The organism is Lentzea sp. NPDC004789 (assembly GCF_053601075.1).
In genome coordinates this window covers 439892-496350 of sequence record NZ_JBSGBE010000004.1, presented here as the reverse complement: position 1 = coordinate 496350, position 56459 = coordinate 439892, and the positions used below count along the sequence as shown (strand labels likewise).

Annotated in this window: 50 protein-coding genes and 1 riboswitch (1 of these 51 cut by a window edge); of the genes, 18 read left to right on the top strand and 32 right to left on the bottom strand. The window is 70.1% G+C overall.

From position 1 onward, the window contains the following. Nucleotides 1-677: 677 nt before the first annotated feature. Nucleotides 678-980 carry a hypothetical protein gene (locus ACWEIJ_RS12810; protein WP_449837299.1) on the top strand — a complete coding sequence of 101 codons (303 nt, stop codon included), beginning with the start codon at nt 678-680 and terminating at the stop codon, nt 978-980. 45 nt (nt 981-1025) lie between these two features. Further along, nucleotides 1026-3572, top strand: a complete 2547-nt coding sequence (locus tag ACWEIJ_RS12805; RefSeq protein WP_449837298.1) for a BTAD domain-containing putative transcriptional regulator — start codon at nt 1026-1028, stop codon at nt 3570-3572. Between the two features lie 52 nt (nt 3573-3624). Here the strand turns inward: ACWEIJ_RS12805 and ACWEIJ_RS12800 are convergent, their stop codons facing one another. The 4 genes from ACWEIJ_RS12800 to ACWEIJ_RS12785 form a co-directional block, all read right to left on the bottom strand. Continuing rightward, entirely contained in the window at nt 3625-5163 is a 1539-nt protein-coding gene (locus ACWEIJ_RS12800) for a DEAD/DEAH box helicase (RefSeq protein ID WP_449837297.1), read from the bottom strand. Between the two features lie 235 nt (nt 5164-5398). Beyond that, a complete protein-coding gene (locus tag ACWEIJ_RS12795) occupies nt 5399-6367 on the bottom strand; it encodes a serine protein kinase RIO (RefSeq protein WP_449837296.1) in 969 nt (322 codons plus the stop codon). Between the two features lie 203 nt (nt 6368-6570). Then, nucleotides 6571-7299 carry a peroxide stress protein YaaA gene (gene yaaA / locus ACWEIJ_RS12790; protein WP_449837295.1) on the bottom strand — a complete coding sequence of 243 codons (729 nt, stop codon included), beginning with the start codon at nt 7297-7299 and terminating at the stop codon, nt 6571-6573. Nucleotides 7300-7324: 25 nt separating this feature from the next. Beyond that, the gene (locus tag ACWEIJ_RS12785; RefSeq protein ID WP_449837294.1) at nt 7325-8080 is read right to left on the bottom strand and encodes an SAM-dependent methyltransferase; all 756 of its coding nucleotides are present in this window, start codon (nt 8078-8080) and stop codon (nt 7325-7327) included. Between the two features lie 85 nt (nt 8081-8165). On the opposite strand from ACWEIJ_RS12785, the gene ACWEIJ_RS12780 reads away from it, so the two are divergent. After that, the gene (locus tag ACWEIJ_RS12780) at nt 8166-9122 is read left to right on the top strand and encodes a GNAT family N-acetyltransferase (RefSeq protein ID WP_449837293.1); all 957 of its coding nucleotides are present in this window, start codon (nt 8166-8168) and stop codon (nt 9120-9122) included. A 309-nt stretch (nt 9123-9431) separates the two neighbouring features. Here the strand turns inward: ACWEIJ_RS12780 and ACWEIJ_RS12775 are convergent, their stop codons facing one another. Further along, nucleotides 9432-9791, bottom strand: coding sequence for a VOC family protein (locus ACWEIJ_RS12775; RefSeq protein ID WP_449837292.1), 360 nt, complete (start codon nt 9789-9791; stop codon nt 9432-9434). A 122-nt stretch (nt 9792-9913) separates the two neighbouring features. Here ACWEIJ_RS12775 and ACWEIJ_RS12770 point away from each other — a divergent pair, with 122 nt between their 5' ends. After that, on the top strand, nt 9914-11656 hold the full coding sequence (locus tag ACWEIJ_RS12770) for a proline--tRNA ligase (RefSeq protein WP_449837291.1): 1743 nt from the start codon (nt 9914-9916) through the stop codon (nt 11654-11656). Nucleotides 11657-11718: 62 nt separating this feature from the next. On the opposite strand, the gene ACWEIJ_RS12765 is transcribed toward ACWEIJ_RS12770, so the two are convergent. The 13 genes from ACWEIJ_RS12765 to ACWEIJ_RS12705 all read right to left on the bottom strand — a co-directional run bounded on the left by ACWEIJ_RS12765 (nt 11719) and on the right by ACWEIJ_RS12705 (nt 25918). Continuing rightward, nucleotides 11719-12624, bottom strand: coding sequence for a ricin-type beta-trefoil lectin domain protein (locus ACWEIJ_RS12765; RefSeq protein WP_449837290.1), 906 nt, complete (start codon nt 12622-12624; stop codon nt 11719-11721). 82 nt (nt 12625-12706) lie between these two features. After that, nucleotides 12707-13915, bottom strand: a complete 1209-nt coding sequence (cobA, locus tag ACWEIJ_RS12760; protein WP_449837289.1) for a uroporphyrinogen-III C-methyltransferase — start codon at nt 13913-13915, stop codon at nt 12707-12709. 51 nt (nt 13916-13966) lie between these two features. Next, nucleotides 13967-14680 carry a PIG-L deacetylase family protein gene (locus tag ACWEIJ_RS12755; protein WP_449837288.1) on the bottom strand — a complete coding sequence of 238 codons (714 nt, stop codon included), beginning with the start codon at nt 14678-14680 and terminating at the stop codon, nt 13967-13969. A gap of 131 nt (nt 14681-14811) precedes the next feature. Continuing rightward, entirely contained in the window at nt 14812-15588 is a 777-nt protein-coding gene (locus ACWEIJ_RS12750) for a S1 family peptidase (RefSeq protein WP_449837287.1), read from the bottom strand. A gap of 124 nt (nt 15589-15712) precedes the next feature. Then, nucleotides 15713-17086, bottom strand: coding sequence for a M4 family metallopeptidase (locus tag ACWEIJ_RS12745; RefSeq protein WP_449837286.1), 1374 nt, complete (start codon nt 17084-17086; stop codon nt 15713-15715). Nucleotides 17087-17189: 103 nt separating this feature from the next. Further along, nucleotides 17190-18446 carry a cobalamin biosynthesis protein gene (locus ACWEIJ_RS12740; protein ID WP_449837285.1) on the bottom strand — a complete coding sequence of 419 codons (1257 nt, stop codon included), beginning with the start codon at nt 18444-18446 and terminating at the stop codon, nt 17190-17192. Further along, complete coding sequence (locus ACWEIJ_RS12735; protein WP_449837284.1) at nt 18443-19264, bottom strand: hypothetical protein; 822 nt, start codon at nt 19262-19264, stop codon at nt 18443-18445. The genes ACWEIJ_RS12740 and ACWEIJ_RS12735 overlap by 4 nt, the downstream gene beginning before the upstream one ends. Next, nucleotides 19264-20292 (bottom strand): cobalt-precorrin-4/precorrin-4 C(11)-methyltransferase, encoded by a 1029-nt coding sequence (locus tag ACWEIJ_RS12730; protein ID WP_449837283.1) that lies wholly within the window; start codon nt 20290-20292, stop codon nt 19264-19266. Before ACWEIJ_RS12730 ends, ACWEIJ_RS12735 begins: the two co-directional genes overlap by 1 nt. Nucleotides 20293-20321: 29 nt before the next feature. Next, nucleotides 20322-21698, bottom strand: a complete 1377-nt coding sequence (locus ACWEIJ_RS12725) for a cobyrinate a,c-diamide synthase (protein ID WP_449837282.1) — start codon at nt 21696-21698, stop codon at nt 20322-20324. Between the two features lie 7 nt (nt 21699-21705). Further along, complete coding sequence (gene cobO, locus ACWEIJ_RS12720; protein ID WP_449837281.1) at nt 21706-22320, bottom strand: cob(I)yrinic acid a,c-diamide adenosyltransferase; 615 nt, start codon at nt 22318-22320, stop codon at nt 21706-21708. A 12-nt stretch (nt 22321-22332) separates the two neighbouring features. Beyond that, nucleotides 22333-24234 carry a putative cobaltochelatase gene (locus tag ACWEIJ_RS12715; protein ID WP_449837280.1) on the bottom strand — a complete coding sequence of 634 codons (1902 nt, stop codon included), beginning with the start codon at nt 24232-24234 and terminating at the stop codon, nt 22333-22335. A gap of 40 nt (nt 24235-24274) precedes the next feature. Next, nucleotides 24275-24414, bottom strand: a riboswitch (cobalamin riboswitch). Nucleotides 24415-24444: 30 nt separating this feature from the next. Further along, complete coding sequence (locus ACWEIJ_RS12710; protein WP_449837279.1) at nt 24445-25404, bottom strand: threonine aldolase family protein; 960 nt, start codon at nt 25402-25404, stop codon at nt 24445-24447. Nucleotides 25405-25414: 10 nt separating this feature from the next. After that, on the bottom strand, nt 25415-25918 hold the full coding sequence (locus tag ACWEIJ_RS12705) for a TetR/AcrR family transcriptional regulator (protein ID WP_449837278.1): 504 nt from the start codon (nt 25916-25918) through the stop codon (nt 25415-25417). Nucleotides 25919-25997: 79 nt separating this feature from the next. On the opposite strand from ACWEIJ_RS12705, the gene ACWEIJ_RS12700 reads away from it, so the two are divergent. Then, complete coding sequence (locus ACWEIJ_RS12700) at nt 25998-26831, top strand: quinone oxidoreductase family protein (protein WP_449837277.1); 834 nt, start codon at nt 25998-26000, stop codon at nt 26829-26831. Here the strand turns inward: ACWEIJ_RS12700 and ACWEIJ_RS12695 are convergent. Then, entirely contained in the window at nt 26815-27876 is a 1062-nt protein-coding gene (locus ACWEIJ_RS12695) for a cytochrome P450 (RefSeq protein ID WP_449837276.1), read from the bottom strand. The genes ACWEIJ_RS12700 and ACWEIJ_RS12695 overlap by 17 nt on opposite strands. A gap of 43 nt (nt 27877-27919) precedes the next feature. Here ACWEIJ_RS12695 and ACWEIJ_RS12690 point away from each other — a divergent pair, with 43 nt between their 5' ends. Next, nucleotides 27920-29113 carry an 8-amino-7-oxononanoate synthase gene (locus ACWEIJ_RS12690; protein ID WP_449837275.1) on the top strand — a complete coding sequence of 398 codons (1194 nt, stop codon included), beginning with the start codon at nt 27920-27922 and terminating at the stop codon, nt 29111-29113. Nucleotides 29114-29206: 93 nt separating this feature from the next. Here ACWEIJ_RS12690 and ACWEIJ_RS12685 read toward each other — a convergent pair whose 3' ends face one another. Then, the gene (locus ACWEIJ_RS12685) at nt 29207-29665 is read right to left on the bottom strand and encodes a GNAT family N-acetyltransferase (protein WP_449837274.1); all 459 of its coding nucleotides are present in this window, start codon (nt 29663-29665) and stop codon (nt 29207-29209) included. 13 nt (nt 29666-29678) lie between these two features. Next, nucleotides 29679-30413 (bottom strand): serine protease, encoded by a 735-nt coding sequence (locus tag ACWEIJ_RS12680; RefSeq protein WP_449837273.1) that lies wholly within the window; start codon nt 30411-30413, stop codon nt 29679-29681. A 148-nt stretch (nt 30414-30561) separates the two neighbouring features. Between ACWEIJ_RS12680 and ACWEIJ_RS12675 the strand changes: the two genes are divergently transcribed. After that, nucleotides 30562-31170 (top strand): LysE family translocator, encoded by a 609-nt coding sequence (locus ACWEIJ_RS12675; protein WP_449837272.1) that lies wholly within the window; start codon nt 30562-30564, stop codon nt 31168-31170. A 10-nt stretch (nt 31171-31180) separates the two neighbouring features. Beyond that, complete coding sequence (locus tag ACWEIJ_RS12670; protein WP_449837271.1) at nt 31181-33391, top strand: tetratricopeptide repeat protein; 2211 nt, start codon at nt 31181-31183, stop codon at nt 33389-33391. Here the strand turns inward: ACWEIJ_RS12670 and ACWEIJ_RS12665 are convergent. From ACWEIJ_RS12665 to ACWEIJ_RS12655, 3 genes are read right to left on the bottom strand one after another with little or no spacing between them, the layout of a single operon-like run. Beyond that, the gene (locus ACWEIJ_RS12665; RefSeq protein WP_449837270.1) at nt 33379-34101 is read right to left on the bottom strand and encodes a S1 family peptidase; all 723 of its coding nucleotides are present in this window, start codon (nt 34099-34101) and stop codon (nt 33379-33381) included. The genes ACWEIJ_RS12670 and ACWEIJ_RS12665 overlap by 13 nt on opposite strands. Before the next feature lie 22 nt (nt 34102-34123). Next, on the bottom strand, nt 34124-34900 hold the full coding sequence (locus ACWEIJ_RS12660) for a S1 family peptidase (RefSeq protein WP_449837269.1): 777 nt from the start codon (nt 34898-34900) through the stop codon (nt 34124-34126). A gap of 15 nt (nt 34901-34915) precedes the next feature. Further along, a complete protein-coding gene (locus ACWEIJ_RS12655) occupies nt 34916-35938 on the bottom strand; it encodes a M48 family metallopeptidase (RefSeq protein WP_449837268.1) in 1023 nt (340 codons plus the stop codon). 70 nt (nt 35939-36008) lie between these two features. On the opposite strand from ACWEIJ_RS12655, the gene ACWEIJ_RS12650 reads away from it, so the two are divergent. Genes ACWEIJ_RS12650 through ACWEIJ_RS12640 form a run of 3 tightly spaced genes read left to right on the top strand, consistent with a single transcriptional unit; the run spans nt 36009 to nt 39437 of the window. Further along, nucleotides 36009-36902 carry an alpha/beta hydrolase gene (locus tag ACWEIJ_RS12650; RefSeq protein ID WP_449837267.1) on the top strand — a complete coding sequence of 298 codons (894 nt, stop codon included), beginning with the start codon at nt 36009-36011 and terminating at the stop codon, nt 36900-36902. A 34-nt stretch (nt 36903-36936) separates the two neighbouring features. Further along, nucleotides 36937-38811 (top strand): ABC transporter ATP-binding protein, encoded by a 1875-nt coding sequence (locus tag ACWEIJ_RS12645; RefSeq protein WP_449837266.1) that lies wholly within the window; start codon nt 36937-36939, stop codon nt 38809-38811. Then, nucleotides 38808-39437 (top strand): CatB-related O-acetyltransferase, encoded by a 630-nt coding sequence (locus ACWEIJ_RS12640; protein WP_449837265.1) that lies wholly within the window; start codon nt 38808-38810, stop codon nt 39435-39437. Before ACWEIJ_RS12645 ends, ACWEIJ_RS12640 begins: the two co-directional genes overlap by 4 nt. A 19-nt stretch (nt 39438-39456) precedes the next feature. Here ACWEIJ_RS12640 and ACWEIJ_RS12635 read toward each other — a convergent pair whose 3' ends face one another. Beyond that, nucleotides 39457-42072, bottom strand: coding sequence for a right-handed parallel beta-helix repeat-containing protein (locus ACWEIJ_RS12635; RefSeq protein ID WP_449837264.1), 2616 nt, complete (start codon nt 42070-42072; stop codon nt 39457-39459). Nucleotides 42073-42208: 136 nt separating this feature from the next. Here ACWEIJ_RS12635 and ACWEIJ_RS12630 point away from each other — a divergent pair, with 136 nt between their 5' ends. Both ACWEIJ_RS12630 and srmL read left to right on the top strand, forming a co-directional pair. Then, nucleotides 42209-44086, top strand: a complete 1878-nt coding sequence (locus ACWEIJ_RS12630; protein ID WP_449837263.1) for a patatin — start codon at nt 42209-42211, stop codon at nt 44084-44086. 128 nt (nt 44087-44214) lie between these two features. Further along, the gene (gene srmL, locus ACWEIJ_RS12625) at nt 44215-45243 is read left to right on the top strand and encodes a PheS-related mystery ligase SrmL (protein WP_449837262.1); all 1029 of its coding nucleotides are present in this window, start codon (nt 44215-44217) and stop codon (nt 45241-45243) included. Here srmL and ACWEIJ_RS12620 read toward each other — a convergent pair. Then, on the bottom strand, nt 45216-46010 hold the full coding sequence (locus ACWEIJ_RS12620; RefSeq protein ID WP_449837348.1) for an SAM-dependent methyltransferase: 795 nt from the start codon (nt 46008-46010) through the stop codon (nt 45216-45218). The two genes, srmL and ACWEIJ_RS12620, sit on opposite strands and share 28 nt — an antisense overlap. A 146-nt stretch (nt 46011-46156) precedes the next feature. Between ACWEIJ_RS12620 and lon the strand changes: the two genes are divergently transcribed. Further along, nucleotides 46157-48505: an endopeptidase La gene (gene lon, locus ACWEIJ_RS12615; RefSeq protein WP_449837261.1), complete on the top strand. Its 2349-nt coding sequence runs from the start codon at nt 46157-46159 to the stop codon at nt 48503-48505. A 66-nt stretch (nt 48506-48571) separates the two neighbouring features. Here the strand turns inward: lon and ACWEIJ_RS12610 are convergent, their stop codons facing one another. The 3 genes from ACWEIJ_RS12610 to ACWEIJ_RS12600 all read right to left on the bottom strand — a co-directional run bounded on the left by ACWEIJ_RS12610 (nt 48572) and on the right by ACWEIJ_RS12600 (nt 50208). Next, nucleotides 48572-49048 carry an AMIN-like domain-containing (lipo)protein gene (locus tag ACWEIJ_RS12610; protein WP_449837260.1) on the bottom strand — a complete coding sequence of 159 codons (477 nt, stop codon included), beginning with the start codon at nt 49046-49048 and terminating at the stop codon, nt 48572-48574. Between the two features lie 63 nt (nt 49049-49111). Beyond that, nucleotides 49112-49561, bottom strand: coding sequence for an AMIN-like domain-containing (lipo)protein (locus ACWEIJ_RS12605; protein ID WP_449837259.1), 450 nt, complete (start codon nt 49559-49561; stop codon nt 49112-49114). 23 nt (nt 49562-49584) lie between these two features. Then, the gene (locus ACWEIJ_RS12600; protein ID WP_449837258.1) at nt 49585-50208 is read right to left on the bottom strand and encodes a polysaccharide deacetylase family protein; all 624 of its coding nucleotides are present in this window, start codon (nt 50206-50208) and stop codon (nt 49585-49587) included. Nucleotides 50209-50458: 250 nt separating this feature from the next. Here ACWEIJ_RS12600 and ACWEIJ_RS12595 point away from each other — a divergent pair, with 250 nt between their 5' ends. Continuing rightward, nucleotides 50459-50986: a YbhB/YbcL family Raf kinase inhibitor-like protein gene (locus ACWEIJ_RS12595; protein WP_355435038.1), complete on the top strand. Its 528-nt coding sequence runs from the start codon at nt 50459-50461 to the stop codon at nt 50984-50986. Here ACWEIJ_RS12595 and ACWEIJ_RS12590 read toward each other — a convergent pair. Continuing rightward, a complete protein-coding gene (locus ACWEIJ_RS12590; protein WP_449837257.1) occupies nt 50964-51875 on the bottom strand; it encodes a DMT family transporter in 912 nt (303 codons plus the stop codon). The genes ACWEIJ_RS12595 and ACWEIJ_RS12590 overlap by 23 nt on opposite strands. Before the next feature lie 71 nt (nt 51876-51946). Here ACWEIJ_RS12590 and ACWEIJ_RS12585 point away from each other — a divergent pair, with 71 nt between their 5' ends. From ACWEIJ_RS12585 to ACWEIJ_RS12575, 3 genes are all read left to right on the top strand, one after another. Further along, nucleotides 51947-52918 (top strand): GlxA family transcriptional regulator, encoded by a 972-nt coding sequence (locus tag ACWEIJ_RS12585; RefSeq protein WP_449837256.1) that lies wholly within the window; start codon nt 51947-51949, stop codon nt 52916-52918. A gap of 47 nt (nt 52919-52965) precedes the next feature. Continuing rightward, nucleotides 52966-54339: a mycothione reductase gene (locus tag ACWEIJ_RS12580; RefSeq protein ID WP_449837255.1), complete on the top strand. Its 1374-nt coding sequence runs from the start codon at nt 52966-52968 to the stop codon at nt 54337-54339. Between the two features lie 64 nt (nt 54340-54403). Then, nucleotides 54404-54817 (top strand): hypothetical protein, encoded by a 414-nt coding sequence (locus ACWEIJ_RS12575; protein WP_449837254.1) that lies wholly within the window; start codon nt 54404-54406, stop codon nt 54815-54817. Here the strand turns inward: ACWEIJ_RS12575 and ACWEIJ_RS12570 are convergent. Both ACWEIJ_RS12570 and ACWEIJ_RS12565 read right to left on the bottom strand, forming a co-directional pair. Further along, nucleotides 54814-55218 carry a VOC family protein gene (locus ACWEIJ_RS12570; RefSeq protein ID WP_449837253.1) on the bottom strand — a complete coding sequence of 135 codons (405 nt, stop codon included), beginning with the start codon at nt 55216-55218 and terminating at the stop codon, nt 54814-54816. The two genes, ACWEIJ_RS12575 and ACWEIJ_RS12570, sit on opposite strands and share 4 nt — an antisense overlap. 54 nt (nt 55219-55272) lie before the next feature. Continuing rightward, nucleotides 55273-56459, bottom strand: the 3' portion of a protein-coding gene (locus ACWEIJ_RS12565; RefSeq protein ID WP_449837252.1) for an MFS transporter. The gene runs 1 nt beyond the window's last position; only the last 1187 of its 1188 coding nucleotides appear in the window; the start codon is cut by the window's right edge — 2 of its three bases fall inside, at nt 56458-56459; the stop codon is at nt 55273-55275.

Genomic DNA, 56459 nt, shown 5'->3' with positions numbered 1-56459 from the left:
GTGCAATCCGGCCGAAGTCGCGGAAAAAGGCACTCCCAGGCGTCACCTCAAGATCGGGTCACAATATGAAAATTTTTCACTTCCCGCTGCTGACCTCCCGTTCACGGAGACTGCAGGACGGTCACTCAGATGCGCGATGATCTCCAAAGTTAGCTCCGCCAGGTAAAACTGTCAAGATCCTTCTTGTGTATCGGCGCACGATCCACCATAATGCGCCCGATCTCAATAGGCATCTCATTTGGAGATGCTCGGATCAGGAACAGCGGGGCAGATCAAGCAGTACGTGTGCCTGAGAATTAACAGGTGGTCGGTAGCGGCGTCACGACGATCGTACGTCATGGCGCCAAGCAGCCTGAACGCCTCATCGGCACTACTCCGAGCGGCACAAGCCGTTCGTTCGGATCGCTAACCGCACCCAACCATTGCGGTACACCGCACCTAATTTCGGGGATAAGCCACCACCCTGCGTAGTAACAGCTGTTTGTTGACCGGTGGATCAACTGCCGAAGCGTCTCATTTGGCCACTTCAGGGCCACCATCACGGCCGATTGATACGCGGTGGGTGCGCGATAGAGCGGCGATGGGCGGCGCTCCTAACTTCGTTCTCAGACGCCACTCGAACGTGGCTGAAGCAGCACTCAAGCCGAGGTCCGACCAGCAAGCATGAGGAGGCCGACATGATCCGCAAGACGACCGCTGCCGCTCTGGTTCTCTCCGCCGTCCCCACGGCCCTGGCTCTCTTCCTCTTCTCCGGCACCGCGCAGGCCGACACGCCCTGGGGCAAGCACGTCGGGGACGACACCCCGTGGGGCAAGGTCATCGCCGCCGACGACACCCCCTGGGGCAAGGCCATCGCCGCCGATGACACCCCGTGGGGTCACGCGACCGACGACGACACCCCGTGGGGCCGTTCCATCACGCTCCCGGCGGTCCCGAACCACAACGACACCCCGTGGGACGACGACACCCCCTGGGGCTGATCTCTCCCCCTCCGTCCGGATCACCGTCTAATGGAGGCCAGAACCATGCGATTTCACCTGCTGGGCTCACTGGAAGTCCTCGACGACGACCTGCCCGTGCCACTCGGCGGGGTCAAGCAGCGCGCGGCTCTGGGTTTCCTCCTGCTGCACGCCAACCGCGTGGTGGCGACCAGCAAGCTGCTCCAGGCGCTGTGGCCGCGGGACGTTCCGCCCACCGCCCGCAAGATGCTCCAGAACGCGGTCTCCGGACTGCGCGGCGTTCTCACGCCTCACGGCAGCAGCTCTGAGGGGTCTGCGCTGCTGCTGACCCACGCGCCGGGATATCTCCTGCGCGTGGACCCCGACTCCCTCGACCTGTCGCGCTTCCAGCAGCTCACCGAACAGGGCCGAGGCGAACTGTCCGCCGGCAACTTCTCCGCCGCCGCGAAGGTGCTCCGCAAGGCACTGGGGCTGTGGCGCGGACCGGTGCTCGCGGATCTTGCGGAGACCGGCATCAACTGGCCTGAGCTGACCGCCATCAAGGACTGGCGGCTGGCCACGCAGGAGGACTGCTTCGAGGCGGAGCTCGCCTGCGGAAGGCACTACGAGATCATCGGCGAGCTGGAGTCGTTGATCGAGGCCGAGCCGTATCGCGAACGGCTGGGCGGACAGCTGATGCTGGCGCTTTACCGGTGTGGACGACAGGTCGACGCGTTGAGCGTCTACCGCCGCACGAGGTCGGCGCTGGTGGAGGAGCTCGGTCTCGAACCGGGCCGTGAGCTGCAGGAACTGGAGCGCGCGATCCTCGACCACGCCCCCGCGCTGGACCTCCCGGCGTCGGTGCAACGCAGGCACCTGCTCGCCGTCGGCCACGCCTCCCCCGCTCTGCCCGTCCCGGCTCCGGCTCCCGTGGTGATCACACCCCCCGCGGTGGAACCGGCCGTTGTGGACGTGACGACCGTGGAGCGCAAGCTCGTCAGCGTCGTGATGGTGTCCGCCCAGCTCGGTCTCGCGGCCGGCGACGGCGACCCCGAGGACGTCGACGCGGTGCACCAGGAAGTCGCCGCCGCGGTCTCCTCAGAGGTTTCCCGGTTGGGCGGTGTCGTCGGCGGCAACGTCGGCTCCGTGTTCCTCGCTCTGTTCGGTGTGCCTCGCACGTCGGAGGACGACGCCGACCGCGCCGTGCGTTCGGCGTTGGCCATCCGCGACCGCCTGGCCGCGGTCGCGGACGCGCAGATCGGTGTCGCCACGGGCGAGGCCCTGGTCCGGCTGCCCGCGTCCGGCACGCCTTCCGCGTCCGGCGTGCTGCTCGACCGGTGCCGGCAGCTGATGGCGCTCGCCCCGCTGGGCGCTGTCCGCGCCTGCACCGCGACCCGTGCCGCGAGCTCCTCCGTGACGTGGGCCGACCCCTCCCCGGCCGGTGGCTGGCAGGCGGTCTCGTGCGTGCCCCCGCGCGGCGCGACCCGCCGAGTTCAGGCTCCGGTGCCGTTCGTCGAACGTGAGCGCGAACTCCTTGTGCTGCAAGGACTTCTCGACGAGGTTCGCACGCGCCGCCGCCCGCACTTCGTGACCGTGCTCGGCGAGGCAGGCGTGGGCAAGACTCGGCTCGTCAACGAGCTCACTTCTTCGTGCACCACCGCATTGCGTGGCACCGCAACGGCTTTCGGAGACGACTACGGCTACGGGCCGTTGTCCGACGTGGTGCGCGGGTTCGCCGCACCGGCGACGCTGCACGCCGCGGTCTCCTCGTTGGTCGGCGTCGGTGAGCTCGCGGACCGCCTCACGGCGAGCCTGACCGGCCTCGCGGAGCCGGCTCCGGACGTCCCGGCGGACTTCCCGGCGTGGCGCCGTTTTCTGGAGGAGATCGCCGAGTCCGAGCCACTCGTCGTCTTCCTGGAGGACCTGCACTGGGCGAACGACGTGGTGCTCGACTTCGTGGAGGAGCTGAGCGAGCACGCGGGTTCGGTGCCGCTGCTGGTGGTCGTCACCGCCCGGCCGGAACTGCTGCAGCGCCGCCCGTCGTGGTTCGGCGGCAAGCGCAACGCGACCACGATCAGCTTGGAACCGTTGTCCCACAACGGAACCCGGAGCCTGTTGAACTCGTTGCTCGATGTCGGCGAGCTCTCCGGCGCGCTGTGGCAGGCCCTGGTGTCCTGCGTCGGCGGCAACCCGTTGTTCGCCACCGAGTACGCCCGGATGGTGTCCGATCCGCGCACCCCGTGCCTGCAGAACGAAGGCGGGCTGCCGGTGCCGTCGTCGGTGCGCGGAGTGCTCACGGCTCAGCTCGACTCGCTGCCGTTCGAGGTGAAGGCCGTGCTGCAGGACGCCGCCGTCGTGGGTGATCTCGTGTCGCCCGGCGCGGTCGCCGCCACCGGTCTGCGCGACCCCGGCGAGGTCGCCAAGGCGCTGGAGTTGCTGGAGCAGCGGGACTTCCTGCGCCGTCAGGGCCGCAACAGCGAGACCGGCGAGATCGAGTACGGGTTCCGGCACCTGCTGGTGCGCGACGTCGTGGCCGACCAGCTGCCGCGTGCCGTGCGTGCGGCGAAACGGGAACGTGCCCTCGCGTGGTTCGAGGAACCGGCGCTGGACCTCACCGACCGCAGGGCCGGCTGAACACGGCGAAGGCCGCCTCTCCCGTGCGGAAGAGGCGGCCTTCGGCCTTGCTTCAGTGCTGGGGCGCTCGGCGCGGACGGCCCGTGCGCTCCGTGCGGCCGAACCCACGGCCGCCCTCGGAACGCTCAGAGCGACGCGGTCCACCGCGGAACTCGCCACCCTCCGAGCGACGGCCGGAGCCGCCGCGGTACTCGCCACGGCCACCGGCGGCGGGAGCGCCGAAACGACGTCCGCCACCACCGCCACTGCGACGGGCCGGCTTCTCGCGCTCGACGACCGGCTCACCGCTCGGGGTGCGGGCACCCGTGATGCGGATCAGGTCCTCGTCGCCGGGGCGCACCTTCGTGCTCTCCGGACGGATGCCTGCGCGAGCGGCCATGCCCTGGACGGCGCGGCGCTGGTCGTGCGTGACCAGCGTGACGACCGTGCCGGACTGGCCCGCGCGGGCCGTGCGGCCGGCGCGGTGCAGGTAGTCCTTCGGGTCGGCCGGCGGGTCGACGTGCACGACGAGCGAGACGTCGTCGACGTGGATGCCGCGGGCGGCCACGTCCGTCGCGATCAGGACCGGCGTGGTGCCCTCGCGGAACTCGCCGAGCACGCGGGTGCGGGCGCTCTGCGCCTTGCCGCCGTGCAGGGCGCCCGCGTGGACGCCGACGGAGCGGAGCTTCTTGGCCAGGCGGTCGACGTGGTGCTTGGTGCGCACGAACATGATCGTGCGGCCCTCGCGCGCGGCCACCTCGGTCACCACCGACTGCTTGTCCTCCGCGGACACGAACAGCAGGTGGTGCTCCATCGTCGTGACGCTCGCGGTCGGCGGGGCCACCGAGTGCGTCACCGGGTCGTGCAGGTACTGGCGGACCAGCTTGTCCACGTCGCCGTCGAGCGTCGCGGAGAACAGCAGGCGCTGGCCGTCCTGCGGGGTCAGGTCGAGGATCGCCCGGACCTGGGGCATGAAGCCCATGTCGGCCATCTGGTCGGCCTCGTCCAGCGCGGTGATCTCGACCTGGGACAGGTCGCAGGTCTCCTGGCGGATGTGGTCGGAGAGCCGGCCGGGCGTGGCGATCAGCAGGTCGACGCCGCGGCGCAGGTGGTCGATCTGGCGCGGGAACGACGTGCCGCCCACCACGACGCGGCACCACAGGCCCAGCGCGCGGGCGTGCGGCATGAGCGCCGTCTCGACCTGCATCGCGAGCTCGCGGGTCGGGACGAGGATGAGGCCACGCGGCTTGTGCGGCGTGGAACGGCCGCCCGCGAGGCGGGTCAGCATCGCGAGACCGAACGCCAGCGTCTTGCCGGAACCGGTCTGGCCGCGGCCGAGGATGTCACGGCCCGACATGGAGTCGGGCAGGGTCGCCGCCTGGATGGGGAACGGCTCGGTGATCTCGTTGGCGGCGAGCGAACGGATCAGCGCGTCGGAAAGGCCGATTTCGGCGAACGAGGGCAGCGGGCCTTCCGGCAGCGTGCTCTCGAAGTGCTCGGCGACGACCGGTTCCTCGACCCGCTGCTGCGGGCGCGAGGAGTTGCCCTGGCGGCCCGAGCGGCGCCGCGGTGACCTGCGGCTGTGTGCGCGCTCGGAACGACCTTCGGACATTGATGGCAAAACAAACCTCCGAGACATGGCACGTCTCAAGGCTGCCCCGCGCTTACCGCGGTGCCAGTTCACAAGGACGAGCCCGGCGTGGTGGTCACGCCGCTGAATGAGTGGGTGGACGCACCGGTCAACGGCGGTCAGGCCTTCATCGGTGCACAGCACAGTCTAGCTGATCATTGGTGGTGTGTTGCGCGCCCGGCAGTGTCGTTGGACACGGCCGGGCGCGCAACACCGGTCACGCCATACCCGCCACGTCCAGCAGCGTTGCCACCAGCGCGGACGGGTCGGCGATCTCCGGCGGGAGGCCGCGCGCGGCGAACCACCCGCTGATGTTGCGGACATCGCGGTCGAGGAACTCAACGCCGCGAGGGTTCGCGACGAGGTCGACCACCTGCGGCAGGTCGATCATGATCAGCCTGCCGTCGTGGACCATCAGGTTGAACGCGGACAGGTCGCCGTGCGTGACGCCCGCCTCCGCGAGCGTCATCAGCGTGTTGACCAGCTGACGCCACAGGTCGAGCAGCTCGTCCTCGTCCGGACGCGTCTGCGCGAGCCGCGGGGCCGCGTTGCCCTCGTCGTCACCGATGAACTCCAGCAGCAGCTCGGTGCCGCTGCGCTGCACCGGGTACGGCACGGGCGCGCCGATCTGCCACAGCCTGGCGAGCGCGGCGAACTCCGCGACCGCCCACTGCTCCGCGATCAGGTTGCGCCCGAACGCCGTGCGGTTCTGGACGGCCCGCGTCTCGCGGGACTTCCTCATCCGGCGGCCTTCCAGGTACCCCGCGTCGCGGTGGAACATCCGGTGGTCGTTGCTGCGGTAGCGCTTGGCGGCGAGCAGGCACGCCTTCTCGCCCACCGCGCGTTCCAGCAGGAAGACGTCCGCCTCCTTGCCGGTCTTCACGATGCCCAGCTCGCGGTCGACCGCGGCCAGCTCGGTGATGACCCAGCTCGGGTGCGGCTTCGGCCCCTGCTCGGCGTCGCCCCAGGTGGACCAGCGGTCGCCGTCCTCGGGGGTGTCCGCCGTGCTGAGCTGGTCCTCGCGCAGCCGAGCGACGCGCAGCTTCTCGGCTTCGGTCATGCGGCCGCGACGCGTCGGTTCCGCGTCGTCGGCGTTTCGGCTGGTGCGCTTTCCCTTGCGCCGCACGGTGTCGTCGGCGCCTTCGAAAGCGGATTCGTAACGTTCGTAAAGATCGTGCTCGCGCACGGTGGGGTCTCCCGGAAGGTGAGGGTGACCGCCCCACTGGACGCTCTGCGATCAAACGGTGCTGATCAGGCGCGAGGGGCGGAGGGACGGGTCCTGCGGCCACGTCCGAAGACAGGCTCTGACATGTCGCACCTCCTCGTTCCTCACGCCGCACTTCGGCTGCGGTGAAGCTTGCCGGGTCGCCCTTCCGGCGCGCAACCGAATTAATCCGTGATCAGGTCAGCGGTCTTCTCGCCGGTCGGCACGATCTTGAGACCGGCCTTCTGCGCGACCTTGACCAGGCCTTTCAGGTCACTCGGCTCGGTGCTGGTGGTGACGATGGCACGAGCGAGCAGGCCCTTGTGCGCCTTGTTGAAGTGGCTGACGACCTTGCCCTCGCTCGTGATCACCCGGACGACGACGGCGTGCGGGATCCGCGCGAGGCTCGAGTACGCGCCGGACCGCAGGTCGACGACGAACTCGTCGGCTTCGGCGAGCACGGGCTCCAGCGCCGGCTTCCACAGCGTGCGCAGGCTGCCGTGGGACGGGAGCGTGCTGCCGCCGGACAGCCGGTACGCGGGCACGGGATCACCGCCGCGAACCACCCCGAACAGCGCCGACGCGACCGCGAGCCGCTGGTAGGCGCGTTGTTTCTCGGCCTTCTTCAGGCTCGGGAAGTCCAGGTTGTCGTAGAGGACACCGGTGTAGCGCAGCAGCGCGGGCGTCGTCCCGGACGTGCGCAGCGTCGCGTTGCGCTCGACCTCGTCGGCCTGGCGTTCGGAGAGGTCGAGCGCCTTGAGGCTCGCCGGCACGTCCTTCGCGAGGTCGGCCAGCGCGGACACCAGCTTGTCGCGCACGGGGTTGAGCTCCGGGAACGACAGCGCGTCGAGGTCGAGCGGCGCACCCTCGCCGCCGATCGCCTTGGTCTCCGACGGGGGAAGCAGCACCAGCACGACGTGAAGGGTAGCGACCCGTCCGCTACGGGGCCTGCAACGTCAGGTAGGCGAGCCCGAGCGTGCCGCGCCAGCCGCGCAGGCGGTAGGTGCGCTGCGCGTCGGCCTTCGCCCGGACCTCGCCGGCGTGCTCCGAGTCCGGGTTGTCGCGCAGCCAGCGCTCCTGGGCGAGGCCGTGCCCGTTCTCGAACACGTCCCACTCGTCCAGGCTCGCCTGCTCCACCGCGAGCAGCCGGTAGCCGTGCTCGTGCGCCAGGTCCACCAGGTCGGCGACCGTGCCGTACCGGTCACGCGGGATCGGCATCGCGGCGAGCTGCTCGTCCGTCGGCTCGCGTTCCCAGAAACCCTCGCCCAGCAACAACTTCCCGTGCGGGCTCAGCAGCTCCCTGACCGCGGCGAGCGCGTTCGCCGTGTGCTGCAACGGTTCTCCGCCCCACGCCTGGGTGGCACCGTTGACGATCACGACGTCCGCCGGCTGCTCGGGTCGCCACTCCCGCACATCGGCAGCGTGCAGGCCGACCCGTGCCGCGAGTCCTCGCGACGCCGCGTTGGCCCGGGCGTGCGCGATGGCCGTCGCGTCCAGGTCGACACCGGTGCCGGTGGCGGTGGGCGCGACTTCGAGCGTGCGGAGCAGGAACTCCGCCCACCCGCACCCGACGTCGAGCACGTGCTTGCCGTCGAGCGGCTGCAACCCGCGGATCAGCCGAGCGGCCCGTTCGTCGGACAGCGGTCCGTGGAACGCGAGGTCCTCGTGCAGCGGCGCTATCTCAGGTGTGGTCATCGCACGCAGGATGGCGTCGCTTTTGCTGTCCGGGCAACGCGATATTCAGTTGTTGGGCCCATCACCTCCCCGTAGCTTCGATTGCGTGCAACTCGTGTGGCGCTCGCTCACAACGGCGGACATCCCCGCCGTGACAGCGCTGTACACGACGGCCGAGGCCGTCGACGACACCGGCGAACTCCTGTCCGAAGAGGACTTCGCCGAACAGTTCGCCGAGACCGACCTGCCCGGCGGGTCGCTGGCCGTGTTCGCGGACGGCGTGCTCTGCGCCTACGGCCTCGTGGCGCTGCGCGACAATCCCGTTGGCACACACCGCGTTCGGCTCGACGGCGCGGTGCACCCCTCGTACCGCCGCAACGGCATCGGACGACAGTTGTTGCCCCGCCTCGTCGCGTTGGCACGAGAGCTGCACACCGCACGTCACCCAGGCCTGCCGCTGGTGGCGAACACCATGGTCGAGAGCCGCTCGGCCGGGCACGTCGCACTGGTCAAGTCGCTCGGCTTCAGCGCCGACCGCCACTTCTACAACCTGGAGGTGGCGCTGGGCGAGTCACTCGCCCAGGTCCCGACCCCGCACGGCTACGAGATCGTGCCGTTCTCCGCGACTCGTGACGAAGAGGTCCGCCAGGTGTGCAACGCGGCGTTCGCCGCACACTGGGGTTCGGTCGAGCGCAGCCCTCAGGAGTGGGCGGCGTCCTTCACCAACAGCAAGCGGTTCGTTCCGGAGACCTCCTTCCTGGCGTTGAAGGACGACGCCGTGGTCGGTTTCGTGCTCGCCCGGCACTACCCGGTCGTCGAGGAGACGACCGGCGTCCGCGAACTGTGGATCGGGGACGTCGGCACCCTCGCCGAGCACCGCGGGCGCGGGGTGGCCGCCGCGCTGCTGAGCCGGACGCTGGTTCGGGGCAGGGCGCAGGGTTACCGGCGTGCCGGGCTGTCAGTGGACACGGCCAACTCGACCCGTGCGCTGAGTGTGTACGAGCGCGCTGGGTTCGGGGTGGCGCGGACCTGGGTCGACTACGGGTTGCCGGTGGAGCTTTAACGGCTCCTCGCCCGCCCGGCCCTGGCTTGAGCCGCACGCTGACTCAGGCCAAAGCACAGGGCTAGCGGTGCACCGGACCGCCCGTGGACACGGCCAACCCGGCCCGCCCGCTCGGCGTGCACGAACGCGCTGGGTTCGGGATGGCACGAACCAGGGTCGACCGCGGGCTACCGGCAGAGCTTTCAGGGCCACAGGCACGCCCGACCGACCACGGGACACGACCAACCCGACCCGCGCGCTCGGCGTGCACGAACGCACCGGATGCGAGACGGCGCGAACCTGGATCGGCCACGCCCTACCGGCAGGGCTTCAGAGCTCCTCGCCCGCCTGGCCGACGCAGAACTCGTTGCCGTCCGGGTCGGCCAGCACCGACCAGACGAGGCCGGGAATGCTGTGCACCGCGACCTCGGTGGCGCCGAGCCCGACGAGTCTGGCCACCTCCGCCTTGCGGTCCGGCACGTGCGAGTCGAAGTGGACGCGGTTCTTGCCCGGTGTGGGGTCCGGGACCTGCTGGAGGCCTAATGCCACGCCGTGCTCGGTGGTGGGCGCGAGGACGATGAACTCGCCCCAGTCGCCCTGCACGGTCGTGTTCAGGGCGGCCGTCCAGAACTCCGCGAGCTTGCGCGCGTCGCCGGTGTCGATGGTGATCATGGCAATCGTCAGGGACATGGGGCGGACGCTACCCAGGGGGTCTGACACTTTTGGTTTGCGCAGGTCAGATGCCCGCCGACAGGCACCTTCAACCCAACCAGTAGGCTGCTCCGACAGCCCGTGAACGAGGAGTACCCACCGTGATCACCAGGATGTCGTCGCTGTTCCTGCGCACGCTTCGCGAGGACCCGGCCGACGCCGAAGTGCCCAGCCACAAGCTGCTGGTGCGCGCCGGCTACGTCCGCCGCGTCGCGCCGGGCGGGTACTCCTGGCTGCCGCTGGGGTTGCGGGTGCTGCGCAACATCGAGGCCGTCGTCCGCGAGGAGATGGACGCGTTCGGCGCGCAGGAGATCCAGTTCCCCGCCCTGCTGCCCAAGGAGCCCTACGAGGCGACCAACCGGTGGGAGGAGTACGGGCCCAACATCTTCCGGCTCAAGGACCGCAAGGGCGCCGACTACCTGCTCGGGCCCACCCACGAGGAGCTGTTCACGCTCACCGTGAAGGGCGAGTACAGCTCGTACAAGGACTACCCCGTCACGCTGTACCAGATCCAGACCAAGTACCGCGACGAGGCGCGTCCCCGTGCGGGCATCCTGCGCGGCCGCGAGTTCCTGATGAAGGACTCGTACTCGTTCGACCTGACCGACGAGGGGCTGAGCAAGTCCTACCAGGACCACCGCGACGCCTACATCCGCATCTTCGACCGGCTCGGCCTGGAGTACGTGGTCGTGTCGGCGACGTCCGGTGCGATGGGCGGCAGTGCGTCCGAGGAGTTCCTGGCCGTCGCCGAGACGGGTGAGGACACCTTCGTCCGCAGCACCGAGTCCGGTTACGCGGCGAACGTCGAGGCCGTCACGACGCCCGCGCCGCCCGCGCAGTCGATCGACGACAAGCCCGCCGCGCAGGTGCACCACACGCCGAACACGCCCACCATCGAGTCGCTGGTCGACTTCCTCAACGCCAGCACCGACCGCAAGTTCACCGCGGCCGACACGTTGAAGAACGTCCTGGTGAAGCTCCGGCACCCCGGCAAGGACTGGGAGCTGCTGGCGGTGGCCGTGCCCGGTGACCGCGAGGTGGACTTCAAGCGCCTGGAGGCGGCGCTGGAGCCCGCCGAGGTCGCGATGGTCGACGAGGCGGACTTCGCCAAGAACTCGTTCCTGGTCAAGGGTTACATCGGTCCGGGCGCCCTGCAGGCCAACGGCGTCCGCTACCTCGCCGACCCCCGCGTCGTCACGGGCACCGCGTGGGTGACCGGCGCCGACAAGGCCGACCACCACGTCGTCGACCTCGTGGCGGGCCGCGACTTCACGCCCGACGGCGTCATCGACGTCGCCGAGGTCCGCGAGGGCGACCCCTCGCCGGACGGCAAGGGCGTGCTGGTCGCCGCGCGCGGCATCGAGATCGGCCACATCTTCCAGCTGGGCCGCAAGTACGCCGACGCGTTCTCGCTCGACGCGCTCGGCCCGGACTCGAAGCCCGTCCGCATCACCATGGGCTCGTACGGCATCGGCGTCTCGCGCCTCGTCGCGGCGATCGCCGAGCAGTCGCACGACGAGCGCGGCCTGATCTGGCCCCGCAACGTCGCGCCGGCCGACGTCCACATCGTCGTCGCGGGCAAGGACGAGACGCTCGTCGAGGCCGGCGAGGACTTCGCGAAGCAGCTGAGCGGCAAGGGGCTCAAGGTCCTGCTGGACGACCGCAAGGCGAGCCCCGGCGTGAAGTTCGCCGACGCCGAGCTGGTGGGCATCCCGACGATCCTGGTGATCGGCCGCGGCCTCAAGGACGGCACCGTCGAGGTCAAGGACCGTCGTTCCGGTGACCGCGTCGAGGTCCCGGTCGCCGAGGCCGTCGACCACCTGGTCGGCGTCGTCAAGGGCTGACAAGGAGAAAGGCCGCTTCCCCCGCAGCAAAAAGGGGGGAAGCGGCCTTTTTCACGCCCTGGTCACTTCTCGGCGGCTGCCTTGAAGTCCCACTTGGCCACGTCGCCGGAACACGACGCCGCGGTGACCTTGCCCGAGGCGTCCCGGTAGCACTTGGTGTTGTACTGCATGTCCGAGATGGTCTTGTTCGGGTTGATGGACCACTGCTGGGCCGGACCGCCGTCGCACTTCTTCAGCAGCACCTTGCCCGACGACAGCGTGGTGCACAGCTGGGGCGAGCCCTGCTCCATGAAGGCGCCGTGGAACTTGAACTGCTGCGCGGCGGAACCGTTGCAGGTGGCCGTGGTGAGCTGCGAGCCGGACGCGCCGCCCTGCAGGCACTTGCCGGTCGAGACGTTCTTGTACTCACCGTTGGTGGTCTTGGGCTTCGCACCGCCGTAGCACTCGCCCGTGGACGTGTTGAAGATCGGCGTGGGGTCGACGGTGAGGTTCGACGGCGGGTTGAGGATGGTCTCCTCCATCACGGGCTTGCCGTCGTCGTGGTAGTTCGTCAGGGCGTCTTCGCAGTCGATGGCGTTCATGGCGTTGCCGCCCTTGCCGCCGATCCAGGCGTCGAAGTGCCACAGCTTCGGGCCGCCGTTGGGGCCGTTGCCGTTCCAGTCCTGCTCACAGGAAGAACAGCCGTCCTCCATGATGAAGTACTTCTTCACGCGCGGGAAGTAGATCTTGGTGCCCGGCTTGGCTTCCTTGCTGGAGGTCGCGAACGTGATCGGGTCGGACCAGGTGCCCTTGCCGCCGGCCGTGTCGTGGATCTTCGGGTAGGCGATGTCACCGCCTGGCGGGGTGTTGTCGTACCAGCCGTAGAAGGTCCAGAAGACCTGTTGGGATGCGGCGCTCGCGGGTGATGAAGCGAACAAACCGGACATCATGAGCAGGATGCCTGCCGCCACAGACAGGGCGCGTTTCATGCGTGCCTCCGCAAGAACCGGTGGACTTAGGCGGCGTGCATGCAGAGTCCACCGGCCGAGCGGTTTTTGTAAAGAAACTTATCTAACTATTTGCAGGAGCAATGTCCGCGACCGGGCCGACGACGATGATGGCCGGGGGACGGACTTCCCAGCGCTTCACGTCGGCGCCCAGGGAGTCCAAAGTGGACCGGAAAACGCGCTGGGCCGCCGTGGCGCCCTCCTGGATCACGGCCACGGGCGTGGACCCTGGACGGCCTTCCATGAGAGCAGAAGCGAAGGCACCGGCTCGTTCGACGGCCATCATCAACACGACGGTGCCCTGCAGGCGTGCGATGGCCGGCCAGTCCACGAGAGAGCGCGGGTCATCGGGTGCGACGTGACCGGACACCACCACGACCTCGTGCGCCACGCCTCGGTGCGTCACGGGCACACCTGCCAATGCGGGCACACCGAACGCCGACGTCACGCCCGGCACCACGGTCACGGGGATGCCGGCCTCGGCGCACGCCAGCAGCTCCTCGAAGCCGCGGCCGAAGACGTACGGGTCGCCGCCCTTCAACCGGACGACGAACTTGCCCTCCTTGGCGCGGTCGATCAGCGTCTGGTTGATGAACTCCTGCGTGGCCGCACGGCCGTAGGGGATCTTCGCGGCGTCGACGACCTCGACGTGCGCGGGCAGCTCCTCCAGCAGCTCACGCGGAGCCAGCCGGTCGGCGACGACGACGTCCGCGTGGGCCAGCAAACGCTTGCCCTTCACGGTGATCAGCTCGGCGTCGCCGGGTCCGCCACCCACCAGGGCGACACCGACCGGTGCCGCGGCCTGGTCCGCGATTCGGCCGTCCCGCAACGCCGCCACGAGCCCGTCGCGAACCGAAGCGGAACGACGGTGCTCGCCACCTGCCAGCACACCGAGCACAAGACCGTCGTGCGTGCCCACGGCCGGTGTGACGGCCGTGCCCTCGACCGCGAGGTCCGCGCGCACGCAGAACACACGGTGCGCAAGCGCCTCTTCGCCGATCTGCGTGTTGACCTCGACGTTGGACGTGCACGCCACCACGTACCACGCGCCCTCGACGTCACCGGGCTGGAAGCGCCGTTGATGCCATGTCAGCTCCCCCGCGTCGACCATGCCCTGCACGGCGGGGGTGACGGACGGCGACACGAGCTCGACGGCGGCGCCGGACGCGATCAGGCGGGGCAGGCGGCGCTGGGCGACCGTGCCTCCGCCGACCACGAGGACGCGCCGGCCCCGCAGATCGAGGCCGGCCAGGTAGTGCTGTTCAAAGGGCATGCGTAGAAGCATCCACACCGGACCCGTCGTGTCCACCCGAAGGGAACATGGTCACACCTGCAGCATCTCGAACGAGGTGGCCAGGCCACCGCCGAACCGCTGCCCCACCGCCTGCGCGGCGCCGCGCAGGAACGCGTCGGGATCCGCCATGTGGCCGCTCAGCGCCGCCAGATACGCCTTGTGCGCACGTAGAGATGCCACCGCAGCGTCGAACGAGTCGCTGATGTCCACGGCGTGCGTCGACAACGGCGAGGATGCCGCCGCCACGTACTTGACGCCGTTCCACGGCTCCAGGCCCAGGTCCTGGAAGATCCACCGATTGGCCGCATCGCGCACGGCGTCCACGGCCGCACGGCCGACCGCGATGTGGTCTGCCTGGTTCCACGCGCCGCCCGGCCACGTGTCGCGGAAGTTGCTGACGATCACGAACTCGGGCCGGTGCCGCCGGATCGCCGCCGCGATGTCACGCCGCAACGGCACCCCGTACTCGATGAGCCCGTCCTGGTGGTCCAGGAACTCGACCTCGGACACGCCCACCGCGGCGCACGACGCGATCTGCTCCTCGACGCGCAACGGTCCGGCGACCGACGGTTCCATCGTGTCGATGCCCGCCTCACCACGGCACGCCAGCACGTACACGACTTTCTTGCCCTGGGCGGTCCACCGCGCGACGGCACCCGCACCGCCGTACTCCATGTCATCCGGATGAGCGACGACGACCAGCGCGTTCGACCAGTCCTCCGGCACCGCTTCGAGATCAGCCATGCCCCGCAGGATGCGCGAGAACGTGCGCACGTTGCAACCGATGCACCCGCCGACGAATCGACGAAGGGCCACCACACCGTGTGCTGAGCATCGGTGTGGTGGCCCGTCAGGCGTCCACTGTGTACTAAGCGCTAGAGCTGGGCGGTGATGACCGAGTAGTACGGCGCGATCCGGCCGTAGACGCCGGGGTAGCCGGCCGCCGCACAGCCCTGGCCCCACGAGGTGTCACCGATGAGCTTGCCACCGAACACCAGCGGGCCACCGGAGTCGCCCTGGCAGGTGTCCACGCCACCCTGGGGGAAGCCGGCGCACACCATCGAGGTGTTGCTGTACTGCGAGTACGCGGACTTGCAGGTCGCGTCCGAGGTCAGCGGCACGTTGGCCTTCAGCAGGTACCGCGAGGCGGAACCGCCCGACGACGTGGTGCCCCAGCCGAGGATGAGCGCGGAGTTGCCCGCCGCGTACAGCGCGGTGTCGGCGGGGGTCGCGAGCGGCAGGGTGGCCGAGCTGATGTTGCGGTCCAGCGTCAGCACGGCGACGTCGTAGCCGGCGGTCGCGGTGGTGTAGCTCGGGTGGATCCAGATCTTGGTCACGTTGGCCGTGGTGCCGGCGGTGCTCTGCTTGTCGTCACGGCCGTGGACGACGCGCGTGCTGGCGGGCGTACGGCCCTTGGCGCAGTGTGCGGCGGTGACGACCTTGTTGGCCTTCACGAGCGTGCCGCCGCAGAACTGGAAATTGGCGGTCGTCGTCAGCATGACGACCCACGGATAGGTCGAGGTGCTGGCCCGCGTGCCACCGACGATCATCGGCGACACGTCGTCGGCGTTGGCTGCGGGTGCGGTGAAGAAGATGCTCGCGAGAGCGGACACCACGACGGACACGATCAGGCGATGCAGGGTTTTCGCCATGTTGCCAGTCCTTCCCGATGACGCTGTGTGTGCAGGGTGTCAAGCGGCGGCACACACAGCGTCACGGGTGGAGATTCGGCGGCATAACCGCCATTAGTCGGGCATGTCCGACTTCACAGTTGACCTAGGCGATGATTTTGCGTGCCTGGAACGCGGCCGCAACCGCGGCGGCATCCGCGTCACCGTAGAGCTTCTTGGCCGTGGCAACGGTCGCGTTCGCGGCCGCCTTGAAGTCGGTCGCCGGCGAGTAGGAGAACTGCGCCTCCAGCACGATCTTCGCGGCCTTCTCCCGGCCGAACGCCTTGTAGATGTCGTACAGGGCGCGCGACCAGATCTCACCGTCGTCGTGCACCTCGCCGGTCTTGTCGGCGATCGTCTTGTTGGTGTCCGTGCGGCGGATGCAGTGCGGCGTCGTGGTCGTGTAGGCCGTCGAGTCCCAGTCCATGACGCACGCCAGCGGGGTCGTGGCCGTGTCCTTCGAGTCGCGGGAGGACATGATCATCGCCCACCAGTCGCCGAAGCCCTCACCGATCGCGCCGCCCTCCTCGGTCGAGCCGAAGCCCGGCACCTGGGCGTCCTGGATCGCGTGGCCGAGCTCGTGCCACACCACCTCGAGGTCCTCGGCGTCGTCCACCCCACCGGTGCCGAACGTGATCTGGTCCTTCGACGGGTCGTAGAACGAGTTGTCGTCGGTCAGGCCGACCGTGGTGATCTTCTGCGACTCGTTGTTGACGTTCTTGAAGCCGAGGCTCTGGATGTACTTCTGGGCCTCCGTCACGCCCCAGTAGGCGTTCGTCTGCTCGAAGTACGGGTTGTGCCTGGTGTACTCGAACTTCCTGGTCTTGCTGTAGGCCAGCTTGCTCTTCGCACCCGTCACCTGGGCGTAGTCGCCCTTGAGGTACCCGGAGCTGTCCAGGTTGGACAGCGTCACCGACTTGTACGCGGTGGACGGCACGGCCGAGTCGGCGTCGTTGTTGTCCTTGAGGTTCTCGTTCTGCAGCGCCACGACGGGGTTCGGGCTGAACACCTTGCCGGTGCCGTCGTAGTGCTTGACCAGGCTCTCCGACTTCACGACGGCGCCGGTCTCCGCGTGCACCAGGGTGCGCTCGGATCCCTTGCCGTTGTCGGAGATCACCTCGTAGACGAGGCCGGTGCCGGGCAGCACCTTGAGGTTCGCGCCTTCCGGCACACCGGCGGACTTGGTCTTGGCGTCCTCGGCGGTGACGGCGGGCGTGACGTCGACCGAACCGACGGCGATGCGACCGTCGTCCACGGTCTTCACGCCGGTCGCCTTGTCGACGTGCTCGACGTAGTAGGCGCCCAGCACGGGCTTTCCGTCGTAGGTCTGCTCGTACCAGGTGTGCGTGGCGGTCAGCGAGTCGCGGACGGCCAGCAGGCGCAGGCCCTCCTTGGGAGCGGCGGCCTGAGCGTTGATCGTCAGCAGGGACAGTGCGACGCCGGCGGTGCAGGCGACAGCGACGAGACGACGGGATCTCATGTCGGTCTCCAGAGCATCGGGCCCGTGGCAGGGATTGGGCCGTGTGCGCGGGGACGCTAATCAAGAAATCTTCGTCAGAGACCCTACGAAAGGAGGAAAACTGTCAGTGTTCCCATACTCCGGGAACAACAATTACGTCGGCTTCGACCGGATTGTCCAACGTTGGCCCGGTTCCGAAAGCGACGAACGCGACCGCCGCACCCAGCGCGGCCAGATCGCACGCGCCCTCGTACCGGATCTCCGTACCGGACCGCAGAATGGGCGAGACCGCGTCGATCGCCTCCGGGGTGCCCACCACGAACGCGGCCCGCCGGATCTCCGCCTCCGCACGCGGGGTGCGTTCCTCCGCGGCGCCCGGTCCCAGTCCGACCAGCGCGAGGCGGCCGCGCGGCAGCACCCGTGCCGCGGCCACGGTCACGTTGTCCCGCTTGAACTTCTCGGCCGCCAGCTCGATCCGGCCGCCGTGCCCGATGCTCCGCGCGCCGAGCAACGCCGCCGCTTCCGCCACGCTCGCGGTGCCCATCGAGTTGCGTACCACCGAGCTCGGGTTCGGCACGCCGATCCCGGCCAGCTGCTCGGTCGGGAACGTCAGCAGCTCGGCCGTGTCGCCGTGCCAGAAACCCCAGTCCTCCACCGCGTCCACGATGCCGGGCTCGTCCGCCTTGGCGTCCGCGGTCGCGAAAGCCTTGATGGCACGCAGGTCCAGGCCGCCCTGCGCGTCCAGTTCGGCCAACGCGGCGCCCACGCTCGTGGCGGACGCACCACGCGTCGAGCCCACGCCGACGACGAGCGTGCGCGGGACGATCCGCAGCACGTTGTCCTTGGTGGCGGCCGCCCGGTCGTCGATGACGATCATCCAGGTCGCGTCCTCGCCCGCGCCCACGACGTTCGGCGGCAGGGCGGGCAGCGGGAAGCCCAGCGGGTTGCGCAGCACGACCTTCTCGCCCGCCTCGATGGCGGCGGCGCAGGCCTCGACGTTGCCGTCGGCGGTGGCGTCGAGCTGCTCGACCAGCTCGTCCAGCACCGAGTCGATCGACGGGCCGCCCGTCACGACGGCCGTGCGGTTGAGCGCGTCGGCGACGTGGCGGGCGAACGCGTCGGCGTCGCCGGCCAGTGCCACGACGAAGTGCGCGTCCACGCACACCACGGCCGGGTCGGATCGCCTGTCCCGCAACAGGGGTGCGATCAACCGGACCGCCGAACCCGCGTCCAGGAACAGCACCACCGCGCCGAGACGCGGCCACAACCGTTGCACGGCAGGCTTGAGCGGACCGTCCGGCACGACCGCGTCCGCGCCCAGCAGGCCGGCGAGGTCGGCCGCGTCACCGCGCTGCGCCGCACCGGCGAACACACCGATCACTTCTTCGTTCCCCACAACACGGTCACCGGAACCGCCGGAGCGAACCCCGAGTCGAGCAGCCGGGAGGCGGTCCAGTGCACGCCTTCCACCTCGTACCCGGCGGCCACCAGCGCGTCCCGCGCGGGCACGATCTCGTCCACCCGTTCCGTCACGACGACCACGCGCCGGGCGCTCACCGCCGCGGACGCCTTGACCTCGGCCAGCCGGCCCCGTCCGACGAACACGGAGTCCGGGCGGGGCAACGACGCCGTGTCCAGCTCCGCTTCCTCGACCCGCACGTCGACGCCGTGCGCGGACGCGTTCGCGATGATCCGCACGCACTGCACGGGATCGGGCTCGACCGCGAGCACCGCGGCACCCAGGCGGGCGCACTCCACGGCCACCGCGCCGGAACCGGCCAGCACGTCCCACACCAGCACGCCGGGCCGCGGGGCGAGCCGTGCCAGCACGAACGCCCTGACCTCCGCGCCGAGGACGTGGCTGCGGCTCGCGAACGCGTCGTCCGGCAGCGCCCAGCCGTCGTTCGACGCGAGGAACTCGTTGTCCGCCAAGCACAACACCGCGTCCGGTGCGGTCCAGCGGCGGGTCACCGCGTCACGCGGGTCCACAGTGGTCAGCTCACCGGAGTCCGACACGATCAGCGTGCGGCGCCAGCCCGCGAGACCGGCGCCGATCTCGGCCGGTCCGATGCCCTCGGCCAGCTCGACGATCACGGCGGAACGGGCGCGGCAGACGTTCAGCGCGGGACGCAGGCCGTCCGCCGCGTCGACGGTCTCGACGGGGCGTCCGGCTGCTTCCCGCAGCTTCTGCAGCGACATCAGTTCGTGGTGCGCTTCGGCTTACGCGCGGCGGGCTTCTTCTTCGGCGTGGCCGTCGAGGCGCGCACCGTCGGCGGCTTCGGCTTCTCCGCCGCGACGACGGTCAGCTTCGGCTTCGGCGCGGGCTCCTCGGCCGGCTTGCGCACCGACTGCTGTATTTCCTCGACCGCGGTCCACGCCGGGTTCGGCTCCGCGACGGGAGCCGGGGCGGCAGCGGGAATCGGCTCGTCGACCCGCGTCGCGATGCGCGTGGCGGCACGGCGCGACCAGCGCGTCGGGCGGGCGGCGCGGATCGGCTCGTCCACCGACGTCGTGGCCGAGGTGGAGACACGCCGCGTGGGCGCCTTCACCGCCGTGCCGACGAGGAACAGCGTCGGGCGGTACAGCTTGTGCTGCTTCACCACCGACTCCAGCTCGCCGACCGTCGTGTGCACGACCAGTTCGTCGGCCTGGCTCACCTTGTACGCGACGACGACCGGCGTCTCGCGCGTGTAGCCGCCCTGCAGCAGCTTCTCGACGAACTGACCGGTGCGCGCACCCGAGACCGTGGCGGCCATCGTGGTCTGCAGCGCGGCGAACTCGGCGACCAGCTCGCTGCTCTCCGGCGAGATCAGCACGGTCGACGACGCCTCGGTCAGCGTGAGCTCACGGCCGATCCTGGCCGCCGCGGCGGCCACGACGGACACACCCGGCACGACCTCGACCTCAAGGCCGAGACGCACGCACAGGTCGTACTGCTCCTGCACACCACCGCCGGTCGCGGCGTCGCCCGTGTGCAGACGGACGACCGTCTGCCGTGAGGCGGCCGCACGGCGGTACAGGTCCGTGATCTCCTCCGGCGTGACGCGCGAGAAGTCGACCAGGTCGGCGTCGGCGCGGGCGTGCTCGCGCACGCACTCGGCGTCGACCGCGCTGGGGGCCCAGATGACGACGTCGGCTTCCGCGATGCGGCGCGCGCCTCGGAGAGTGATGAGGTCGGCGGCGCCGGGACCGGCACCGACGAAGGAGACCCGACCGGTCGTCGTCACGACAGCTCCACAGGGGTTCGGACTTTGGCTTAGGCGAAGACCGTACCGCCTGCCGCTCCGGCCACGAACGGGTGGCAGGCCCGCACGAACCGGGCTACGGCTTCCGGATCACCTGCCGGGTGCGTGTGGAGGTACGACGCGTGCACTCCGCCCGCCACGAAACCCTCCGCGACCGGCCGGGAGTCGACGCCGCGCCAGTGCCACGCGGGCGGCGCCGAGTGCGGTGTGGACAGCTGGGTCCGGTGGAACTCGTGGCCGGTCACGCGGCTGCCCGCCGGGTGCAGCGGTGAGCCCGCGGACGCGACGGCGTCCCGGTAGCCCAAGGTCAGCTTCGGGGTCATGAACCCGTCGGCGTCGAGCACGCCGCACATCGGGTGCCCGTCGAGCGATCTCGCCAGGTACAGCAACCCGCCGCACTCGGCGTGCACCGGCGCACCCGATCGAGCGAACCGGGCGACCGCGTCGCGCAACTTCACGTTGGCCGACAAGGCTTCCGCGTGCTGCTCGGGAAATCCACCGGGCAGCACGAGCCCCGCGGTGCCCTCCGGCAGGTCGTCGTCGTGCAGCGGGTCGACGACGGCCACGGCCGCCCCCGCCGCCTTGAGGATCTCGACGTGTTCCGCGTAGCCGAACGTGAACGCCGCTCCGCCCGCGACCGCGACCACCGGTTCGCCGGTCACCGGTTCGATCCGGGGCTCCCACGCGGCGACCGCCATCGCCGGCACCGACGCCAGCGCGCGCACCGCCTCTAGATCGACGTGCTTGGCCACAGCGGCGGCGATCGCGTCGACCGCCTGCACCGCCTCCGAGCCGTGCTCCGCCGCCGTGACGAGGCCCAGATGCCTTGAGGGCAGGGAGAACTGCGGGTCCCGGGGCAGCACGCCGAGCACGTCGAGGCCGACCTCGTCGCAGGCCGACCTGAGCACCTGCTCGTGCCGTTCCGACCCGACCTGGTTGAGGATCACGCCGCCGAGCCGGACCGTCGGGTCGTAGCCGCGGAAACCGTGCAGCAGGGCCGCGAGCGACCGGCTCTGGCCGCGCGCGTCCACGACGAACAGCACCGGCGCGTTGATCAGCTTGGCCACGTGCGCGGTCGAGCCGACGCCCGCGGTGTCGACACGGCCGTCGAACAGGCCCATCACACCCTCGACGACCGCGATGTCGCAGCCCCTGGCGCCGTGCGCGAACAGGCCGGGGATGCGGTGCTCGCCGACGAGCACCGGATCCAGGTTGCGGCCGGGACGCCCGGTGGCGAGCGAGTGGTAGCCGGGGTCGATGTAGTCGGGGCCGACCTTGAACGGCGCGACCCGCGACCCGGTGCGGCGCAGCGCGGCCATGAGGCCGGTCGCGACGGTGGTCTTGCCGCTGCCCGAGGCGGGGGCGGCGACGACCAGTCTGTTCACCACCTGGTCCTCACCACTCGATCCCCCGCTGGCCCTTCTGACCGGCGTCCATCGGGTGCTTGACCTTGGTCATCTCCACCACGAGGTCGGCGGCCTCGACGAGCTTCTCGGGCGCGTACCGGCCGGTGATCACGACGTGCTGGTGACCAGGCCGGTTGACCAGCGCCTCGACGACCTCGTCGACGTCGATCCAGCCCCAGTGCAGCGGGTAGGTGAACTCGTCGAGCACGTAGAAGCCGTGGCGTTCGGCCTGCAGCCTGCGCGAGATCTCCTGCCAGCCTTCGAGCGCGGCGGCGGCGTGGTCTTCCTCGGTGCCCTGCTTGCGGGACCACGACCAGCCCTCGCCCATCTTGTGCCACTCGACCGCGCCGCCCTCGCCGGTCTCGTCGTGCAGCCGGCCGAGCGCCTTGAACGCGGACTCCTCGCCGACCTTCCACTTGGCGGACTTCACGAACTGGAACACACCGATGTCCCAGCCCTGGTTCCAGCCGCGCAACGCCATGCCGAACGCGGACGTCGACTTCCCCTTCATCTCACCGGTGTGCAGCATGAGCAACGGCCGGTTGCGGCGCTGGCGCGTCGTCAGGCCGTCCTTCGGCACCTCGGTGGGCTGTCCCTGTGGCACTGCGGTTTCTCCTTATGCGGCGCGGACGACGCCGGCGAGGTGGTCGGCGCTGAGGTGGTCGAGACGGACGCAGGTGCCGTGCAACGCCTCGGCGATCTTCTGGGCGAGGCCGAGCCGGATGTGGCCCTGTTCGCAGTCGACGACCACGACGGCGGTCTGTTCGAGCAGGCCCGCGGCCTTCAGCGCGTCCTTGGTCGGGTCGCCGCCGAGTCCGGACGACGTGGCGCGGCCGTCGGTGAGCAGGACGACCAGCGGGCGCTTGCGCGGGTCCCGCAGCCGTTCGATCTCCAGGATCCGGTGGGCCTTGAGGATGCCGTCCGCGAGGGGCGTGCGGCCGCCGGTGCGCATCTTCTTGAGCCTGGTCGCGGCCGCGTCGACGGAGGTGGTCGGGGGCAGGGCCACCTCGGCGGTCCGGCCGCGGAACGTGACCACGCCGACCTTGTCCCGGCGCTGGTAGGCGTCGCGCAGCAGGGAGACGACCGCGCCGCTGACGGCGGACATCCGCTGGCGCGCGGCCATCGAGCCGGACGCGTCGACGACGAACAGGATGAGGTTGGACTCCTTGCCCTCGCGCACGGCCCTGCGGAGGTCGGCCCCTTCGAGCTTCAGGCCGGGTCCGCTGCGGCCGCGGGCCTGCTGGTGCGGTGCCGCGTTCGCCAGGGTGTCGACCAGGTGCAGGCCACTTCCGTCCACTTTGGACGAACGGACGATCCGGCCGGTGCGGGCGCGGGCCCTGGAACGCTTGCCCGGCGCGCCCTCGCCGACCCCGGGGACCTCCAGCAGCCGAGTCTTGAACGCCGGCGCGGGTTCCGGCGCCGGACGATCTTGAGGCGCGTTGCCGTTGCCCGCCGGGCCTTCCTGCGGTTCGGGCAGCTCGCCGCCACCGGGACCGTCGTCGTCCGGGCCGTCGGGCTCGTCCGCGTGCTCGGCCGCCTGACGCATCGCGTCTTCGAGCTGCTGCTCCTCGATGCCGGGCTCGTCGAACGGGTCGCGGCGGCGCCGGTGCGGCAGCGCGAGCCGGACGGCGGTCTCGATGTCGGCCTCCTCGACCTCCTTCGCACCGCGCCAGGCCGCATGGGCGGTGGCGGCACGGGCGACGACGAGGTCCGCGCGCATGCCGTCGACCTCGAAAGCCGCGCACACGGCCGCGATCCTGCGCAGCTCACCGTCCGGAAGGGACACTCGCGGGAGGTTCGCGCGCGCTTCGGTGATCCGCTGCTTGAGCCCGGCGTCCTCGTCCGCCCACTTCGCGGCGAACGTCACCGGGTCGGCCTCGTAGGCGAGCCGGCGCCGGATCACCTCGGTGCGCACACCGACGTCCCGCGCCGCCTTCACCGCCACGGTCAGCCCGAACCGGTCGAGCAGCTGCGGCCGCAGCTCCCCCTCCTCCGGGTTCATCGTGCCGACCAGCAGGAACTGCGACGGGTGCGACACCGAGACGCCTTCGCGTTCCACGTGGGCCCGCCCCATCGCCGCGGCGTCGAGCAGCAGGTCGACCAGGTGGTCGTGCAGCAGGTTGACCTCGTCGACGTAGAGCACGCCCCGGTGCGCCGCGGCCAGCAACCCGGGCTGGAACGCCCGCACGCCCTCGGTCAGCGCCTTCTCCAGGTCGAGCGACCCGACCAGCCGGTCCTCGGTCGCGCCGACCGGCAGCTCGACGAGCCTGGCCGGCCTGCGCTCGCTGCCGTCGTGCGGCGCGTCCGGGCAGTCCGCCGTGCCCGGCACGCAGCCGAACCGGCAGTTCCTGGAGACGTCCAGCTCGGGCAGCAGCGCGGCCAGGGCCCGCACGATCGTCGACTTCGCGGTCCCCTTCTCGCCGCGCACGAGAACACCGCCGATGCCGGGGTGCACGGCGTTGAGCAGCAGGGCCAGCCGGAGGTCGTCATGTCCGACGACAGCCGAAAACGGGAACATGCTCGGTGAAGTCCTTCCTCGGGTGTCCACGCCCGTGGCCGGTGGTCGAAAGAGGGGGACGAGTTCCTGACTCCCGGTCTTCTCCTCGAGAACCGGTCACAGTCGCGGGACGGCGCCGGATTCGCACCGGCTTCCTCGCACTCCCCTCACAGCCCCGGCATCGTCGCATTTCGGCCCTGCCGGTCCAACAGCCAGGTGAGCGACATCGCCTCAGAGCAGGCTCTGGAACGCAGCCCACGCCTCCCGCACCTCGTCGCCCGTCCACTCCAGCGCGGGCTCCGCCACCGTGACCTCGGTCTTGGCCATCCGCCCGTCACGCCAGAACCGCCCGAGGAACTTCCCGCTCGCCTCGGTCAGCCGGGCCGGATCACCGGGCAGGTGCAGCGCGAACTGGTGGGTGTGCGGTTCCGGCAGGCCCATCGCCTCGGCGACCACCTTGGCGTGCGCTACATAGGTGCCCAGGCGGGGCAGCACGGTGTCGAGGCCGTGCAGGGCCGACAGCGCCGCGGGCCACTGCTGGAACAGCATGCCGCCGTAGCGGTGCCGCCAGACGCGCGCCTGGTCGACGAAGTCCTGGGTGCCGGCGAGGGCCGCGCCGGAGATGCCCTCCAGCGACTTGTAGAACGAGACGTAGATCGAGTCGAAGAGGCCCGCGATCTCCTCCAGCGGCTTGCCGAGGCCGTGCGTGCTCTCCCACAACCGCGCTCCGTCGAGGTGCACCACGGCGTCGCGGTCGCGGGCGGCGTCGACCACGGACACCAGCTCGTCCCAGGTGGGCAGGACGAAGCCGGCCTCGCGGTCGGGCACCTCCACCAGCAGCGTGCCGAACGGTTCCGGGCAGGCGGCGACGTCGGCGTTGGCGACCCTGATCGGGCGGAGGCCGGACAGGACGGTCAGCGCGTCGTCCTCGTGGTGCAGGGGGTGGGCCAGCGGGTGCATCGCCACGATCGGGTTGTGGGTGCGGTCGGCCCAGCAGCGCAGGGCGATCTGCTGCGCCATGGTGCCGGTCGGCACGAACAGCGCCGCCTCGGTGCCGAGCAGTTGCGCGACCCGCGTTTCCAGGGCGCCCACCGGGCCACCTTCGCCGTAGCGGTCCGGGTCGACGTCCGGCACCGGGCCGAGCATCTCCAGCAGCGACTTCTTGCGAACTCCCGAGAGCTGGCGGTTCATCACCCCGGCATCAAACCTCAGCGGCCAGCGTGTTCGCGAGCGAGATCACGCCCGCACGGATGTCGTAGGCGGTCATGCCCTGGTCGAGCAGGAACGCGATGTGCTCGCCGCGCAGCACGGCCAGCAGCGTGTGGGCTTTGAAGGTCGAGCCGACGAGCCTGGTCAGGCGGTCGACGGTGAGCTGGAAGTTGCCCTCGCACGAGCGGGTCGTGGTCCGCTCGACCGCGATCACGAGCGGCAGCGACGCCAGCACGTGGTCGAACAACGTCCCGGCGAACTCGGCGGCGGTGCGGCACTCCAGCGAGGCGACCTTGATCCACGACGCGGCCGTCTCGTCGACCACGGCCTGGACGAGGCCCGCCTTGTCACCGAACCTGCGGAACACCGTTCCCTTGCCGACGCCCGCCGCCGCGGCCACGTCCTCCATCGACACGGCCTCGACGCCGCGTTCGCAGATCAGGTCGGTGGCGGCCGCGAGCAACGCGGTCCGGTTGCGCGCGGCATCGGCTCGCATCGGCACTCCTTGACATAAGCGGACTGACGGTCCGTATAGTAGCAACCGGACCGGCGGTCCGCTTACTGGGAGGCTGAAGATGAAGGCAGTGCGGTTCCACGAGTTCGGCGGGCCCGAGGTCCTGGTCACCGAGGAGGTCGCGGACCCGGTCGGCGAGACCCTGGTCGACGTCACCGCGATCGGCCTCAACTACGGCGAGACGGTCATCCGCCGCGGCAAGGGTCGCGAGCTGTTCCCGTGGTATCCGGGTCCGGCGCTGCCCGCGGTCCTCGGCTCAGAGGTCGTCGGCATCACCGAGGACGGACGCCGCGTCATCGGCGTACCGCGAGACGGCGCGTACGCCACGAAGGCCGTCGTCGAAGACCCGGTCGAGCTGCCCGACGACGTGAGCGACCACGAGGCACTCGCCCTGTTCCTGCAGGGCACCACCGCGGTCGCCGCGACGAACGCGGCGCGCATCCGGCCGGGCGACCGAGTGCTGGTCGAAGCGGCGAACGGCGGCGTCGGCACCCTGCTCGTGCAGCTCGCGGAACGGGCGGGCGCGACCGTGCTCAAGGCGTCCAGCAGGGGCGGCATCGGCTACGACTGGGACGGTCTGGAGCCCGTGGACGTCGTGTTCGAGTCGATCGGCGGCCGGATCGGCCGCAACGCGTTCGAGCTGCTCAAGGACGGCAGCGGACGGATGGTCGTCTTCGGGTACGCGAGCGGTGAGCCGCTGGACGTCACGGCGAGCGACATCTTCCGCAAGGGCGTCGCGGTGATGGGCCTGCCGCGCGACGTCACGCTCGACGACGTCTTCGCGCACAAGCTCAAGCCGGTGCTCGGCGACGTCTACGAGCTCGACGAGATCGCCGAGGCACATCGGGCACTGGAGGCCCGCACGACGACCGGCAAGCTCATCGCGCGACCGTGACCGACTTGGGCGCGCGGAACGACAGCAGGTTCAGCCACTCCGGCGACGGCCCGACCAGGTGCAACGACGGTTCGTGCGCCGCCACGGTCTGCAGCACCACGGCGGCCTCCAACCGGGCCAGACCGGCGCCGAGGCAGAAGTGGCGGCCGTACCCGAACGCCAGGTGCCGCGGGTCGTTCTCCTTGCCGCTCAACAACAACACGAGCTCGGCACCGGCAGGGACGCGCACCCCGGACAGCACCACCTCGCGGGCGGTCAGCCGGCGCCAGGTCACCACGGGCGTCTCGGTCCGCAGCACGTCCTCGACGAACGACTCGGCGACCTCGCGCTCGGCCAGCCGCGCCCACAGCGCACGGTCCTGCAACGCCCGGCGCAACGCCGTGGACAGCAGCTGGGTCGTCGTCTCCTGCCCGGCGATCAGCAGGAAGTAGCAGAGGCCGGCGGAGTCCTCGGCGGAGACGCCGGCGTCGGCGAGCGCGCAGAACAGCTCGCCGTCACGCGCGTGGTAGCGCTTGACCAGCCACTGGTGGAAGTCGCCGACGTCGTCGACCAGCTCCAGCTGGCGTTCGCGGGAGATGTCGCCCCAGAAGAACTCCAGCGAGCCGGAGCTCCACCGCTTCAACGTCGGGATGTCGACGTTCTCCAGGCCGAGGAGTTCCATCAGCACGATGGCGGGCAGGTCCCACGCGAGCGAGCGCACGAGATCTGAGCCACCAAGCCGTTCCAGAACGAGCGAGCGGATGCGAGGCTCAGCCGCCGCGACCCGCGAGGGCGTGAAGAACGACGCCACCAGGCGGCGAAGGCCCGCGTGCGACGCAGACCCGTTGTTCGCGAGCGTCGGCGGCAACGAGAACCGGGCCCTCACCAGGGCGCGCAGCGCCGCGGGTGCCACCGGCGTGACGGCGGTCAGCGCGTTGTCGGGCAGGTAGGTGACAGGATCTGCCAGCACCGCGCGCACGTCGTCGTAGTCGGACACCACCCAGCGGCCGTCGCAGAACTGCACCGGCGAGGTGAGTTCGGCACGCGTGAAGGTGAACAGGTCCACGAGCGGCACGCTAGTCGGCGGATGGGAGACTCAGGCGGTGACCGTGAGCACAACTGAGGCGATTTCCAGTGGTGGTGAGTCGACGTTCGACTGGATCGACGTCCGCTCCGAAGCGCGCGCCAAGGCGGGCCTGACCCGCCGCGTCCGGCCGCGCACGGCGGACTCGACCGATCTCGACCTCGCCGGCAACGACTACCTCGGGCTCGCCAAGGACAAGCGCGTCGCCGGTGCCGCGGCCGCCGCCACGCTCAAGTGGGGCGCGGGCTCGACGGGATCGCGCCTGGTCACGGGGTCGACGGAGCTGCACGCCGAGCTGGAGTACGAGCTCGCGAACTTCTGCGGCGCGCAGTCCGCGCTGGTCTTCAGCAGCGGCTACGCGGCGAACCTGGGCGCGGTCACGGCGCTCACCGGGCCGGGCACCGCGATCGTGGCCGACCAGCACATCCACGCGTCGCTGATCGACGGCACGCGACTGTCCAAGGCGGACGTCGTCGTCACCGGCCACTGCGACGTCGGCAAGGTCCGGCACGCGCTGGAGACCCGCGGCAAGCGCCGCGCGATCGTCGTCACGGACTCGGTGTTCTCCGTCGACGGCGACATCGCGCCGCTGAACGAACTGCACGAGGCCTGCCGCGCCACCGGTGCCGCGCTCGTGGTCGACGACGCGCACGGACTCGGCGTCGTCGGACCGGGTGGACGCGGCGCGGTCGCCGAGGCGGGCCTCATCAAGGCACCGGACGTGATCACCACGCTGACGCTGAGCAAGTCGCTCGGCGCGCAGGGCGGCGCGGTCCTCGGCCCGAGCCGGGTGATCAAGCACCTGATCGACACCGCGCGCACGTTCATCTTCGACACCGGTCTCGCGCCGTCGAGTGCGGCGGCCGCGCTCGCGGCGATCAAGATCCTGCGCGAGGAGCCGGACCGTCCCGAACGCGTGCTGACCGTGGCGCACGACCTGAGCAACCGCCTGAAGGAGGCCGGTTTCCAGGTCAGCACGCCCTCGGCGGCCGTGGTGAGCGTCCGCGCGCCCAGCCCGGAGCAGGCGTTCCGGTGGGCCGAGAGCTGCCGCGCCAACGGCGTGGTCGTCGGCTGCTTCCGGCCGCCGTCGGTGCCGGACCAGATCAGCAGGCTGCGGCTCACCGCGCGCGCCGATCTGACCGAGGCCGACATCGAGCGCGCGGTGCGCGTGATCACGGAGTGCGCGGCGGCCGCCGGAGTCGAGACGCGCCGTCGCTGAACTCCGCGCCCGCAGCACACGCGGGGAGCTTTCGTACTCTCCTGCAGTACGGGAGGGCCCCGCGTGCGGCCGGCCGAGCGAGCAGGGCGGGGGTCAGGGGGTGCGCTGCATCCGCAGGTGTGGGATTCCGTCCTCGATGAACTCGGCACCTTCCGCCACGAAACCGAACGACGCGTAGAAGTCCGTGACGTACGTCTGCGCGTCGAGCACGCACGGCGTGTTGCCGACGTCCACCAGCGCCGCCTGCATCAGGCGGCGGCTGAACCCGCGGCCGCGTGCCATGCGCGCGGTGGCGACCCGTCCGATGCGGAACGTCCCGTCCGGTTCCTCCAGCAGCCGCAGGTAGGCGAGCGGGTCGTGGGAACCGTCGGTTTCCAGCCAGAAGTGCCGCGTGCCCGGCTCCAGGTCACGGCCGTCCACGTCGCAGTACACGCTGTTCTGCTCGACGACGAAGACGTCCTGACGCAGCCGCAGGATCGCGTACAGCTGAGCGGGACTCAGGTCGAGTCCCCACTGCCGCCGCAGGGTGGCGGGAAACGGTGTGGTTCGCACCGCACCTTGGATATCAGAAGCCCAGCATCGACCGGTAGTGAGCCAGCCGGGTGTAGACACCAGGTTCGTTCGCCCGCGCGCAACCGCGGCCGAACGACACCACACCGGCCAGCCTGCCGCGGACCACCAGCGGCCCGCCCGAGTCGCCCGTGCACGCGTCGCGGTCGCCACGTCCCGCGCACAACATCGCGCCGGGCCGGAAGTCCGGCTCCTTCAGCACGCACTCCTGGTCCGACAGGATCGGCACGGTCGCCTTGCGCAGCGTCAACGAGGGCGGGGTGTTCTCGGCGGTGCGGCCCCAGCCGAGCACCACGCCGTCGTCGCCGACCTCGCCGAGCGCGATCGTCCGGTACGGCAGCGCGCGGGCCAGCGTCAGGATCGCGACGTCGTCGCCCTGGGTGACCTCGCGGTAGTCGGGGTGCCGCCACACGTCCGCGACGGCGGCCTCGATGCCGTCGGTCTTCACCCGCAGGTCCGTGCGGCCGGCGACCACGCGCAGCTGCTCGGCGGGGCGCTGGTTCTTGCCGAGCACGCCCTTGATCGTCGCGCAGTGCGCGGCCGTCATGACCTTGTCCGGCGCGACCAGCGCGCCGCCGCACATGAGCTGGCCGTCGGAGGTGGTGATCGCCACAACCCACGGGGTGTCCGACACCCGCGCGGGTGTCCCCCCGACGATCGCATCGGCCGTCGATCCACCGCTGACCAGCGCGATCACCGTCGCGAGCACGGCCAACCGCTTACCCCTCACGGACCACTCCTCGTTGCGCCAGGTGGACGATCGGTCACCAACGGTAGCGATCGCGCTAGGACGGCGTCAAAACCGGAGATTCTCGTGTTAGTGTCCCGTTAGACCGAAGATTTTGCGGTCAGTGGTGTAGCTCACGGGGGTATGTGCGGTGTTGTTCGACTTCGGCCAGGTTCCGGCCTTCCTGCTCGCGTGCGCGGTCGTCATCGTGACCCCCGGTGTCGACGCGTTCCTGCTGCTGCGCACGTCACTGCGGTCGGGCACCCGCTCGGGACTGCTCGCGCTGGCGGGCATCCACTCGGCCGCCGCGGTCCAGGTGACGGTGGTGATCTCGGGGCTCGGCGTGGTGCTCGCGCGGTACCCGATGGTGCTCACGGCGTTGCGCTGGATCGGCGCCGCCTACCTGCTCCACCTCGCGGTTTCCATCGCGCGAGGACTCCTCAAGCGCTCGCAGGCGCAGCCGGAGGAGGTCGTGAGCGACCGGCCGTTCCGCCAGGGCTTCCTGACCAACATCACGAATCCGAAGATGATCCTGTTCTCGCTCGCCTTCCTGCCGCAGTTCATCGGATCGGGTGAACCGGCACCGCAGCTCGCGATGCTGGCCGCGGTGTTCCTCGGGCTCGCCGCGATCTGGGAGCTGATGATCGTGCTGGCGGCCTCGCGCATGGCCGGGAAGCTCAAGCGGCGCGGCGTGACGACCGCGCTGGACGCGGTCTGCGCGGCGGTCTTCCTCACCATGTCCGTGGGCCTCGTGGTCTAGGTTCGGGGAGGTGGCGGATCGACTGCGGGCGCTGCGCGACGCGCTGGCCGCGCACCCCGGTGAACCCGTGCCGTTCGACCGGCTGGTCGCCGAGGTCTGGCAGGACGACCCGCCGCGGCATCCACGAGCAGCGCTGCGCACGTTGGTCCAACGGCTCCGCGCCACCGAGCGGGTGATCACCGAACCGTCGGGCTACCGGCTCGTCCCCCGCCCGCCCGCGCCCAGCCAGCTCCCCGCGGACCTGCCGGACTTCGTCGGCCGCGAGGAGGAGATCGCTCGGCTGCACCTGCTGAGGGCACCGGTGCGGGCGATCACGGGGTTGCCGGGAGTCGGCAAGACCGTGCTCGCCGTGCGGGAGGCGCACCGGTTGCGCGAGCAGTTCCCGGACGGCCAGCTGTACGCCGACCTGCGCGGCCACTCCACCGCCCCGTCGATGACCGTGGAGCAGGCGCTCGCCCGGTTCGTGAAGGCGCTCGGCGGCGGCCCGGACGACGACTACCGCGAACTGCTGCGCCACCGGCGGGTGCTGGTGGTGCTCGACAACGCGACCGAGGACGTGATCGCCCCGCTGCTCCCGGACACGCCCGGCTGTGCCGCACTGATCACCAGCCGCGCGGACCTGCCGATGTTCGCGCAGGTCAAACTGGGTGTGCTGGCGGAGCTGGAGGCACGCGAACTCCTCCGCGGCATGCGCGTCGACGGCGACACGAGCGAGCTGGTCGAGCTGTGCGGACGGCTGCCGCTGGCGTTGCGCATCGCCGGGGCGAACCTCGCCGGCCGCCACCTGCCGGACTACGTCGCGGAGCTGCGCGAGCACCGGCTGGCGGCGCTGGAGATCGAGGAGGACGACACCGCCGTGCAGGCGACGTTCGACCTCTCCTACCGGAAGCTGTCGGAGCGGGCGCGGCGGACGTTCGACTTCCTGGGCGCGGTGCCCGGCCCGGACGTCCCGCGCGGGCTCGCCGGCGCCGCCGTCGACGAACTCGTCGCGGCGAACCTGGTGCAGCCCAGCGGAACCGACCGCTACCAGCTGCACGACCTGCTGCGCCTGTACGCCCATTCCCGGGCGACACCGGAGGACCGGCGCGCGGTCTTCGACTGGTACCTGGCGCGGGTGGACGGTGCCGACGCCGCGCTCAACGCGGGGTTCACCCGCCTGCTGCCGCCCGTGCCGGACCCCGTGGCGTTCGCCTCCGAGGACGAGGCGCAGACGTGGTTCGAGACCGAGCGGCCCAACCTCGTCGCGCTGGCCCAGGACCAGCCGGACGCCGCGCTGGTGGTGGGCCTGCGCGCACACCTGTCGCTCACCGGGCACTTCGCCGATCTGCGCACGATCGCCCGTGCCGCGCTCGCCGTGGAGACCGGGCAACGGGCGGCGGCGATGCGCGTGTGCCTCGGGTACCTGGACTACCGCTTCGGCGACCACCAGTCCGCGATCGCGCACTGCGAGCGGGCGATCGCCGAGTTCCGGACCGCGGGCCGGCAGGCGGAGGAGTCCGTGGCGCTCAACATGCTCGCGGGCGCCTACCACAGCCTCGGCGAGCTCGACCTCGCGCGCAGGCACCTCGGCGCGGCGATCGAGCTGTACGTGGCGAACGACCTGAAGCCGCACCTGATCGGTGGTCTCGGCAACCTCGGGCTGCTGGAGATGGAGCTCGGCAGCCTCGACGCCAGCGAGGCCACGCACCGCCGTTCGGTCGCGCTGGCGCGCGAGGTCGACGTCGCGAGCCAGCTCGCGAACCAGCTCGGCAACCTCGGCACCGTGCTGACCGTGCGGCAGAAGTTCGCCGAGGCCGAGGAGGCCTTCCACGAGTCGCTGGAACTGGCCGCGCGGCACGGCCTGCGTCCGGTCGAGATGTTCGTGCTGGTCGAGTACGCCGAGCTGCTGGCGGCCACCGGCAGGCCGGACGCGGCCGCGGAGCACGCCCGGCGCGCACTCGAACTGGCCGGGCAGGACAACCCGTTCGTCGAGGTCAACGCCAATCTGGTGCTCGCGGAGCTGCACCGTTCGACCACCGAGTACGACGAGGTGCACAGACGCGCGGCCGACGCCGGGTTCCGGGTCCTGGAGGTCCTCGCGCTCGCGGGCAAAGCCCGGTTGTTGCGGGACGACGGCGGCGACGCGGAAGGCGCGAACGCGTTGTGCCACCAGGCGATCGAGCGCGCCGAGGCGGCCGGGCTGCGCTACCGCGCCGATCTGGTGCGCGCTCAGCTCAAGTAGGTCGTGACGCGCGTGTAGACGCCGGGAGCACCGGGGCGGGCGCAGCCGATGCCCCACGAGACGATCCCGGCGAGTCGGCCGTCGACCACGAACGGACCGCCGGAGTCGTCGATGCACGCGTCGACCCCGCCCTCCGGATAGCCCGCGCAGAACATCGCCTCGGCGTCATAACGCGCGTACGCCGCCGCGCACTGATCGTCCGCCATGATCGGGATGGAGGCCTTGTGCAGCAACGGACTCTTGTTCGTGTCGGCCTCCGCCTGCCGTCCCCAGCCGTACACGACACCGACGTTGCGCGCCGCGTACACGTCGGTCGTGCCGGCCACCGGCAGCACCCGGTACGGCATGGGCTCGGCGAGCGTCAGCAGCGCGATGTCCTTGCCGCGCGAGGGAGTCGAGTAGCCCTCGGCGATCTGGTACTCGGTCACGACCGACCGCGACCCGCCGTCGGTGCGCAGGTCGAGCCGGCCACCGATGACGTTGATGCTCCTGGGCGTCCTCCCGTAGACGCAGTGCGCCGCCGTGACGACCAGTCCGGGCGCCACCAGGGCACCACCGCAGAACTGGTAGTCCGACGACGTCGTCAGGGCGACCGTCCACGGCGCCTCGTCGGCGTTGTCCACCACCACCCCGCCGACGACTCTGGACTCGGCCTGAGCGGGACTCGCCGTGAGCACGACCAGGGCCAGGACCGCTGTCAGCAGACGCATGGCCCTCACCCAACCCAGAGGCCTAGGGGGCGACAACTCCAGGCGGCGAAGCATCCACGACCGGGTGAAGATCCTTCGCATACCGGGAGATCCGGACGTAGACACCGGGCTTGCCCTTGCGCGCACAGCCCTCGCCCCACGACGTGACGCCGACGAGCTTGCCGTTCGCGACGATCGGGCCGCCGGAGTCGCCCTGACATGTGTCGATCTTGCCGCCCTCGTAGCCCGCACAGAACATGTCCGTCTTCACGAACTGCGGGTAGGCCTCGGCGCAGTAGTCGTCCGCCAGCACCGGCAGCACCGCCTGCAGGAGGAACCGCGACGTCTTGCCGTTCTCGCTGACCCGGCCCCAGCCGAGCGCGCGCAGCGGCGTGCCGGGCTGGTAGAGCACCCGATCGGTCAGTTCGGCGATGGGCAACGGGGTGTACGGCAGCGGCTTCGGCAGCGTCAGCACCGCCACGTCCTCGCCCTCGTCGGCCGAGACGTAGCCCTTGTGGATCCAGACGTCCGCGGGCGTCACCGACACGCCGGCGCCGCGGTCCAGCTTGTCCTCGCGACCCGCGACCACGCGCAGCTCGTCGGGTGCGCGGCCGAAGGCGCAGTGCGCCGCGGTGAGCACCTTCGTCGGTGCGACGACGGTGCCACCGCAGAACTGCGCTCCGCCCGGATCGGTCAGGTAGACGGCCCACGGGTTGGCCTCGATGGAGGCGCGCTCGCCGCCGACGACCTGCTCACCGGCGGCGGCCGTGCCCGTGGACACCAGCATTGCCGAAAGGACCAGCACCAGGAGTCGTCTCATGACTCCAGATGGTAGCTACTCGGCTGCGCCGTTCGGAGCAACCTTGCTCCACATCCTGCCCGCCGCGCCCATGACGGTCTCGCCGATGTCGTTGATGGTCTTGATCAACGGGTCGGCGGAGTTGCTCATCGACTCCTTGTACGAACGCGCGGCGCTCTTGATGTCGTCGCTGAGGTTGTTCGCCGGCCGGTCGTCCTCGCGGCGCGCGTACGCGCCGGTCAGGATCTCGCGGTACTCCTCGGTCGCCGACCAGCGCTGCAGCTCGGCGGCCCGCACCACGACCAGCGGGTGCGACCGGTGCTCGGTGTGCAGGAGCTTGAGGATGCTGTCGCGGATGTCCTCGACCTCCTCGTACTCCTTGGCCTGGGCGAGGAACGACGCGATGTCGACCTGACCGCCGAGGTCACCGGCCAGCGCGAGGTGCGAGCGCAACGCGGCCTGCGGGTCCTGGCAGGCCAGCAGGCCGGCCCGGTCGCAGGACAGCTCGGTCTTGCGCTGCCACTCGCGCAGTGCCGCGATGACCGCCCGCATGGCGATGGCACCCGCGGGCACCCACGCGAACGACGTGGTGAGGTCGATGAGCCGGCGCAACAGCGTGTTGTAGAGCGCGTGGCCCGACATCACGTGACCCATCTCGTGCCCGATGACGAACCGCTGCGAGTCGTGGTCGAGCAGGTCGACGACGCCGGTGCTGATCACGATGAACGGCCTGTCGATGCCGGCGGTGAAGGCGTAGGCCTGCGCGTTGCGCTCGACGTAGAGCTCGGGCACCTCGTCGAGGTCGAACGTCGCCGCCACCTCGTTGCGGATGCGGTCGAGGTGCGGGTACTGCTTCGGGCCGACCCGCACGGAGGAAGCCACCTGCAGCAGGCGCTCACCCCGTTCGGTGAAGGCTCCGGCGACCGCCTTGAGGACCGGTGCCACGGCGGGCACCGCCCTCAGCACCGCGAGGGCGCCTCGGTCGGCAGGGTGTTCATAGGCGCGCGGGCTGATCCCGGGAAAGCGCACCCTCGATGACTGCTCAATATCCCCCGTCACGTCCCCCAGGTTAGACACGATCCGGACAAGGGTGCACGGAATCGGCGCCGGATGGTTGCAAACTGACGCGGTGAGCGACGACGACACCACCGTTCTTCCGCTGCGCGGCGGAGCGTCCGCGACCCTGGTCCGCCGCCGTGCGGCGGCCAACGACCGCGGGGCGATCCTGTACGTGCACGGGTTCGCCGACTACTTCTTCCAGGAGCACGTGGCCGAGCACTTCACGGCCCAGGGCTACGACTTCTACGCGGTCGACCTGCGCGGTTACGGCCGTTCGCTGCGCGACGGCGAGCCGCCGAACTACACGACCGACATGGCGGTGTACTTCGAGGAGATCGACGCCGCCGTCGCGAAGATCCGCGAAGAGCACTCGCGCGTGGTGCTGATGGGGCACTCGACCGGTGGCCTCACGACGTCGTTGTGGGCGCATGAACGACGCTCCAGCGACCTCATCGACGCGTTGGTGCTCAACAGCCCGTGGCTGGACGTCGTCGAACCGCCGTTCATGCGCCAGTTGGTTCGCCTCATCGGACAGGTCGCCCCGAAGGTGAAGATCCGCGCGAACCTCGGCGACGCCTACGGGTCGACGATCCACAGCTCGCGCCACGGCGAGTGGGACTTCGACCTGAAGTGGAAGCCGCTCGCGGGGTTCCCCGTGCTCGCCGGGTGGATCCGGGCGGTCCTGATCGCGCAGGAGAAGGTCCACAACGGACTCGACGTCCGCGTGCCGGTACTGGTGCTGCACTCCGACAAGAGCATGCTGAACGCGAAGGAGTGGAGCGAGGACGTCGCGAAGGCCGACGCGGTGCTCGACGTCGAGGGCATGAAGAGGTGGGGACCGAAGATCGGATCATCGGTCCAGGTGGTCGAGATCAAGGCGGGCCTGCACGACCTGTTCCTGTCGCCGGAGCCGGTCCGCGCGGCGGCGCTCGCGGCCGTGGACGAGTTCCTCAAAACCGCTTGACCTCGTCATAGGTCGAAGTTCGAGACTTGCGGTCATGAACATCGACTTCAACGCCTGGTACGCGCTCGAAAGCGCGATGCAGGACGAGAAAAGCCGTCGCGTCAGCCGGGCGACGTTGAAGCGTGTCGCCCGGTTCGCCCGCCCGCAGCGGCGGGCCGTGTACGCGTTGCTCGCCACCAGCTCGGTCGCGGCGGTGCTCGCCGTGGCCTCGCCGGTGCTGGCCGGACGCGTGGTCGACCAGATCGTCGGTGGCCGCGACCTGGGGCTCGTGGTGTGGCTGGCGCTCGCGATCGCCGGGGTGGCGGTGCTGGAGGCCGGGTTCTCGCTGGCCGAGCGCTGGCAGTCGGCGCGGGTCGGCGAGGACCTGATCCTGCGGCTGCGGCAGGCCGTCTTCGACCACGTGCAGCGGATGCCGATCGCGTTCTTCACCCGCACGCGAACCGGCGCGCTGGTGTCGCGCCTGAACAACGACGTGATCGCGGCGCAGCGGGCGTTCTCCGAGACGATCTCCGGGGTCGTCACGAACGTCATCGCGCTGATCCTGACCCTGGCCGTGATGCTGACGCTGTCGTGGCAGGTCACCGTGCTCGCGATGGTGTTGCTGCCGATCTTCCTGATCCCCGCGCGGCGGATGGGCAGGCGCCTGGCGTCCATGCACCGCGAGGCGGCGAACCTGGACTCGGCGATGACGACCCAGATGACCGAGCGGTTCTCCGCACCGGGCGCGACGTTGATCAAGCTGTTCGGGCGGCCCGCCCTGGAGAGCGCGGAGTTCGGAGCGCGCGCACGCCGCGTGCGCGACATCGGCGTGCGGACGGCCGTGGCGCAGTGGTTGTTCCTCGTGGCGTTGACGCTGGTGTCGTCGCTGGCGTTGGCACTGGTCTACGGACTCGGCGGCTACTTCGCGATCGCCGGGCAGATGGCGCCGGGCACGATCGTGACGCTGGCACTGCTGCTGACCCGCCTGTACGCGCCGTTGACCGCGTTGGCCGGCGCACGGGTCGACGTGATGACCGCGCTGGTGTCGTTCGAGCGCGTCTTCGAGGTGCTGGACCTGCCGCCGTTGATCAAGGAGAAGCCCGATCCGGTCTCGGTCCCCGACGGACCGGTCTCGGTGGAGTTCTCGGACGTGCGGTTCGCCTACCCGGCCGCGGACAAGGTGTCGCTGGCGTCCCTGGAGGAGGTCGCGGCGCTCGACACCCGCGGTGGCGAGGAGATCCTGGGCGGGGTGTCGTTCGAGGCCGCGCCGGGCTCGCTGATCGCACTGGTGGGCGCCTCGGGTGCGGGCAAGTCGACGATCGCGTCCCTGGTGCCCCGCCTGTACGACGCCGACTCCGGCACGGTGCGACTGTCCGGTGTGGACGTTCGCGACCTGTCGTTCGACTCGATCCGCGAGACCGTGGGCATGGTGACGCAGGACGGGCACCTGTTCCACGAGTCGATCGGCGCGAACCTGCGGCTGGCCGCCCCGTCGGCCACGGACGAGGAGATCTGGGACGCGCTGCGCCGGGCCCGGCTCGCGGACCTGGTGTCGTCACTGCCGGATCAGCTGGACACCGTGGTGGGCGAACGGGGCTACCGTCTGTCCGGCGGTGAACGGCAACGACTGACGATCGCCCGGCTGCTGCTGGCCAAGCCGCGCGTGGTGATCCTGGACGAGGCGACCGCGCACCTCGACTCGCGCTCGGAGGCCGCCGTGCAGGAGGCCCTGGTCGAGGCGCTGGCCGGACGGACGTCGCTGGTGATCGCGCACCGGCTGTCCACGATCCGGGCGGCGGACCAGATCCTCGTCGTGGACCGCGGGCAGATCGTCGAGCGTGGTAGGCATGAAGACCTGCTGGCTCTCGACGGCCACTACGCCAAGTTGTACCGCACGCAGTTCAGCGAGGAACCGATCGGAGCACCGTGATCCCTTCACCGGACAACCTCTACCCGTTGCCCGACATCGCTCGCACGGTGCTGCTCAAGCCGTTGGTGAAGAACCCGCAGATCGAGATCGGCGAGTACACCTACTACGACGACCCGCACCACGCTTTGCAGTTCGAGCAACGGAACGTGCTCTACAACTTCGGCGCGGAGAAGCTGGTCATCGGCCGCTACTGCGCCCTGGCCGAAGGCGTCCGGTTCATCATGTCCGGCGGCAACCACCGGACGGACGGCGTGTCGACGTTCCCGTTCACGATCTTCGGCGGCCTGTGGGGCGAGAAGACGCTCGACATCGCCCTCGGCGCACCTTCGCGCGGGGACACCGTGGTGGGCAACGACGTCTGGATCGGCTACCAGGCGCTGATCATGCCGGGCGTGCGGATCGGCAACGGGGCGATCATCGCCGCCGGGTCGGTGGTGGTGTCGGACGTGCCGGCGTACGGCGTGGTCGGCGGGAACCCCGCGCGGTTGCTGAAGAAGCGGTACAGCGACGAGGAGATCGAGCTGCTGGAACGGATCGCGTGGTGGGACTGGCCGGTGGAGAAGGTCACCGAACACGTCCGCGTGATCATGGCGGGGACGCCGGCCGAACTGGCAGAGGTCGCTTGACACCTCGTCGTCCGCTTGCTCACTGGACCAGGCGCACGGTCGCGCTGTCTCCGCGCTGAACAGATCCGGACAGGAGGCGATGACTGCCGCCGGCCAGCCGCACGCCCTTGCCGCCGACCACGACCCGTGCTCCTTCGTTCCCGCCGACCCCGATCTCACAGTCCAGGAACTCCGCGCCGGTCGAGTCGGTGACCACCACCGGCTCCCGGCCGCCGACGAACCGGCACCGCTCGTAGCGGCCGCCGGCACCTCGGACGACCAGGCCGCGCTGGGTGGTGTTGATCGTGCATTCGCGGAACGCCGGCCTCGCGCCGTTGGCGATCTCCACAGTGGCAGTGTCATTGGTGGTGAACTCGCAGCGCTCGATCAGAGGGGCGTTGCCCTCCTTCCGCACGATCAACGCCGGGACGTGGCTCGTTCGTATCCTGAGGTCGCGCAACGTTGCCGCCGCACTCAGCACGACCGGGCGGCTGACGGCCAGCCGCACCGTGCCGGGGCCGTCGGCGGCACGCACCTCCACTTCCCGCCGGATGCGCAGGCCGTCGATGCGGCGGTAGCTGCCGGGAGCGATCTCGATGACGTCCCCGGCGACCGCCTTCTCCAGCGCCTGCTTCAACGCCTGGACATCGCCCACCCGCACCAGCCGGCCGGGATTCCGCTTCGCGGCACTGATTCCGTCCGGGATCCCGTTACCGGTCGAGTCGCACTCGACGGCCGTTGCCTGCGCTCCCGCGAAGAACTCGAAGCCCTGCTCCTGGTTGTCCTCGGCCAGGCACCTGGTCAGCCGCGCGGTGCCCTCGACGATCGTGAAACCCGCGAAGTGACTACCGACGACCTGGCACTGCTCGAAGGTCGTCACGCCGCCGCTGACCACGACACCCGCGGTCCCGGCACCGGTGATCGCACAGGAGGTGAAGGCACTCATGCCTCCGTACACCTCGATCCCGCGGAAGCCGGTGTCGGCGATGGTGAGGCCGCTGGCCGCGACAGTGCCGTTGTACAGCGCCAGACCGGTCTGTGCGCGGGTCACCCGCACGTCCGTGATCACGACGCGACCGTCGGCGATGTCGATCGCCGTGCCCGTGGCCCCGTCGAAAACGCAGTCGCGGAGGTCGGCGACGCACTCCTTGCGCGTGACCTCCACACCGGACCCGGTCACGGTGCAGCCGGCCATGGTCAGGGCGCCGCTCACGGCCAGAGCCGCGCGCAGCCGGCATTCCCGCAGGGTGACGGCGCTGCCGTGACCGCTCGTGACGCGGCCTTCGGAGATCTCGCATCGCTCGAAGACCGCCACGACGTCGTCGTCGACCCAGATCGAGCCGGAGAGGGCGATGCCGCGCACGGTCACGTCGGCACGCAGTCTCAGCACGTCATCTCGTCCGGACGTCAACCGGACGCTGCCCGGTTTCCCCGCCGCGCGGAGCTCCACCGGCTTGTCCAGCCCGAGTGCCTCTTCATACTCGCCCGGCTCGATCTCGATGACGTCCCCGGCGACCGAGTCGTTGATGGCCGCACCGACAGTGCGGTATCCGTTGAGGCCGACTCTGCGCACCGCCGGTCCGGGACGCGGCGGAGCAACCGGTTCGACCGGGCGCCGGCCGACCGGGCGCTGGCCGACGTCGTCGGGCTGGCCGTTGCCGAACGAGCTGCACTCGGTGAGCGTCGCCTCAGTGAGCAACGAGAAGCCCTGGCCGGCATTGTTGTGCGCCACGCACCGCACGAACTCGGCGGCTCCGGCCACGACCAGGAAGCCGGCCCGATCCGCGTCGATCGCCTCGCAGTCCTCGAACCGGGCCCGGCCACCCGTCATCCAGACAGCCGGTCCGTGCGTCCCGGTGAACCGGCACGCCGTGAACCAGCCGTCACCACCGCTGACGAGGACGCCTTCCGATCCGGTGCCCGCGACCCTGATCCGGTCGGCGTGCACCACCCCATCGTCGTCCACCTCCAGCGCGGGCCCACCGCCGTCGTGGAACGCCGATTCCGCGATCTCGATCCGCCCGCCGCCACCCGCGCGGACCGCCGCGACCGGACCACCTTCAAAGTTGTTGCGGTGCAAGGAAAGCACGGTCTCCCGGTCGACCGCGACGGCCGCATGCCCGCCCTGACGCACGAACCGGCTGTCCGTGACGCGTGCTTCGGCCCCGGCGGTCGCGATCACCGATTCCAGCGCGGTGCCGGTGAACTCGCACCTCCGGTACTCACCCGCGGCGGACTCGACCCTCAGCCCGTGCAGAGCCGGACCGATCCGGCAGGACGAGACCTCCGGCCGCGCCCCGGAACGGACCCGGATTCCGGTGTGACCGGGAGCGCGGACCTCGCAGTCCAGGATCCGCGGCGCCACCGGTCCGGAGATCTCGACAGCCGCGGCACCCCAGGCGCGGCCGACGACGGTCAGGTCGCGAACGGTCGCATCGGCCAGGAGCATCAGCGTGTTCCCGGTGCCCGCGGAGAGCGTGACGGTGCCGGGCCCCTTCTGCGGCCGCAGCTCGATCGGCACGTCCACCACGACTTCCCCGTCGTACTCGCCGGGCGCGAGCTCGATCACGTCACCGGGCAGAGCCGACCGCAGTGCCGCGGCCACGTCGGCGAAACCGCGCTTGCCGACCAGCAGCACCTCAGGATTTCTTCGCACGAACGAGAAGCTACCGGTGCGGCGTTCGGTGCCGACCGGACCTCGGGAACTTCCGAAACCAACGAGTGGACCTCGGTTGGACGGCGTCCGAGTGAACTTTTGCGACAGACGAAGCAGATCGCGCGACCATGAGCACATGGAGTACGACCGCTACTGCGACCTGACCATGCGCGGAGGCACGACCAGCGGTGTCGTGTATCCCCTGGCTGTCGTGTCGCTCGCCCGCCACTACGAGTTCAAGCAGATCGGTGGCGCGTCCGCGGGAGCGATCGCCGCGGCGTTCACGGCGGCGGCCGAACGCGGCCGCGCGTCCGGCGGGTTCGAGAAGCTGGCCGGGCTGATCGACTGGTTCACGTCCGGCTCGGGCGCGGAACGGTGGCGGCTCGCGCAGTTGTTCCAGCCCAACGAGAAGACCCGCGCGCTGTACCGGATCGTCGTGGCGACCATGCAGAAGCGCGAGACCACCGGGCGCAGTGCGATCTCGTGCCTGTTCTTCGCGTTGCTGGGTGCCGTGGGCCTGCGGGCGAAGGCCGTGCTGGCGCTGATGGCGTTGCTGTGGCTGGGCGGGCCCCTGCTGTCGGTACGGCTCGCGCCGACGACGTATCCGGGCTGGCTCGCCGCGCTCGTCGTGGTGCTCGCGCTGGCCTGCGTGGTGCTGGCGCTGTGGCCGCTGCGGTCGAGTCTGCCCTGGCCCGCCTGGCTCTTCGTGCTCGTGCCGCTCGTGCTCGGGCTGGCGTTCTCGCGGCACTACGCGACGGCGGCGGTCGTGCTGCTGGTGTGGCTGGTGCTCACGCTCGCGGCGGTCAGCGCGTTGACCGTCACCTACGGCCATGCGATGCAGCGGTACCTCAAGGACAACGCGCGGTCCATCCACTTCGGACTCGTGCCGGGCACCGGTGACTTCACGCCGTCGTGGCTCGACCGGCTGGCGGGCCTGCCCAAGCCGACCGGCGTGCCACCGCTGTCCGACTGGATCGCCGACCAGCTGGACGCGCTGGCCGGGACCGAGCACGCGCTGACGTTCGGCGACCTCGGGGACGTCAACCTCGTGCTGATGACGACGGACCTGTCCGAGGGACGGCCGTACCGGTTGCCGTTCAAGGAGAGCTGGCAGTACTGCGAGGAATGCCTCGGGTACGTGCTGCCCGGCCGGGTCGTCGAGCAGCTGAACGGGCCCGAGACTGGCTCGAAGTGCCCCGAGCACGGGCACATGCCGTTGCGGGAGCTGCCGGCCACGGCGAACCTGCCGGTGGTGCTGGCCGTGCGGATGTCGCTGTCGTTCCCCGGGCTGATCGCCGCCGTGCCGCTGTGCCGGGACGGGCGGGTGCACTGGTTCTCCGACGGCGGCATCACCAGCAACTTCCCCATCCACTTCTTCGACGCGCTGCTGCCGCGCTGGCCCACGTTCGGCCTGAGCCTGCAGCCCTACCCGCCGGGCGACACGAACGAGGTGTGGCTGCCCGAGCAGGACGCGTCGACCTCGGGCACGCACTACGCGTCGCTCACGTCGATGCCGGGGTTCCTGCTGTCCATTTTGGACACGTTCCTGGACTGGCGGGACACCATGCAGTCGGCGTTGCCCGGTTATCGCGGCCGGATCGCGCACGTGCGGCAGGCCGAGGACGAGGGCGGCGCGAACCTGTTCATGCCGCCGGCCACGATCCGGCGCCTGGCGTTGCGCGGCCGGCTGGCCGGCGACCTGCTGCGCGAACGGTTCCAGCAGCAGCAGAACACCGACCGCTACCGGTGGATCCGGCTGCGCATGGCCGTGCGGGAGTACCAGGAGCTGGGGGTGCAGGCCGCGGATCGCGACGCGTTGTACGAGGAGCTGCTAGCGCGGTTCCAGATCCCCGAGGCGTTGCACGAGTGGTTCCGCACTCCCCCGGCCGACGGCGACCCGTTCCGGGCCGGGATCGACCTCGCGCTCGACCACGTCGGGCGGTTGAAGGACGACGGGCCGTTCGACGGCGTGCCGCCGGTCGATCCGGATTTGCGGCTGACGCCACCCGAGTAGGCGCGCTAACCTGGGTTCATGACGCGATTTAGCCACCCCCGACCTGCGGCGGTGGCGCGCGCCTAGAACCTTCCCGTCGGTCGGGGGACTCCGCATCCGCAGAACCCAGACCAGAGACGGGAAGTCCCATGTACCGCACCGATGAACTCGTGCACGCCCTGAACGTCCGCGACCTCAGCGACCCCGCGCAGGGCCCGCACGCGATGCAGCTGCTGGTCGCCGACCTCAAGGCCGCGCTCGACCACCCCGTGGAAGTCCGCCACCACCCGCTCGTCCCGGTGGAGCACAACTACGAGCACCTCGGCTATCCGGCGGACGCGATCACCCGCGAGACCCGTTACACCAGGTACGTCAGCGAGACGTGCATGCTGCGCAGCCACACCACGGCGATGATCCCGCCGTCGCTGCGCACGGCCACGCCGGACGTGACGCTGGTCTGCCCGGGCCTCGTCTACCGCCGCGACACGGTCGACCGCCTGCACACCGGCACACCGCACCAGCTCGACGTCTGGCGGATCAGCGAACGCCAGGAGCGGCTCGAAGAGCTCGTCGACACCGTCGTCACGACGTTGTTGCCCGGCAAGCGCTACCGCATGGTCGACGCGCAACACCCGTACACCACGCACGGCAAGCAGATCGACGTCGAGCACAACGGCGAGTGGGTGGAGATCGGCGAAGGCGGAAGGGCCGCGCGGCACGTGCTCAAGGACCACCCGCACGGCCTCGCGACGGGATGGGGACTGGACCGGATCCTCATGCTGCGCAAGGGCATCCCGGACATCCGGCTGCTGCGCAACCCCGACCCGCGCATCGCGGCGCAGATGCACGACCTGGCGCCCTACCGCCCGATCTCCCGGCATCCCGCCGCGATCAGGGACATCTCGATCACGGCTCACCACACCGACGACGTCGAGACCCTCGGCGACCGGATCCGCGCGCTCGTCCCGGAGGACGTGATCGAGGAGATCACGATCCTCAGCGAGACGCCCGCCGAGGAGCTGCCGGAGCACGTCCGTCGACGGCTGAACGCCGGGCCGGGGCAGAAGAACGTGCTCCTGCGCGTGGTGATGAGGGCACCGGAACGCACCCTCACCGACCACGAGACGAACGAGATCAGGGACCGCCTGCTTCAGGGCTTGCGGGCCACCGCGCCGTAGATGCCCGTGTGGTCCTCGAAGGAGTCCGGGCGCCACTCGTCCACCGTGACGACGCCCGGCTCCAGCAGCTCCAGCCCGTCGAAGAACCGGCTCACCTCGGCGTGCGTGCGGATGGCGAGCCTGTTGTCCGAGTTGCTGTAGATCTGGGCGACCTTGCGGGCCTCCTGCGACTCCTCCTCGGTGAGGCTGTCCCAGGTGGCGTGCGTGATCGCCAGGTACGAGCCGGACGGCAGGCCCGCCATGTACTCGGCCACGGCGGCGTAGGGGTCGTCGGCGTCCGGGACGAAGTGCAGCGCCGCGATGATCAGCACGCCGATCGGGCGGGAGAAGTCGAGGGTCTCGCGGGCGCCGGCCAGCACGGTGGAGGTCGCGCGGAGGTCGGCGAGGATGGCCGAGGCGTTGGGGTTGTCCGCGAGCAGGGCGTTGCTGTGCGACACGGCGACCGGCTCGTAGTCGACGTAGACCACGCGGGCGGACGGGTCGTCCTGCTGGGCGATCTCGTGGACGTTGCCCACGGTGGGGATGCCGGAGCCCAGGTCGAGGAACTGGTCGACGCCCGCGGCGACGAGGTGGCGGACGACCCTGCGCAGGAACGAACGGTTGGCCTGCGCGCTCTGGGCGATGCCGGGGAAGATCTGCTCCACCTGCTTGGCGGCGGCGCGGTCGGCTTCGAAGTTGTGCGAACCGCCCAGGTAGTAGTCGTACATCCGCGCCACGCTCGGGCGAGTGACGTCGACCGTGGAGGGGACCCACTTCAGCTCTTCCATCACGCGCGCATCCTCACCCGGTGTGCACACGAGTGTCCACCGACGTCACCCGTTGTGCGGCGCTCGCTGACAGCGAACACCCGAGGGGAACACCACCCCGCTGAAGTTGGTTGAGCGGTACAGACTCAACTTTGGAGGGTGATGTGATGGGCGAGACGTTGGCCCTGCCGGTGCTGCCGCTGGACGACGTTGTGGTGCTGCCCGGCATGGTGGTGCCGATCCGCATCTCCGGTGCGGACGCCAGCGCCGAGGCCCGCGCGGCCGTCGACGCCGCGACGACGGCCGCGAATCATCAAGTGCTGCTCGTTCCACGTCTGGACGGGAAGTACGCCTCGGTCGGCACGTTGGCCGAGATCGAGCAGGTGGGCCGCCTGCCAGGTGGCGAACGGGCCGCCGTCGTGCGCGGCACCAAGCGCGTGCGGATCGGCACGGGCACCACGGGGCCGGGCGCGGCGCTGTGGGTCGAGGCGACGGTCGCGGACGAGCCGGCGATCACCGAGCGGACCCGCGAGCTGGCCAAGGAGTACCGGGCCCTCGTCACGAACATCCTGCAGACGCGCGGTGCGTGGCAGATGGTCGACTCGGTGCAGCAGATCAAGGACCCGTCGGCGCTGGCCGACCTCGCGGGCTACGCCTCGTACCTCGACGAGAAGCAGAAGATCTGGCTGCTGGAGACGAGCGACGTCACCACGCGGCTGGAGCGGCTGCTGGAGTGGGGCAAGGCGCACCTGACCGAGCTGGACGTCAACGAGACGATCGCGAAGGACGTCAAGGAAGGCGTCGAGAAGCAGCAGCGGGAGTTCCTGCTGCGCCAGCAGATGGCCGCGATCCGCAAGGAGCTCGCCGAGCTCGACGGCAAGCCGGCGACCGAGCAGGAGGACTACCGGGCGCGCGTCGAGGCGGCGAACCTGCCGGAGAAGGTCGAGAAGGCCGCGCTGGCCGAGGTCGACAAGCTGGAGCGCACCTCCGAGCAGTCGCCTGAGGTCGGCTGGATCCGGACGTGGCTCGACACCGTCCTGGAGATGCCGTGGAACGAGCGGACCGAGGACGCCTACGACATCAAGGCCGCGCGTGAGGTGCTCGACGCGGATCACGCCGGTCTGGACGACGTGAAGCAGCGCATCACCGAGTACCTGGCCGTGCGCAAGCGCCGAGCCGACCGCGGCCTGGGCGTCGTCGGCGGCCGTCGTTCCGGCGCCGTGCTGGCCCTGGTCGGGCCTCCCGGTGTCGGCAAGACGTCGCTCGGCGAGTCCGTGGCACGGGCGATGGGCCGCAAGTTCGTGCGGGTGGCGTTGGGCGGCGTGCGCGACGAGGCCGAGATCCGCGGGCACCGCCGCACGTACGTCGGCGCGCTGCCGGGCCGGATCGTCCGCGCGATCAGCGAGGCCGGGTCGATGAACCCGGTCGTGCTGCTCGACGAGATCGACAAGGTCGGCTCCGACTACCGCGGCGACCCCACGGCGGCGTTGCTGGAGGTGCTGGACCCGGCGCAGAACCACACGTTCCGCGACCACTACCTGGAGGTCGAGCTCGACCTCTCGGACGTGGTGTTCCTCGCGACCGCGAACGTGCTGGAGTCGATCCCGGCGCCGTTGCTCGACCGCATGGAACTGGTGCAGCTCGACGGCTACACCGAGGACGAGAAGGTCACGATCGCGAGCGACCACCTGCTGCCGCGCCAGATCGAGCGCGCCGGCCTCGCGCCGGAGGACGTCACGTTCGACCGGCCGGCACTGCACCAGCTGGCGAGCGAGTACACCCGCGAAGCCGGTGTGCGGCAACTGGAACGGGCCCTCGCGCGGATCCTGCGCAAGGTGACCGCGAAGGTGGCGCTGGGCGACGCCGAGCTGCCGGTCGCGGTCGACCAGCCGTCGCTGAAGTCGTACCTCGGCAGCCCGAAGAACACGCCGGAGTCGGCCGAGCGCACCTCGGTTCCCGGTGTGGCAACGGGTCTGGCCGTCACGGGCGTCGGCGGTGACGTGCTGTTCATCGAGGCCTCGCTGGCACCCAAGGACACCGGTGCCTCGGGCGTGACGCTGACCGGCCAGCTGGGCGACGTGATGAAGGAGTCCGCGCAGATCGCGTTGTCGTACCTGCGTGCGCACGACGACAAGGCCGCGGCGCTGGACGGCCGGGGAGTGCACATCCACGTCCCGGCGGGCGCGGTGCCGAAGGACGGTCCGTCGGCGGGCGTCACGATGACGACGGCGCTGGCGTCGCTGCTGTCGGGCCGCCCGGTGCGGTCGGACGTGGCGATGACGGGCGAGATCTCGTTGACCGGCCGGGTGTTGCCGATCGGTGGCGTGAAGCAGAAGCTGCTCGCCGCGCACCGCGCCGGCATCACGACGGTGCTGCTGCCCCAGCGCAACGAGCCGGACCTGGACGACGTGCCGGAGTCGGTGCGCGAGCAGCTGACCGTGCACTTCGTCTCGGACGTGTCCGAGGTGCTGGAGCACGCGTTGTCGAAGGAATCCACCGCAACCGTTGCGGCGTAACGGTTCACGGGTAGACCCCTCGTGGGGGCAGCAGCGGCGACTGCTGCCCCCGCGAGGCTTTTCGCGTCAGTACTGCCCGATGTCGATGACGAGCCGGTACGGGCTCGTGAGCGTGAACACCCGGTGCCAGGCGTTGGGGTCGTTGTAGCCGACGGCGATCCCGAGCACACCCTCGAAGTCGCACGTCAGGGCGACCCGGCGGACGTTGACGAGATCGGGCGTCGCGAAGTTCTGCGACCCGGTGTAGGTCGGGTTGCCGTTCTCGTCGTGCGCGGCGGCACCGATCACGTTGACCGCGAGGATCTCGTTGCTGCCGGGCATGGCGACGGGCGCGCCCGAACCGCAGCTCGCGACGCCGGTGACCTCCCTGACCCGGTAGTCCGGGGTCGCTCCGGACAGGTCCAGCACCACCCGGTCGTACCCGGCGTTGCGGCCGGTCCGGATGTTCGACAGCGTCGGCGTGCTCTGCGCCGACGCCATCGGGACGAACGTGAAGACCGTCAGCACTGCCAGCAGCACCGCGGCCAAGCGTCTGTTCCTCATCATTGGCCCCCTCTCAGGGCTACTCGATGAAAGAACAGACGCGTGACCCGCGTCACAGTTGCGTCAGGGCTTCTGATCGATGTCGACGACGTAGCGGAGAGGACCGGTCAGGAAGCCCGCGCGGTAGGCCGGGCTGTGGTGGTCGACCCCGATCGCGATCGCCAGGTCGGCTTCGTAGTCGCAGGTGAACGCGATGCTCTGCGCGGTCGGCAGCCCGGTCGTGAAGTTGCGCGACCCGCGGTAGAGGTTGCCGTCGGCCGGCTGCAGCCGCACCTGGAGGAACTCCACGCCCGTCGCGTTGACGGGCTTGCCGGAGGCGCAGTTCTCCAGCGAACCCACCGATTCCAGGCTGACGTTCGGCTGGCCGCCGGTCAGGTCGAACACCACGCGGTCGAACGTCGCGTAGTGCTCCGTGTGAACGCCGGTCAGCTGCGCATAGCCCGCCGCCGACGCACTCGGAACGAACGTCACCGCCATGGCAGCGGCGACGAGCACAGCGAAGAACTTCTTCATGCAAATCCCCAGTTCACGATCAACTACCCCAGGAAGTCCTCCAGCGGTACTGGAGTGAGTCCATCTTGCTTGGCGCGGTTCAGGAATGCGGTGAAATCCTCGACAAAAGTCGTGCGGAAGTGCATCAGCACGATGTCACCCGGCTTGAGCCTGTCGCCCATCTGGAACTGCACGTGCCCGTCGTTGACCGCGGCCGTCCAGTTGACCAGCGCCTTGAACCCGCAGCTCGCCGCGGCCTTGCGGGTGTTCGTGTCGTAGTTGCCGAACGGCGGCCGGAACAGCGTCGGGCGCTTGCCGTAGTCGCCGGTGAGGAAGTCCGCGTTGTCGCAGATCTCCTTGCGCTGGAACTCGTACGGCTTGCCCTGGAGGTTCGGGTGGTCGGTCGTGTGGCTCTGGACCGTGACCGGCAGTTCCTTGAAGTAGGCCTTGTGCCCCTCGGCGTACTTGGTGTTGAGGAACACCGACGGCCAGACCCCGGCGTTGATCATCAGCTCGCGGGCCTTCGGGTGCTGCACCGCACCGTCGTCGATCGTGATGAACACGTACGGCTTGTCGGTCGCGATGTGCGTGACGACCGGAACCATGCCGTCGACGGTCGCGGGCGCGTGAGCCTGCGTCTTGCCGAACGTGTACGGCGGCTCGAACATCCGCTTGAGCCGCTCGGGTGTCGCGGTGGTGGTCGTTGTCGCCGGCGCCGGTGAGGACGTCGTGAGAACCGGACCACCGGATTGTTCACCGGGCGTGTCTCCACATGCGACCAATCCGGCGACCAACGCAAATGCAGCAACAAGCCGCAACCTGGACATCGTATTTCCCCCTCCACGCGGAGGACGCCGCGCAGGCCCTCATGGTTGCACGGGGATAGGCTCGAACTGATCACAAAAAGGAGGAGTTCAGATGAGCCTCGAGCGCCCAGTCGCTCCCGACCCCTACGCCTTGCTCCCTTCGGTCGGCACCTTCGACGTCACTTCGGCGGACGTGCGCGACGGCGAGCAGCTCCCCGAGGCCCAGGTCTTCGAGGGCGGCAACACCTCACCCCAGCTCTCGTGGTCCGGTTTCCCCGCCGAGACCCGCAGCTTCGTGGTCACCTGCTTCGACCCCGACGCGCCGACCCCGTCCGGCTTCTGGCACTGGGTGGCCGTGAACATCCCCGTCACCACCACGTCGCTGGACACCGGTGCGGGCAGCTCCGACGCCACGCTGCCGGGTGACGCCTTTCACGTGCGGTCCGACTACGGCACGAAGGCGTTCGGCGGCGCCGCCCCGCCCAAGGGCGACCACCCGCACCGCTACTACTTCGTGGTGCACGCGGTCGACGTCGACAAGCTCGACGTCGACGGCGACGCCTCGCCCGCGGTCGTGAGCTTCAACCTCGCGTTCCACACGCTGGCGCGCGCGATCATCACGCCGACCTACCAGCACTGACCGCCCGGCCGGCTCGCTGGGCCGTGCCCAGCGAGTTGGCCAGGCTCGCGCCGCAGATCAGCACGATCCCGGCGATCTGCAGCGGGTGGATCCTGGTGCCGTACACCGTCATGTCGACGACGATCGCGACCGCCGGGTAGATGAACGACAGCACGGCGATCAACGACGTCGGCAGCTTCTGGTAGCTCGCGTACAGCAGGATGTACATGACGCAGGTGTGGATCACGCCGATGCCGGCGAGCCACGCCCAGCCTGCGCCGATCGACGCCGTGCCGGAGAAGTCGACGAACGGCAGCAGCAGGGCGATTCCGGCGGCCACCTGGGTGAGCGCGATCAGGTGCGGGCGGATTCCGTTGAGCCGCTTGGCGATGATGGTCGCGAACGCGTAGAGCAACGCCGCCAGCAGCGCCTCACCGATGCCGAGCAGGTAGTCCCCGCTGACCGTGACGCTGGTGATGTCGGTGACCAGCACGACGCCGATGAACGCGACGGCGATCCAGCCGAGCTTGACGGCCGTCAGTTTTTCCTTGAACACCAACGCACCCAGCAGCACGACGTAGAACGGTTGCGTGTGGTAGACGACGGTGGCGAGCGAGATCGACGTCTTCGCGTAGGCGGAGAACAGGAAAGCCCAGTTGTAGACGAGGAAGACGCCGCCCGCCAACGCGAGCAGGAACGTCGCGCGGGTGAAACCGGTGTCGCGGAAGAAGCCCCGGATCCAGCAGTGGAGACCCAGGGCGATCGCACCGAACACGCACCGCCAGAACGCCACGGTGAACGGCTGCGCGCCGGACTCGAAGACGAACACGCCGATGGTGCCGGACAGCACCATGGCGATCGTCAGCTCGACGACGCCCTTTTTCTGCAGGTCACCTGCTTGACTGGTCATGGCGCCAAGTTAGCGATAGCTCAGATACTGCCAACAGTGGCAGCGGTGACACCGTTCGCTAAGATCCTGCCATGCTGCGGAGCGTTGCGGTCGTGCTGATCGACGGGGTGGCGCCGTTCGAGTTCGGCGTCGTGTGCGAGGTGTTCGGCATCGACCGCACCGAGGACGGCGTGCCGTCGTTCGAGTTCAGGGTGTGCGGGGAACGGCCGGGCGAACCCGTCGGCGCGAACGTGGGCGTGCGGCTGATCCCCGAGTTCGGGCTGGACGCCCTCGTCGGCGCCGATCTCGTCGCGGTGCCCGCGGCGAGGTTGCGCGAGCACTACCCGCCGGCGGTTCTGCGGGCGTTGCGCGAAGCGCACGCGAACGGCTCGACGCTGCTCTCGGTGTGCAGCGGCGCGTTCCTGCTCGGCGAGGCCGGGCTGCTCGACGACCGGCCGTGCACGGTGCACTGGCACCACGCCGCCGCGTTCACCGAACGGTTCCCGAAGGCACAGGTCGACCCGAACGTGCTCTACGTCGACGACGGCGACATCGTCACCAGCGCGGGTACCGCGGCGGGCATCGACGCCTGCCTGCACCTGGTGCGCCGCGAGCTCGGCACCGGACCGGCGACCGCGATCGCGCGGCGGATGGTGGTGCCGCCGCAACGCGAGGGCGGGCAGCGGCAGTTCATCGACATGCCGGTGCCGGTGAACGCGGCGATGAGCCTGCAACCGGTGCTCGACGCGATGCTGGAGTCGATCGCCACCGAGCACTCGGTCGCCGATCTCGCCCGCCGCGCCCGGCTGTCCGAGCGCACCTTCGCCCGGCGGTTCGTCGCGGAGACCGGCACCACGCCGGTCCGCTGGCTGACCGCGCAACGCGTGCTGCACGCCCGCAAGCTGCTGGAGGAGACCTCGCTCTCCGTCGAGGAGATCGCGCACCTGAGCGGGTTCAGCACGGCCGCCCTGCTGCGGCACCACTTCCACAAGGACGTCGGGGTCTCGCCCAACGCCTACCGCCGCACGTTCGCCGCGGAGGCGCTGCCCGTAAGGCCCGCGTAACACCGCATCGGGGAACACCGCCGCGCCGGAGGTGGTTGGATCGACATGTGAGGCACTTCGACCTGGTCATCATCGGTACCGGCTCCGGCAACTCCATCCCGAACGAGGCGATGGCGGGCTGGGACATCGCCATCCTCGAGAAGGGGACCTTCGGCGGCACCTGCCTGAACGTGGGCTGCATCCCCACCAAGATGTTCGTCCACACCGCCGACCAGGCCGCGGCGCCGGCCAACGCGAAGAAGCTCGGCGTGGACGCCCACCTCGACGCGGTGCACTGGCCGCAGATCCGCGACCGCATCTTCGGCCGCATCGACCCGATCGCCGAGGGCGGCCGCAACTGGCGCGCGAACGAGAACGCGAACGTCACCGTCTACGAGGGCACCGCGAAGTTCGTCGACGCGCACACCATCGACACCGGGACCGGCGAGACCATCACCGCCGACCGGATCGTCGTGGCGGCGGGCAGCAGGCCGACGGTCCCGGAGATCGCCGACATCGACACCACCGGCTTCCACACCAGCGACTCGATCATGCGGCTCGACGAGCTGCCGAAGAGCCTGGTCATCCTGGGCAGCGGGTTCATCGCGTCCGAGTTCGCGCACGTGTTCAGCAGCTTCGGCGTCGAGGTCACCGTGATCGCGCGCTCGAACCTGTTGCTGCGCCACGAGGACCTGGAGATCGCGCAGCGGTTCACCGACGTGGCGAAGACGAAGTGGGACGTCCGCCTGCAGCGCAAGACGATCCGCGCGGAGAAGACCGCGACCGGTGTGCGCCTGCACCTGGAGGGCCCGGACGGCGCGGAAACCGTTGAGGCGGAGCAGCTTCTCGTCGCGACCGGCCGGCAGCCCAACACCGACCTGCTCGACGTGGCCAAGGCGGGCGTCGAGCTGCACGACGACGGCCGCATCAAGGTCGACGAGTTCCAGCGCACCAGCCAGCCGCACATCCTGGCGTTGGGCGACATCAGCTCCGACTACCAGCTCAAGCACGTCGCGAACCACGAAGCCCGTGTGGTGCAGCACAACCTGCTGAACCCGGACGAGCCGATGGCGAGCGACCACCGGTTCGTGCCGGCCGCGGTGTTCTCCAGCCCGCAGATCGCGAGCGTCGGTCTCACCGAGGAACAGGCCAAGGCGCGGGGAATCCGGTACGTCACCTCGTCTCAGGCCTACGCGTCCATCGCGTACGGCTGGGCGATGGAGGACACGACCGGTTTCGCGAAGCTGCTCGCCGACCCCGCCACCGGGCAGCTGCTCGGCGCGCACATCATCGGGCCGCAGGCGTCGACCGTGATCCAGCCGCTCATCCAGGCGATGAGCTTCGGGCTGGACGCGAAGTCCATGGCACGTGGGCAGTACTGGATCCATCCGGCGATGCCGGAACTGGTCGAGAACGCGCTGCTGAACCTGCCGTTGGACTGAAGGCCTCAAGCGACAGGGACTTCCGCCGCTGCCGTTGGCCCCCTTCGCCAACAACGATGCAGCGATGACTGACAGAGTCCTCGTCGCGTACACCTCGAAAATCGCCGCCACCGACGAGATCGCCCAGATCATCGGCACCGAGCTCGCGGGCTGCGGGCTGAGAGTCACCGTGCTCTCGGTCGCCGCCGCCGACACGCTGCACGGGTTCGGTGCCGTGATCATGGGCGACGCCGCGACCCGCGATGCGCATCGGTTCGTGCGGCGGCACAAGGTTTCCCTCAAACACACGCCCATGTGGTTGTTCCACCGCGGCACACCACCCTTACCGACCGATGTCACGCGCATGGTGCGCAAGCTGGGGACCAGCCGGCCCGTCAGCTTCGGCGGGCAGGCACCGGACTGGGACCGGGCGAAGGCATGGGCCCGCTACCTCGCCGACCAGCTCACGGTGCTGCACCGCGGTTTCGTCTCAAATTAGGCCTGGATGATGCGGACGTTGTTGCCGGCCGGGTCGCGGAACACGCAGTCGCGCGCACCCCACGGCTGGTCGGTCGGCTCCTGCACGACGTCCGCGCCGTTCGCCTGCAGCTTGTCGAAGACGCCTTCGAGATCGGGCGTGGACAGCTGGATGTACCCGTACGAGCCGCCCTCGATCATCTCGGCGATGGCGGTCCGCTGCGCGTCGGTGAGTCCCTCGGCCATGGCCGGCGGTTCGAGCACGACGGCGGACGACGAACCGGCCGGGGCGACCGTGATCCAGCGCATCGCGCCCTGGCCGACGTCGGCGCGGACCTCCCAGCCGAGCAGGTCCCGGTAGAACGCCAGCGAGGCGTCGGGGTCGGTGTGCGGGAGGAACGTGGCGTGAATGTTGATGTCCATGACGGCAACGCTACGACCGGCACGAACGCCGGGGCTTCTCGATTCCTGACCGTTCTAGACGTAGCGGGGACGGCCCGCGATCATGCCCAGTCCGGTCAGCGCGGCCAGCAGCACCAGCTGCAGCACGAGCGAGGTCGCCCAGGAGCCGGTGGCGTCCCGCAGCACGCCGAACGCGAACGGCCCGGTGGCCGCGATCAGGTAGCCGAGGCTCTGCGCCATCGCCGAGAGCCGCGCGGTGTCCGAAGTGGACTTCGTGCGCAGCGACATGACCAGCAGCGCCAGCGGGAACATGCCCATGCCGAACCCGATCAGCACGACCCACAGGCCGGGCGCGGCGGCGGGCGCCACGAGCATGCCGAGGATGCCCGCGAACGACAGCAGGCCGAGCACCAGCACCATCGGCGCCTGGCTGGAGAACCGGGCGGCGATCGGCGGCACGAAGAGGCTGACCGGGACGCCGAGCAGCATCGTGATGGCGAGCAGCAGGCCCGCGGTGTTCCGGTCGACGCCGGCGTCGATGAGCATCGCGGGCAGCCAGCCCATGACGGTGTAGGCGAACAGCGACTGCAGGCCGAAGAACACCGTGATGACCCACGCCAGCGGGCTGCGCAGCAACGACCGCTTCTCGACCGGCGTGGCCGAGCGCACGACCGAGGCCTCCGAACCGTGGCGGGCGCCGGCGAACCACACGATCACCGCACCGGCCGACAGCAGCGCCCACGAGCCGACGGCCAGGCGCCACGAGCCGAGGAGGTCCTCCAGCCGGGGCGTGAGGGCGGCGGCCAGCGCGGCACCCGCGGCCAGCGTTCCCGTGTAGACACCGGTGATCAGACCGACGCGCGTGGGGAAGGAAGCCTTCACCACCACGGGGATCAGCACGTTGGACACCGCGATGCCCGCGCAGGCGATGAAGGTGCCGCCCAGCACGACCCACGGACCGTCGATCACGCGCAGCACCAGGCCGAGCGTGAGCACCCCCAGTGACAGTCCGATCGCACGGGCCATGCCGAGGCGGCGACCCAGCCAGGGGGCCGCGAACGCCGCGAAGCCGAAGCAGAGCGCCGGAACGGCCGTCAACGCACTGGTCCAAGCGGCGGAAACGCCGAGGGCGGCGCGGACATCGCCGAGCACCGAGGCCAGACTGGTGACCGCAGGGCGGAGATTCGCCGCCGCGAGGGCGACCCCGATCGCGAGCAGCGTGGACCCGACCAGCGGAACGTGACGATTCTTGACGACCGTCA

Excerpts from the sequence above, each read along its gene's own strand:
- cobA (WP_449837289.1), bottom strand. The coding sequence starts at position 13,915 with ATGCCCTTTGAACAGCACTACCTGGCCGGCCTCGATCTGCGGGGCCGG.
- ACWEIJ_RS12665 (WP_449837270.1), bottom strand. The coding sequence starts at position 34,101 with ATGCGTCTGCTGACAGCGGTCCTGGCCCTGGTCGTGCTCACGGCGAGT.
- ACWEIJ_RS12755 (WP_449837288.1), bottom strand. The coding sequence starts at position 14,680 with ATGGCTGATCTCGAAGCGGTGCCGGAGGACTGGTCGAACGCGCTGGTC.
- ACWEIJ_RS12775 (WP_449837292.1), bottom strand. The coding sequence starts at position 9,791 with ATGTCCCTGACGATTGCCATGATCACCATCGACACCGGCGACGCGCGC.
- ACWEIJ_RS12700 (WP_449837277.1), top strand. The coding sequence starts at position 25,998 with ATGAAGGCAGTGCGGTTCCACGAGTTCGGCGGGCCCGAGGTCCTGGTC.
- ACWEIJ_RS12575 (WP_449837254.1), top strand. The coding sequence starts at position 54,404 with ATGACTGACAGAGTCCTCGTCGCGTACACCTCGAAAATCGCCGCCACC.
- ACWEIJ_RS12785 (WP_449837294.1), bottom strand. The coding sequence starts at position 8,080 with ATGACCACACCTGAGATAGCGCCGCTGCACGAGGACCTCGCGTTCCAC.
- ACWEIJ_RS12585 (WP_449837256.1), top strand. The coding sequence starts at position 51,947 with ATGCTGCGGAGCGTTGCGGTCGTGCTGATCGACGGGGTGGCGCCGTTC.
- ACWEIJ_RS12715 (WP_449837280.1), bottom strand. The coding sequence starts at position 24,234 with ATGTTCCCGTTTTCGGCTGTCGTCGGACATGACGACCTCCGGCTGGCC.
- ACWEIJ_RS12570 (WP_449837253.1), bottom strand. The coding sequence starts at position 55,218 with ATGGACATCAACATTCACGCCACGTTCCTCCCGCACACCGACCCCGAC.
- ACWEIJ_RS12800 (WP_449837297.1), bottom strand. The coding sequence starts at position 5,163 with ATGTCCGAAGGTCGTTCCGAGCGCGCACACAGCCGCAGGTCACCGCGG.
- ACWEIJ_RS12660 (WP_449837269.1), bottom strand. The coding sequence starts at position 34,900 with ATGAGACGACTCCTGGTGCTGGTCCTTTCGGCAATGCTGGTGTCCACG.
- ACWEIJ_RS12630 (WP_449837263.1), top strand. The coding sequence starts at position 42,209 with ATGGAGTACGACCGCTACTGCGACCTGACCATGCGCGGAGGCACGACC.
- ACWEIJ_RS12705 (WP_449837278.1), bottom strand. The coding sequence starts at position 25,918 with ATGCGAGCCGATGCCGCGCGCAACCGGACCGCGTTGCTCGCGGCCGCC.
- ACWEIJ_RS12735 (WP_449837284.1), bottom strand. The coding sequence starts at position 19,264 with ATGTCGCTGCAGAAGCTGCGGGAAGCAGCCGGACGCCCCGTCGAGACC.
- lon (WP_449837261.1), top strand. The coding sequence starts at position 46,157 with ATGGGCGAGACGTTGGCCCTGCCGGTGCTGCCGCTGGACGACGTTGTG.
- ACWEIJ_RS12645 (WP_449837266.1), top strand. The coding sequence starts at position 36,937 with ATGAACATCGACTTCAACGCCTGGTACGCGCTCGAAAGCGCGATGCAG.
- ACWEIJ_RS12600 (WP_449837258.1), bottom strand. The coding sequence starts at position 50,208 with ATGTTCGAGCCGCCGTACACGTTCGGCAAGACGCAGGCTCACGCGCCC.
- ACWEIJ_RS12810 (WP_449837299.1), top strand. The coding sequence starts at position 678 with ATGATCCGCAAGACGACCGCTGCCGCTCTGGTTCTCTCCGCCGTCCCC.
- ACWEIJ_RS12595 (WP_355435038.1), top strand. The coding sequence starts at position 50,459 with ATGAGCCTCGAGCGCCCAGTCGCTCCCGACCCCTACGCCTTGCTCCCT.
- ACWEIJ_RS12745 (WP_449837286.1), bottom strand. The coding sequence starts at position 17,086 with ATGAGATCCCGTCGTCTCGTCGCTGTCGCCTGCACCGCCGGCGTCGCA.
- ACWEIJ_RS12805 (WP_449837298.1), top strand. The coding sequence starts at position 1,026 with ATGCGATTTCACCTGCTGGGCTCACTGGAAGTCCTCGACGACGACCTG.
- ACWEIJ_RS12590 (WP_449837257.1), bottom strand. The coding sequence starts at position 51,875 with ATGACCAGTCAAGCAGGTGACCTGCAGAAAAAGGGCGTCGTCGAGCTG.
- ACWEIJ_RS12765 (WP_449837290.1), bottom strand. The coding sequence starts at position 12,624 with ATGAAACGCGCCCTGTCTGTGGCGGCAGGCATCCTGCTCATGATGTCC.
- ACWEIJ_RS12605 (WP_449837259.1), bottom strand. The coding sequence starts at position 49,561 with ATGAAGAAGTTCTTCGCTGTGCTCGTCGCCGCTGCCATGGCGGTGACG.
- srmL (WP_449837262.1), top strand. The coding sequence starts at position 44,215 with ATGTACCGCACCGATGAACTCGTGCACGCCCTGAACGTCCGCGACCTC.
- ACWEIJ_RS12620 (WP_449837348.1), bottom strand. The coding sequence starts at position 46,010 with ATGGAAGAGCTGAAGTGGGTCCCCTCCACGGTCGACGTCACTCGCCCG.
- ACWEIJ_RS12750 (WP_449837287.1), bottom strand. The coding sequence starts at position 15,588 with ATGGCGAAAACCCTGCATCGCCTGATCGTGTCCGTCGTGGTGTCCGCT.
- ACWEIJ_RS12710 (WP_449837279.1), bottom strand. The coding sequence starts at position 25,404 with ATGAACCGCCAGCTCTCGGGAGTTCGCAAGAAGTCGCTGCTGGAGATG.
- ACWEIJ_RS12610 (WP_449837260.1), bottom strand. The coding sequence starts at position 49,048 with ATGAGGAACAGACGCTTGGCCGCGGTGCTGCTGGCAGTGCTGACGGTC.